The following is a 57,671-nucleotide window of genomic DNA, read 5'->3' as shown; positions in this document are numbered from 1 at the left end:
ACATCAGGCGCACAATGCGTCGCTCGCGTTGGCGGCGGTCGAAGCATTCTTCGGTGCCGGCCCGGATCGTCAACTCGATCAGGACACCGTTCGCGCTGCTTTCGCGACGATCGTCAATCCCGGGCGACTCGAGCGGGTCCGCAATGCCCCCACTGTCTTCCTCGATGCTGCACACAACCCCCACGGAGCCGCGGCCCTCGCTGCCGCCCTCCAGGACGAGTTCGACTTCCGCAAACTGGTCGGGGTCGTCAGCGTCATGGCCGACAAGGACGTCGGAGCCATCCTCGACGAACTCGAGCCGGTCTTCGACGAGATCGTCGTCACCCACAACGGGTCGGCACGAGCGATGGATGTGGACGCTCTGGCCGACATTGCGGTGGCCAAGTTCGGCGACGAACGCGTCGTGGTGGCGTCGACCTTGCCCGATGCCCTCGAGACGGCCATCGGTCTGGCCGAGGAAGTGGCCGAGCCCGGTGAAGCTGTGTCCGGTGCCGGAGTTGTCGTCACCGGATCCGTGGTGACCGTCGGCGCTGCTCGCACTCTGTTCGGAAAGGACCCCGCGTGAGCGAGCCAGAGTTCGGACCACCCACGAACGACCCGTGGAAGGGCTTCCGCGGTGTGGTGGCGGGAACCCTCGTCCTCGAAGCCATCGTGACACTGCTGGCATTGCCGGTGGTGGCAACCCTCGGGGGTGGTGCAACGTGGTTCTCGACCACGTACATCGTGGCGCTGGCCGTGGTGATGATTCTCGCTGCCGGCAAGCAGGGCGAGCCGTGGGCGATGAAGCTGAATCTGATTCTGCAAGTGTTCGTGCTGGCCGGGGCGGTGTTTCACCTCTCGATCGGTGCCGTCGGCCTGATCTTCATCGCGGTCTGGCTGTATCTGCTGTACCTGCGCCGGGACATCACCGAACGGATTCGACGCGGAATGTTGCCGGGACAGCGCGACTGACAGGGAAACCCGTCCGTCTATCGGAGATGCGCCGCGCGCGTACGGGCCGGGGTCCATTACTGTCGACGACGTGACCGACCGCACCCTTGTATTGATCAAGCCCGACGGAGTTGCCCGGCGTTACGTAGGAGAGATCCTCGGCCGCGTGGAGAAGAAGGGTCTGAGCATCGTCGCCCTCGAGCTCAAGACCGTCTCCCGCGAATTGGCCTCGGCTCACTATGCGGAGCACGAGAGCAAGCCGTTCTTCCCCGAACTTCTCGAGTTCATCACCTCCGGACCGGTCGTGGCCGCCGTTCTCGAAGGCCCCCGCGCCATCGCCGCGTTTCGGCAGATCGCAGGCGGCACCGATCCTGTGGCCAAGGCCGTACCCGGGACCATCCGAGGCGACCTCGCGCTCGACGGGCAGCAGAACCTGGTGCACGGGTCGGATTCCGTGGAATCGGCGGAACGCGAGATCGCGCTCTGGTTCCCCGGCCTGGCCTGACCGTTCATTTCTGCTGACAACAACGCATCCGCGCAGCCACGCCGCATCCGCTCGGTACCCGATCGGTGCGGCGTGGCGAGTACGCATCATCGCGTGTGGGATACTCGACAACAGATCGACTCCACAGCACACGTACGTACAGGTTTCATGCTCCACCGAAGTCAAGGCTTCACCAAGTTCGCTAGACCGGTGTCGTGGATTCGATCGGATGACTGCCGTCTATCCGCTGCCCGTCATCGCAGATGCTCGAACGAGAGACAGGCTCGTTCGCGTTCTTGCTTGATGATCAGGCGCTCGGATCGCCGGACCACCACCATCCAGCCAGGCACTGCACGCGCTGTCGTCGACCACCGAGAACTCCGACGTGGTCTCCGACTCGAGTGCGGAGCGAGACAGAACAGCTGACGTCCAACCCGACGTGAGTACACAAGGATTGCCCTCGCGTGGCCGCGTCACACCCGAATTCGGATGAACGCGCCCGGGGGCCCGAGGAGACTACGTGGCCGATCAAAGCCCGCCCGAAGATGTACAGAACGAGAACGTGGGAGGTCCGGAACGCGTCGATGCGGCGTCGCCTGTGGAAACAGGTCCCGTATCCCAGGCGCAACCCGACACCATCGAGCTGCCGACCAGGCTGCGCGTGCACGCACTGGCCAAGATCCTGGGCGTCACCAGCAAGCAATTGCTCGTCACCCTCGCCGAGCTCGGCATCGAAGCGCGCAGCGCCCAGTCGAGCTTGAGCCGCGATGTCGCCGAGTCCGTCCGTGACTCGGTGAACGCACCCACTGCATCTGCAGTCGAGTCGACACCCGCCGAGCAGCCCGAGTCGAGCGCTCCACCCGAACTGCCCTCCGCCGATGTGCCATCGGCGCAGACCTCGTGGTCCGAGCCGCAGCTGTTCACCAGCGCACCCACAGCCGAACCCGAGGCCGCCCAGCCCGCGGTAACGGCGGACCAGCCCACGGCAACCACGTTCGCCACTCCGCTGTTCCTGCAGCCCGCCGCCGTCGATGCTGCAGCACCGGAGTCCGCGGAATCGCCGGCGGAGCCCCCGGCACGCCGTCGACGTAGTCGCAAGGCGGCTCCGAAGGACGACGCTGCGACCGCCGACACGGAGTCCACGACGGACGGTACCGAGGCCACCTCCGAGGTCTCGGCCGCAACCGAGGCCACCGTCACGTCCGGTGCCGCAGGCACGGCCGAGAACACCACATCTCGGACCGACGAGGCAGACGATTCGTCTGCGTCCGACAGCTCGACCGATGACGACGACGATCAGTCCCAGCCCCGCCGCCGCCGGCGTGGGCGTCGCGGGCGGGGCCGTGGTCGCGGAGAACAGTCCTCGGACGAGAATTCGAACGACGAGAATTCGGACGACGATTCCGCCGAGGACACCGACAACACGGATTCCACCGACGCGGACTCGTCCGCGAGCGGCGACGGCGAGGCGTCGAGCAGCACCGATGCCGACTCCGACGAGTCCACCGCCGGTGACGACCAGCAGTCGGGATCCGGTAGACGTTCACGTCGATCGCGCACCCGGAACCGATCCTCGGAGCGACAGACCTCCGACTCGAACGACACCTCGAACGATGACCGCCCCGCGGACGGTTCGGCCGAGGACGACGAATCGGATGCCGACTCGGAGAACAATGTCGACGATTCCGACAACGGAGGATCGGAAGGCGACGGATCCAGTCGGCGTAGGCGTCGTCGTCGCCGTCGCAAGACCGGTGCCGAGATAGCCGCCGAGGCCGCATCGTCCGAGGACGATCCGCCCAACACCGTCGTGCACGAGCGGGAGCCGCGGAACAAGAGCCGCGCCCCCCGAGACGAGGTGCAGGGCATCTCCGGCTCGACGCGCCTCGAGGCCAAGCGTCAGCGTCGTCGCGACGGCCGCGACGCCGGTCGCCGTCGACCGCCGATCCTGACCGAGTCCGAGTTCCTGGCGCGACGCGAGTCAGTGGACCGGGTCATGGTCGTGCGAGAGAAGGCCACTCCCGAACACCCGTTGACCACACAGGTCGCCGTGCTGGAAGACGGCATACTCGTCGAGCACTTCGTTACCAGCAGCGCCACGGCGTCCATGGTCGGCAATGTCTATCTCGGGCGGGTACAGAACGTCCTGCCCAGCATGGAAGCTGCCTTCATCGATATCGGCCGTGGCCGCAACGGCGTGCTGTACGCCGGTGAGGTCAACTGGGACGCGGCGGGCCTCGGTGGAAGCGCTCGCAAGATCGAGCAGGCGCTGAAGCCGGGCGATCAGGTTCTCGTCCAGGTGAGCAAGGACCCGGTGGGGCACAAGGGTGCTCGCCTGACGACTCAGCTCTCGCTCGCAGGACGTTTTCTCGTCTACGTCCCCGGTGGTAGCTCGACCGGGATCAGCCGAAAGCTGCCCGATACCGAGCGCAAGCGTCTGAAGGACATTCTTCGAGACATCGTGCCTCCCGAGGCCGGAGTGATCATCCGAACCGCAGCCGAGGGCGTCAGCGAGGAAGAACTCGCGCGCGACGTGACTCGACTGCAGGCGCAGTGGGCCAGCATCGAGGAACGCTCGGCCAATGCCGAGACCGGCAAGGGTGTGCAACCACAGACGCTCTACGAAGAGCCGGACATGCTCGTCAAGGTCATTCGCGACCTGTTCAACGAGGACTTCTCCAAGCTCGTCATCGAGGGTGACAAGGCGTGGACGACCACGTCCAACTACGTCGAGACCGTGGCACCGGACATGATGGACCGGCTGCAGCGCTACGAGGCCGACGGCGGTTCGGCGGACGTCTTCGCCGCGCATCGGATCGACGAGCAATTGACCAAAGCACTCGATCGCAAGGTCTGGCTGCCCTCCGGCGGCACCCTGGTGATCGATCGCACCGAGGCGATGACCGTTGTCGACGTCAACACCGGCAAGTTCACCGGTTCGGGCGGCAACCTCGAGGAGACGGTCACCCGCAACAACATCGAGGCCGCCGAAGAAGTCGTTCGACAGATGCGCCTGCGCGACATCGGCGGCATGATCGTGGTCGACTTCATCGACATGGTTCTCGAGTCCAATCGAGACCTGGTGCTGCGGCGACTCACCGAAGCACTGGGGCGCGACCGCACCCGCCACCAGGTGTCCGAGGTGACCTCGCTCGGACTGGTGCAGATGACTCGAAAGAAGCTCGGCACCGGGCTCGTCGAGGCTTTCTCCACCACGTGCGAGCACTGCCAGGGCCGCGGCATCATCGTGCATCCTTTCCCCATCGACGCCAAGCCGGAGAACGACAACGGCCGCTCGAACTCGTCGCGCTCGGGGTCGAACAACTCGGGGTCGAACAACTCGGAGTCGAGCAACTCGGGCACGAGCAACCGGCGTCGGCGAGGCAAGGACAGCAAGGGCGACGGGAACGACAACAACGAGCGCGCTGCTTCGGGCACCCAGTCAGGTGCCGCGGACGGTTCCGAACATCCGGTCGTCGACCCGTCGATCAAGCGGGCGCACCCGGTGGCGTTGGCGATGGCTGCGCACCACGACGACGTGGTTGCCGACGTCAGTCCCGCCGAAGTCGAGACATCACCGGCGAGTGAGACTTCGGACGGCAGCGCCGACGTGACGGTCGTCTCTGCCGATGACGTCGATGTTGCTGCCCAGACGGTTGCCGATGCGGAATCGAATGGCGCTCGCACTACGGAGACCGACGAGTCGGAGGCCGATCAGCGTGCCGCCGAGCCGTCGGTCGAGGTCGACGCACCGGCACCGAAGGCCCGGCGCGGACGCCGGGTTGCGCGGAAGGCCGCTGCTCCGACCAGTGCTGCACCGGACGCCGGTGTGGTTCTGGTGGTACCTGTTTCGGGTGACACCGCTGCTGCCGACACGGCCGAGGCCACCGAAGCAGAATTGTCGGAACCATTGACCTCGGCGGCCGAGCAGTCCCTCGAACCGGTGGAGGTGCCGACGGCACGTCCACGCAGGCGACGGGCAGCAGCACGCCCGGCAGGCCCGCCGGTGGACGTGGATGTATAGCCGTCGAGGCGGTTTGACCCTGGCCGTCTCTCTGCCGTAACCTTGATAAGTCGCTCCCGGTGACACTGTCTTGCTGTGCCTAGCGGTCCCGCAAGTGGAAGCAGTTCTCGAGTGATTCGGATGCAGTTCGATCCGGATCGGCCGAATGGGAGCAAGCAAACACGTTCAACCAGACCAGTCGTGTTGCCATGTGCAATGCGAGCAAGTTCGAAGAAGCAAGGGGTAGCCCTCCGATGGCAACGTACGCGATCGTCAAGACCGGCGGAAAGCAGTACAAGGTCGCTGTTGGTGACCTCGTCAAGGTCGAGAAGATCGAGGGAGCGCCCGGCACTGCTGTCTCGCTTGCTCCGGTCCTCGTCGTAGACGGATCCGACCTGACGACAGATGCAGACAAGCTGGCGAAGATCTCGGTCGCCGGCGAGATCGTCGAGCACACCAAGGGCCCGAAGATCCGCATCCACAAGTTCAAGAACAAGACCGGATACCACAAGCGTCAGGGACACAGGCAGAAGCTCACTGTCCTCAAGGTCACCGGCATCAAGTAACCAGGTCTCACCGGACCCGAGTTCTTTCCAGCTGATTCACCCCGAGGAGGGTATGCAACATGGCACATAAGAAGGGTGCATCAAGCTCCCGTAACGGCCGCGATTCGAACGCACAGCGCCTCGGCGTCAAGCGCTTCGGCGGCCAGACCGTCGGCGCAGGCGAGATCCTGGTTCGTCAGCGCGGCACGCACTTCCACCCCGGCGTCAACGTCGGTCGTGGCGGCGACGACACCTTGTTCGCACTGGCCGCAGGCGCAGTCGAATTCGGTGCCAAGCGCGGACGCAAGACCGTGAACATCGTTCCGGTCACTGTAGAGGCCTAGTCTTCTGCAGCTCGCGCTCACGATGACCGGCACGGCAGGCAACTGCTCGGACCGGACGTCCACCGCGTACGTTCACAGCTCCCGATAGGGGCGGACCAGGGTCACGAGACCGGTCCGCCCCTATCGCTTTTTTCACACCGTTTTTCTTCCAGAAAGGATCGAAGACAGCTATGTCACGATTCATCGACCGCGTGGTGCTGCACGTCAGCGCCGGCAAAGGTGGCAACGGCTGCTCTTCGGTTCACCGCGAGAAGTTCAAGCCTCTCGGCGGCCCGGACGGCGGCAACGGCGGTCAGGGTGGCGGAGTCATCTTCGTCGTCGACAGCAACGTCCACACCTTGCTCGACTTCCACTTCTCCAGTCATGCGAAGGCCGGCAACGGAACACAGGGCATGGGCGGAAACCGTGAAGGGGCCAACGGAGAGGACCTGATTCTCAAGGTCCCCGACGGCACCGTCGTGCTCGACAAGAAGGGCAACGTCCTCGCCGACATGATCGGTGAGGGAACGCGTTTCGACGCCGCTCCCGGCGGGCGCGGCGGGCTCGGCAACGCAGCACTGGCGTCCAAGGCTCGTCGAGCGCCCGGTTTCGCTCTGCTCGGCGAAGAGGGCATCGAACGCGAACTCGTCCTCGAGCTGAAGTCCGTCGCCGACGTCGGTCTCGTCGGATTCCCGTCGGCCGGTAAGTCGTCACTGGTCTCGGTTCTGTCCGCAGCGAAGCCCAAGATCGCCGACTACCCGTTCACCACACTGGTGCCGAACCTCGGTGTGGTCTCGAGCGGCGATACCACCTTCACCGTCGCCGACGTCCCCGGGCTGATCCCCGGTGCGAGTCAGGGCCGCGGTCTCGGACTGGACTTCCTGCGACACCTCGAGCGATGCGCCGTACTCGCACACGTAGTCGACTGCGCAACACTGGATCCCGGCCGCGATCCGATCTCCGACGTCGATGCGCTCGAGGCTGAATTGGCTGCATACAAGCCGGCTCTGTCCGGAGATGCCAGTCTCGGTGACCTTGCCGATCGCCCTCGCATCGTCGTGCTGAACAAGGCGGACATTCCCGAGGGTGCCGAGCTCGCCGAGATGGTGACCGCCGAGTTCGAGTCTCGCGGCTGGCCGGTGTTCACCATCTCCGCAGTGACGCGCGCCGGCCTCAAGCCTTTGACCTTCGCCTTGGCGAAGCTCGTCGAGGATTACCGCACGGCCCACCCTGCCCCCGAGCCGAGGCGTCAGGTGCTTCGTCCGGTCGCTCGAAACGACGACAGCTTCAAGGTCGTCAAGGATCCCGACATTCCGGACGGCTTCATCGTTCGGGGTACGCGCCCGGAGCGGTGGGTGCGTCAGACGCAGTTCACCAACGACGAGGCTGTCGGCTACCTCGCGGACCGGCTCGCACGGTTGGGCGTCGAGGATGCTTTGATCAAGGCCGGTGCTCAACCGGGTGCCTCGGTCACCATCGGCGACGTCTCGTTCGACTGGGAGCCGCAAACTCCGGCCGGTGTCGAGATCACCATGACCGGCCGTGGTACCGATGCTCGCCTCGATCAGGTCGAGCGCATCGGTGCTTCAGAACGTAAGCATGCTCGCCAGGTACGTCGCGGGCTCGATACCGAACAGGAGTAGACGTGGTGTCGGTGCGTGAATCCGATTCTGCCGTAACGGCTCTCACCGATACCCGTCGCACGATTGCCGCCGCCAAGCGCATCGTGGTCAAGATCGGTTCCTCGGCGCTGACGAGTCTCGACACCGGTCTGGATCTGGGCAGACTCGATCTGCTTGCCGACGCCATCGAGGCGAGGATGCGTAGCGGGAGCGACGTGGTGGTCGTCTCGTCCGGCGCGATCGGTGCCGGTATGGCACCGCTGGGCCTCACCAGACGCCCGCGCGATCTCGCAACCAAGCAGGCGGCAGCGAGCGTCGGGCAGCTTGCGCTCGTTCACGCATGGAGTTCGTCGTTCCATCGGTACGGCCGCACGGTAGGGCAGGTGTTGCTCACTGCCGAGGACATCGCGCGTCGAACCAATCACCGAAATGCGCAGCGCACGCTGGATCGGCTGCGTTCGCTCGGCGCTGTCGCGATCGTCAACGAGAACGACACCGTCGCGACCGCAGAGATCCGCTTCGGTGACAACGACCGACTCGCTGCTCTCGTGGCACATCTCGTCGGCGCGGACGCACTGTTCCTGCTCTCGGACGTGGACGGGTTGTACGACGGCGATCCGCGAAAGGGTTCGGCCACTCTGATCCCGGAGGTGACGAGCCCGGAGGATCTCGACGGAGTGGTCGCCGGGTCCGGGGGAGCGCTCGGTACCGGCGGCATGGCGTCCAAGCTCTCTGCGGCCCGCCTGGCGGCCGATGCAGGTGTGCCGGTGCTGTTGGCCGCGGCGTCCGATGCCGCCCATGCGTTGACGACGTCCGAGGTGGGCACCGCCTTCGCCGCTCGGCCGACGCGGTTGTCCGCTCGAAAGTTCTGGGTTCGTCACGCCGCCGATGCTGCAGGCGAACTGCATCTGGATGCGGGTGCGGTGCGCGCGGTGGTGGAGCGGAGACGGTCTTTGTTGTCCGCCGGCGTCACCTCGGTGACAGGAGCTTTTCACGGTGGAGATGTGGTCTCGCTCGTGGACCCGGACGGCACGCTGGTGGCTCGCGGGGTCGTCGCGTACGACTCGGGGGAGTTGGCCGGAATGCTCGGCCGGTCGACGGGTGAGTTGGCCGCGGAGCTGCAGCGGCCGGTGGTTCACGCCGACGATCTGGTCCCCGCCTGACCGAGTGTGTCGGCCAGCGCCGTCGCGGTCTCCGAGCATCCCGCATGCACTGTCAGAGTGGCGAATTCATCGCCCCGAGTGGTGCCGCGGTTGACGATCACGATCGGCTTCCTGGTCTTGGACGCATGCCTGACGAAACGTAAGCCGGACATGACGGTCAATGAGGAACCGAGCACCAGCAGAGCGTCGCTTCGATCCACGAGATCGTATGCCTGCGCGACGCGCGGTTTGGGTACGCTTTCTCCGAAGTAGACGATATCGGGTTTGAGTATGCCGGAACATGTTTCGCAATCGACCATCCGGAAATGAGCGGTCGAGGAAATGATCGCGTCGGCGTCCGGAGCGATCTCGACGCCCTCCGCGGGTGCTACGGATTCGAGAAAGCCGGGGTTGGCGCGATCGAGCCGCCGGGCCAGCTCGAATCGTGAGATCAGACGCTCGCAGCTCAGGCAGCGAACCCGGGCGTAGACACCGTGCAGGTCGATGACGTGTCGACTACCCGCCTTGGTATGGAGCATGTCGACGTTCTGGGTGATGATTCCGGTGACCACCCCTGCACGTTCGAGCCGGGCCAGCGCTCGGTGTCCGTCGTTGGGCACTGCAGCGTCCATGTGCCGCCATCCGACGTGATTGCGCGCCCAGTAGTGGCGACGAAACTCGGCGTCGCCGATGAACTGCTGGAACGTCATCGGATTACGAGGCGGCGACTGCGGGCCGCGGTAGTCGGGAATACCCGAGTCGGTGGACATGCCTGCACCGCTGACGACGGTGATGGTCCGGCCGTCCAGCAGCGAGGCGAGTTGCCCGTACGCGGACGCGGACGCGGTGGGTGCATTCACTTCGTCCAGGGTAGCGACCGATCGAAACAGGGGCTACCGACGAGAACGGCCCGCACGCAAGCGTGCGGGCCGTTGGACGGGACGGTGTTACGCAGGTACCTCGACGAGGGGGTACACGCCGTTCTCGTCGTGAGTCTCGTTGCCGACGACGGGAGGATTGAACACGCACAGCATTCGCATCTGCGTACGCGGCTCGACGGTGTGGCGCTCGTGTCCGTCGAGCAGGTACATCGATCCGGCACCGAGCTCGTAGGTCTCCCCGGTCTCGCGGTCGGTGAGCGTGCCTTCGCCTTCGATGAGCCAGACGGCCTCGACGTGGTTGGCGTAGTGGAAGTTGTTCACCGTGCCTGCTTGGATCGTGGTCTCGTGGAACGAGAAGCCGACCTTGTCGCCGCCGAGAATGATCCTCTTGCTGCGCCAGTTACCGTCTTCGCTCGAGATGTCACGGTCGGTTCCGGTGATCTCCTGCGTGGTACGAACGATCATGTGATGTCCTCCTTCGATATCGGTGCCGAGGGGTCTAGGAAAGTACCTTCGCCACTGCACTTTCGATGATGTCCAGGCCGCGGTCGAGCTCCTCGAGCGTGGTGGTCAGCGGAGGGAGCAACTTGACGACCTCGTCCTTGGGACCTGCGGTCTCGACGAGCAAGCGCTCGTCGTAGCAGAGTTGCGACACCTTGCCCGCCAACTCGGCATCGTCGAACGCCAACGCCTGGACCATGCCGCGACCACGAGTGGAGATGCCGTCGAACTTGGCACACAGCGTCATGAACCGATCCTGGATGTGCTCACCCTTGGCCAGGGTCTCCTTCTCGAACTTGTCGTCGGACCAGTAGTGGTCGATGGCTGCCTTGGCCGTGACGAACGAGGGGTTGAATCCGCGGAAGGTGCCGTTGTGCTCTCCCGGCGACCAGACGTCCAACTCCGGCTTGAACAGGGTCAGCGCCAGTGGCATGCCGTAGCCACCGATGGACTTGGACAAGGTCACGATGTCCGGGGTGATGCCTGCTTCCTCGAACGAGAAGAACTGGCCGGTGCGACCGCAGCCCATCTGGACGTCGTCGACGATCAGCAGTATCTCGCGTCGCGAGCAGAGTTCGGCCAGCGCGCGCAACCACTCCGGGCGTGCGACGTTGATGCCGCCCTCTCCCTGAATGGTCTCCACGATCACGGCGGCCGGGCGGTTGAATCCACTGCCCGAATCGTCGAGCACACGCTCGAACCACTGGAAGTCCTCGGTGACGCCACCGAAGTAGTTGTCGTACGGCATCGGAGTGGTGTGCACCAAGGGGATTCCGGCGCCAGCTCGCTTCATCGAGTTGCCGGTGACCGACAACGCGCCGAGTGTCATGCCATGGAATGCGTTGGTGAAGTTGATGATCGCCTCGCGGCCGGTGACCTTGCGAGCGAGCTTGAGTGCTGCCTCGACGGTGTTGGCACCGGTTGGCCCGGGGAACTGGACCTTGTAGTCCAAGCCGCGGGGATCGAGGATGTTCTTCTTGAACGATTCGAGGAACTCGCGCTTGGCCACGGTGGACATATCGAGACCGTGCGTGATGCCGTCGCCGGCAATGTAGTCGACCAACGCGCTCTTGATCATGTCGTTGTTGTGGCCGTAGTTGAGAGCCCCTGCGCCACCGAAGAAGTCGAGGTAGTCGTTGCCGTGCTCGTCGGTGATCACCGAGTTCTTCGCGGTGGTGAACACGGCCGGCCACTGGCGACTGTAGCTGCGCACGCCGGACTCCACGGTCTCGAAGACGTCGGGCTTCTCCGTTGTGACGGTGTTCTTTTCGGTCATATTGCGCTTGTTCCTTTCGTAATTCCGCGATGCGTCCGGGCCTACGGTGTAGAGCTCTTCGGCTTCGTGGCTATCAGGGAAATCATTGGGGGCGAACAAATCCGACTTGACGATGTCGGTGCCTCGCTTGCGTGCGAGGCTCGTGAAGGTTGCGATGGACGCTTCGTTGTCCGGGCTGATCGTCGTTTCCAGATGCGTGATGCCCTGCGGCTCGAGGCGGTCGAGCAGCTCCATCAGCATGCGACCGGCAAGTCCCTTGCCGCGCTGGTCCGCATCCACGGCGACCTGCCACACGAACAGTGTGCGCGGGGCGTCTTGGCGGATGTACCCGGTGACGAAACCTACTGCGCGGCCGTCGATATCGGATACAACAGTGGTGGCCGCGAAGTCACGGCACCACAACACGTACGAGTAGCTGGAGTTGAGATCCAGAACTCGCGAATCTCTTGCGATCTCCCAGAGCCGGACTCCGTCGGAAATCTGTGGCTTACGAAACTTCACTGCGTCCGGCGCAGTGAGCGGGGTACCTCTCAGCAATGCGGGCTTCATAGGAAATACGAACGTAACAAGGTCGCCGTGGCATATCGACTGCGCAGGGAAATCGATGCCGAAATCGGACATGCTTCCCCAGGTTAACCGCCGATTGTGATGATGCTCACACAATCGAAGCCCGGCAGGCGGTACCCAGAAATCCGCGGTACAAACCCCCTTCGCCGAGATCTCTACTTCGGCGTGGCGAGGGCGAACGGCAACACGGCCGATGCGCCCGCTGTCGTCAGTGCAGACGTGGCACAGGTGAACGTCCACCCGGTGTCGGTCAGCAGATCGATCAACAGAATCGGCCCTGGCACGGACGATACGTCCGGAACCTCCCACGAGTCCACCAGCCCGGCGACCCGAAAGGCGGAGTTGGCGGCCGATACCGGCGGGTGACCGGGCCTGACCTGCATCACCCCGAGATCCTGCAATTTCCCGACGGCCGCCAATCGAGCGGCGATCGAGCGCACCAGGAGCGGGTGGGTGGGGGAGTCGAGGGCGAGAACGGCAGCGGGCCGCTGCTTCCAGTCCCAGTTCGCCAGCACGGTGATACATGCCTTCTCGAGCGCATCGGTGGCAGCAGCGTCCGGTGCGTCGAGCAGCGCACGCAAGCGGCTGCCCCAGCCCAGGTCCGTCAGTCGACCCAGAACACGGCCGGGCTCATGCGGGTCGGCGATCTTGCCCGACAGCGACACACCCAGTTTCTTCATACCGCTCGGCCACTGCTTTCTGGGCTGCAGGTCGATTCCCGGCCGATCCAGCCGTGCTCTCGCCGAGTCGACCGAGGCGGCGTCGACGGCGGCGGACAAATGCTCACCCGTGCAGTTGTCACACCGCCCGCAGCGATCGGACTCGCTGCCCGGTGCTCCGAGATCGGGATCGTCGAGCTGCCGACGCAGGAACTCCATCCGGCACCCGTCGGTGCCCTGGTAGTCGATCATGGCCTGTTGCTCACGATCCCTCGCTTGCTCGAGGCGCTCGTAGCGGGCCGCGTCGTACGTCCACGGCTCACCGGTGGCCATCCATCCGCCCCGAACGCGTCTGACCGCTCCGTCGACGTCGAGGACCTTGAGGACCATCTCGAGCCTGCTGCGGTTGAGCTCGACCAGGGGCTCCAACGCCTGCGTCGATTGAGCCTTCTCGGTGTTCAAGGCATCGATGACCTGCCGCACCAGATGCTCGCGAGGGAACGCGACCGAGGCGAAGTAGCTCCAGATCTGTCGATCCTCGTGGCCGGGGAGTAGGACCACATCGGCTCGATCCGTGGCGCGTCCGGCACGGCCGACCTGCTGGTAGTACGAAATCGGAGACGACGGAGCCCCCATGTGCACCACGAATCCCAGATCGGGCTTGTCGAATCCCATGCCGAGTGCGGACGTGGCGACAAGTGCTTTCACTCGGTTGGCGAGCAGATCACCCTCGAGCGATTCGCGTTCGGTCGGGTCCGTCTGACCGGTGTACGACGCGACGACGTGGCCTTGGTCGGTCAGCAGTGCGGCGAGGTCCTTGGCCGCCGACACCGTGAGGGTGTAAATGATTCCGGAGCCGGGCAGAGTCTTCAGATGGTCGCCGAGCCAGGCGGCTCGTTCGGTGGCGTTGTCGATCTTCACCACAGCCATACGCAGTGAATCCCGGGCGAGCCCGCCGCGCAGCACCAGGGTGTCGCCGCCGCCGACGCCCAACTGCGCAGCGACGTCGTCGACCACACGGTCGTTGGCCGTGGCAGTGGTCGCAAGTACTGGGATGCCGTCGCGCAGCTCGGCGATCAGGGTGCGGATACGCCGGTAGTCCGGCCGGAAATCGTGGCCCCAGTCCGAGACGCAGTGTGCCTCGTCCACCACGACCAGGCCGGCGTCCCCGGCCAGGGACGGCAGCACCTGGTCGCGGAAATCGGGGTTGTTCAGACGCTCGGGACTGACCAGCAACACATCGAGCTCACCGGAATTGACCTGTTGGTGGATGTCGTCCCACTCGGTCATGTTCCCCGAGTTGATCGTGGCTGCTTTCACGCCCGCGCGCTCGGCAGCGGCCACCTGGTTGCGCATCAGCGCCAGCAAAGGAGAGACGATGACCGTCGGACCCAGGCCCTGAGCGCGCAGGAGCTTCGCGGCGATGAAGTACACGGCAGACTTTCCCCAGCCTGTTCGCTGCACCACCAGAGCGCGTTGACGGTGCACCACCAGAGCCTCGATCGCCGTCCACTGGTCGTCCCGCAACACCGCGTCGGGGCCCGCGAGCTCGCGCAACAGCCTCTCGGCGTCGTCGCGCAAGTTGCCCACGGTCGCGTGCGTCGCTGTCGTCATACCGTCCATCGTGCAGCATCGGTACGACAACATCCCCGGACGCCGTCGAGCATCTCGAACGTCGGGCCCGCAGTACTCCGGCAGTTCTCGCCCGGACCCGCGGGCCGGCCTCAGGCCTGACTCACGCGCACCATGTTCCCGGCGGGATCGCGGAAGGCCGCGTCCCGGGCACCCCACGGCTGACTGGTCGGTTCCTGCAGAATCTCGGCGGTACCTGCCGCCCGGATCTTCTCGAACGCTGCATCGAGATCATCGGCGCGGAAGAGCAGGCCTGGCATCTCGCCCTTGGCGAGCAGGGCAGCGATCTGATCGCCGAGCTCCTGCGAGCGGCCCGCGTGCGGTTGGGACAACACGATCTCGATCTCGGGTTGATCGCTGGGGGACAACGTGATCCAGCGGTAGCCGTCGTTGGCGACTTCGCTCTTGACCTCGAGGCCGAGTGCGTCGCGATAGAAGGTGAGAGAGGCGTCGGGGTCGTCGGTGTAGACGTGTACGTGGCTAAGGGAGAGTGTCATGCCGCAAGGCTAGGACGCCCCGGCCGCCGATGCTTCTTCGTTTCTGCTCGGTTGGGTGACGATGTCGGTGGGGGTGGCACGCATCGGTCGACCCAGAACCATGGCTCGGCAGTTCGGTACTGCTCGGCTGTCGCGATGATCACGCGCGCGATACGCACTGGGCGTCTCGCCGACGATCTCGGTGAACCGTGAACTGAACGACCCGAGGCTGGTACACCCCACCGCGAAGCACGCTTCGGTGACGGTCACATCCCCGCGGCGCAACAGGGCCTTCGCGCGTTCGATTCTTCGGGTCATCAGATGCGCGTACGGCGTTTCACCGTAGGCCTCGCGGAACCGGCGGCTGAAGTGTGCCGTGGACATCAGTGCCGTCCGAGCCAGGGTCGGCACGTCGAGGGGTTCGGCGAAGTCGCGATCCATCCGATCACGCGCGCGACGCAACAGGGCCAGCTCCGCCAGATCCGGAGCGTTCATCGAGCGGCTCCGTCGCGAAGCGTCTCGATCTCGGCCGGCGTCCCCGAGGATGCGCTGGCACCGGATCTGGTGGCTGCGAAAGAACCTGCAGCAGTTGCCCATTCGACTGCGGAGCGTGGTCCGGTGGGCCACCGTGCAGCAAGCGCCCCGGCGAAGGCATCTCCGGCTCCGGTGGTGTCGACGGCCTCGACCCGCGGTGCCGACACCTCGAACGATTCGGATCCGCGGTACCGGGCACCCTTGGCCCCCAGCGTGGTGACCACGTGTTCCACCTCGTCCGCTCGGTGTCCGATACGGGCTTCCTCGGCCTCGTTGACCACGAGGATGTCGGTGGCTGCCACCAGGGCATCGGGTAAGTCCTGTACCGGTGAGGGATTGAGCATCGTGATCACACCGTGAGAGCGCGCGTACTCGAATGCCGCGACCACGGTACCCAGTGGAATCTCCAACTGGCACAGCAGAATATCGGCATCGGCGATGAGAGCTCTGTCGTCGTCGGTGAGATCGTGAACGCCCCCGTTGGCTCCGGGAACGACGACGATGCTGTTCTCGGCACTGTCGTCGACGGTGATGGCAGCGATGCCACTGGACCCGGCCGCCGTACGTAAGGCGCTGTCGTCGATGCCTGCGCTGGTGAGTGTGGTGCGCAGGGTCGTGCCGAACTCGTCGTCTCCGATCGCTCCGATGAAGGCGACCGGTGACCCGGCCTTCGCTGCAGCGATGGCTTGATTGGCACCTTTGCCACCCGGGGCGGTGGTGAACGATGTTCCCAGCACGGTCTCGCCCGGATCGGGCAACGACGCGGTGCGGGTGATCAGATCCATGTTGATACTGCCGAGAACGACGATGCGGGAGTTCGAGTCGGACACGAACGAACTGTATATCCCCAGGAACCCGACACCCACGAAATGCTAATTGCAGATTGTTGACAATCGGAATTCTGTGGGTGACGATGGCAGCCATGACAGCGTCGACTCGTACCCACCTCAGCCCGGCACTCAAGCAGGCGACCCCGATCGTCGTCGATCACGGAAAGGGCAGCTGGATCATCGGTACGGACGGGCGCAAGTACCTCGACTTCACCACGGGAATCGGCGTCACCAGCACCGGGCACTGCCATCCGCGTGTGGTCGAGGCCGCACGCGATCAGGTGGGCAAGATCATCCATGCCCAGTACACGACCGTGATGCATCAACCGCTGCTGGCGCTGACCGACAAGCTCGGCGAAGTACTGCCTGCCGGTCTCGACAGCGTGTTCTACGCCAACTCTGGATCCGAGGCCGTCGAGGCGTCGATTCGGTTGGCGCGCATGGCAACCGGACGCCCCAACATCATCGCCTTCCATGGCGGCTTCCACGGGCGCACGGTGGCTGCCGCATCGCTGACCACGGCCGGGACCAAATTCCGCTCCGGTTTCTCGCCGATCATGGGCGGCGTGCACATCGCTCCCTTCCCGTACGCATTTCGGTACGGGTGGGACATCGACACCGCAGTCGCCTTCGCGTTGAAGGAACTCGATTACCTGCTGATGACGATGTCGAGCCCCGCGGACACCGCCGCGTTCATCATCGAACCGGTACTCGGTGACGGTGGCTACCTGCCCACTCCGCCGGAGTTTCTCGAGGGGCTGCGCGAACGCGCCGATACGCACGGCATCGTGCTGATCGTCGACGAGGTGCAGGCAGGGGTCGGTAGGACCGGGAAGTTCTGGGGGCATCAGCACTCGTCGATCACGCCCGATGTCGTCATCACCGCGAAAGGCCTGGCCAGTGGCTTTCCGATCTCGGCGATCGCGGCATCGACCGAGCTGATGAGCAAGGCGTGGCCGGGTTCTCAGGGCGGAACCTACGGCGGAAATGCCGTCGCCGCTGCCGCAGGTGTCGCGACCCTCGATGTCGTGCGCGACGAGGGGCTGGTTGCCAACGCCGCGGTACAGGGCCAGGTTCTGCTCGACGGGCTGCGTGCATTGAAGGCGGAGCATTCGGCCATCGGCGACGCACGCGGACTCGGCTTGATGCAGGCGCTCGAATTCGTGGACAGCGCAGGCAATCCCGATGCCGCGGCGGCATTGCGCGTGCAGCAGGGCGCGATCGACGAAGGATTGCTGCTGCTCACGTGCGGCGCACTCGGCAACGTGGTTCGCATCATCCCCGCACTGATCGTCGACGACGATGAGATGCGACACGGTATCGAGGCGCTGTCGCGAACGCTGAAGAACGTGCTGTGACGTCTGCGCCGATCCGATCCGACGTTCCCGCACTCGTGCATCGAGTGCGGGAATCGGGCATCGACATCGACGATTCGTCTCGGCGTGTGGCCGAGTATTCCTACGACGCGTCGAACTATCGAGTTCCGCCGGCAGCAGTCGTGTTCCCGCGCACCGCCGACGATGTGTCCACCGTGGTGTCTCTGTGCACTGCGGCCGGAGTCGCTGTCATCGGCCGCGGCGGCGGGACGTCCATGGCGGGCAACGCAATCGGCCGCGGCATCGTGCTCGACTTCTCCCGTCACATGAATCGGGTGATCTCGGTGGACACCGATTCGCGGATCGCCGTCGTGGAACCGGGCATCGTGATCTCCGAACTCCAGCGTGAGCTGATGGCACGCACGTCGGGGGCGTTCACGTTCGCCCCCGACCCGTCCAGCAAGACACGAGCCACGGTCGGCGGGGCAGTCGGCAACGACGCATGCGGTAACCACTCGGTTCGCTACGGTCGTACCTCGGACCACACGGTGGCGATGGACGTGGTGACAGCCGAAGGACATCTACTGAGGGTCACCCGCAGCGGCGTGTCGGCCGTTCATGCCGACGACGGGGAGGCAGTCCGGGCGGCCGAAGCAATCTCGCGAGAGCTGCAATCGCTCGCGGCCGACAACTTGGCCCTCTTCCGGGTCGAGCTGGGCCGCATTCCGAGGCAGGTCTCCGGATTTCATCTGTCGCACCTACTGCCAGAGAACGGGTTCGACGTCGCCCGTGCGCTCGTCGGCAGCGAGGGCACCTGTGCGGTGATCGTCTCGGTCACCGTCACGGTCGTGCCCGTACCGCCCGCTGCTCTGTTGCTCTGCCTGGGCTACGAGGACGTGGTTGCCGCTGCTGCCGACGTCATGCCGATCCTCGAGTTCTCGCCGGCCGCGGTGGAGGGGATCGACGACAACATCGCCAAGACGATGGAGCACCGGCGTGGGCCGGACTCCGTCCGCGGCCTACCGGCTGGAAACGCCTGGCTGTACGTCGACCTCGACGGGGCCGACGTGGCCGAGGTCGAGGACAAGGCTGCCCGGTTGCTCGAGCAGCTCGGCCGGCTCGGACGCTTGAAGGAAGGTCGTATCGTCACCGACCCGGCCGATCGAACAGCGCTGTGGCGAGTACGCGAGGACGGAGCGGGCCTGGCCACGCGATTGGCCGGCGGAGCCGAGTCCTGGGGCGGCTGGGAAGACGCTGCCGTGGCACCGGAGAACTTGTCCGCGTACCTCGCCGACCTGAATTCGCTACTGGCCGAGCACGACCTGACCGGAGTGATGTACGGCCACTTCGGTGCCGGCTGCATGCACGTCCGAATCACGTTCGATCAACGGACCGACGCCGGGCGACGGGTGATGTACGACTTCCTGCGGGCTGCGGCACGGGTGGTCGTCAAGCACGGCGGCAGCCTGTCGGGAGAGCACGGGGACGGCCGGGCACGGTCGGAACTGTTGCCGGTGATGTACTCGCCGCGGATGCTCGACGCCTTCGCGCGGTTCAAGCGCATCTGGGACCCCAGCGGCATTCTCAACCCGGGGTCGATCACCGAGCCCGAGCCGATGATGGACAACCTGATGCTGCAGGGTATTCCGCAGCGAGAGTGGAAGACGACGTTCGACCTGCATCAGATCGGAACGCGCGACGACCTGGATCCATTCGTGCACGCCACGCAATCGTGCGTCGGTGTCGGCAAGTGCCGCACCACGTCCGGAGGAGTCATGTGCCCGAGCTTCCGCGCGACGGGCGACGAGAAGGATTCCACTCGCGGCCGCGCCCGTGTTCTGCAGGAAATGGTGCGAAGTTCGCCGACCGTCGCCGACGGGTGGGCTTCGAAGGACGTGGCCGAGTCGTTGGACCTGTGCTTGTCCTGCAAGGCCTGTTCCTCGGACTGCCCGGTCGGGGTCGACATGGCGACGTACAAATCCGAGTTCCTCGATCATCACTACGCGGGTCGGTTGCGCCCGCTCTCGCACTACTCGCTCGGATGGCTGCCCCGGTGGTTGAAGGTCACCCGGCGAACGGCACCGGTGCTCAATCGTGTGCTCAGCGGTCGGCTGGCGGCGCTGGCAGCGAGACTGGGTGGGTTGACCGGTGAGCGGGCGCTGCCTCGCTTCGCGTCGGCGAAGGAACTGGCGACCGCGGTGCGTCTCGGTGGCGGGAAGCAGTCCGATGTCGTGCTCGTCGTCGACACGTTCACTCAGGGATTTCGACCCGAGGTCGCAGGTGCGGCGCAGCGTGTCCTCGAGGACTCCGGCCGCAGTACCGAATGCCGCACCGACGTGTGTTGCGGCCTGACCTGGATTTCGACGGGTCAGCTCCGGACCGCGCGCAAGCATCTGACGAAAGCTGTTGCTGCGCTGGACGACGGCACCGACCGGCCGATCGTCGTCACCGAACCGAGCTGTGCCGCAGCATTTCGCAAGGACATGCCCGAGCTCGTCCCGACGCCGGCCGCTCGACGGGTTGCGGCACGGGTGCAGAGCTTCGCCGGAGCGGTCATCGATCAGGCCGCAGCAGGGTGGGTGCCCGCCGGTGAGGTCCCCGCCTCGGTGACCGTGCAGACGCATTGTCATGAGTACGCCGTGTTCGGCAACTCCACCCAGCGCACGGCACTGGCCTCCGTCGGGATAGAGGCGGTGCGCGAGGCAACCGGATGTTGTGGTGTAGCAGGCAATTTCGGCTTCGAGAAGCGTCACTACGAGCTCAGCATGGACGTCGCCGAGCAGGCGCTGGCACCCGCACTTCGTGAATCCGAGCCCGACACACCGATTCTGACGGACGGATTCAGCTGCCACATGCAGGTACGTCAACTCACCGGTGATCTGACGAGCGAGGCGTCCGTACACCTGGCACAGATACTCGATCCACGTTCGACGAAAGGACCGCGGCCATGACCGCCAGCTCGACCAACAGCCTGACTCGACCCTCCATCACGGCCCCCACCGACCTGTTCGTCGGAGGCGAGTGGATGGCTGCGGTATCGGACGACAGGTTCGACGTGATCGACCCCGCCAGCGGCGACGTGATCGCCAGGGTTGCCGATGGCGGTATCGCCGACGCGGAGAAGGCCATGGCGGCAGCAGTCGATGCCGCTGCGGAGTGGGCTGCGACGCCGCCACGGGTGCGTAGTGAAATTCTGCGGACGGCGTACGAAACGATCATGGCGCGGTCCGAGGAGCTCGCCGCGATCATCACCGCGGAAATGGGAAAACCGCTGGCCGACGCACGAGGTGAAGTGGCCTATGGGGCAGAGTTCTTCCGTTGGTTTTCCGAAGAGGCAGTGCGTATCTCGGGTGATCACACCCTCACCGGCGACGGCAAGAACCGCATCGTGGTCACCCGTGCGCCGGTCGGTCCGTGCATCCTCGTCACCCCGTGGAACTTTCCGCTGGCCATGGGAACTCGGAAAATCGGTCCGGCGTTGGCGGCGGGGTGCACCGTGGTGTTCAAGCCTGCCGAACAGACACCGCTCACTGCGCTGGCTCTGGCCGAGATCCTGCACGAGGCGGGAGTTCCTGCGGGCGTCGTCAACGTTGTCACCACCACCGATGCCGCGGGTGTCGTGGGCTCGTGGATGAGCAGCGGCTCGGCCCGCAAGATCAGTTTCACCGGATCGACCGCAGTGGGAAAGATTCTGCTCGAGCAGGCCGCGTCGACGGTGATGCGCACCTCGATGGAACTCGGCGGCAACGCACCTTTCGTCGTGATGGACGACGCAGACCTCGCCCGCGCGGTCGACGGCGCCATGGTCGCCAAGATGCGGAACATGGGCGAAGCCTGCACCGCGGCCAACCGGTTCTTCGTACACCGAAGTGTCGCAGCGCAGTTCGCGGATCGACTTGCCGATCGCATGGGCGCACTCACGGTGGGGCCGGGACATGCGCACGGCACCGAGGTGGGACCGCTCATCGACGACGCGGGCCGATCGAAGGTACAACGACTCGTCGATGACGCCCTCGGCCGTGGCGCGCGGGCGATGGTCGGGGGACAGGCGCCGGACGGTCCCGGCTATTTCTACCCGCCGACAGTGCTCACGGACGTCGACGCGAACTCGGATCTGATGTCGCAGGAGATATTCGGGCCGGTGGCGGCCATAGTGCCGTTCGACACCGAGGACGAGGTGGTCGCTCTCGCGAACGACACCGAATGGGGACTCGTCGGATATGTCTTCACTCAGGACATCGACCGGGCGCTACGGATGGGGGAGCGACTCGAGGTGGGTATGGTCGGCCTCAACACCGGTCTGGTGTCGAACCCCGCGGCACCGTTCGGTGGCGTCAAACAGTCCGGACTCGGCCGCGAGGGCGGGAAAGTCGGAATAGACGAGTTTCTCGAATACAAGTACTTTGCCATTCCCCGAGGCTGAGAGAGGTTGTCGATCATGGCCGGTTCGAGAAGACTGACGCCCATAGACGCACGAAATACGTCGATGGTGATCGCCGATCAGATTCGCGATCGCATCATCGACGGGTCGTATGCGCCGGGGGAGCAGATCAACGAGGCCAACGTGGCTGCCGAACTCGAAATTTCGCGGGGACCGGTGCGCGAGGCGCTGCAGCGCCTCAATCAAGAGGGTCTACTCGTCAGCTACCGCAACCGAGGCGTGTTCGTCGTGGAGCTCAGCAGCGACGACGTCACCGAGATCTACGAGTCTCGCGCGGCGATAGAGGTCGGTGCTGCGTGGACTCTGGTACACGGTGATCGCGACCGGCTGATCACCGCTGCCGACGAGCTCTCGGCCATCGTGATGCAGATGCAGCCGTTCATCGACCGGGCGGATTGGCGCGGTCTGGCCGAGCGCGATCTTGCGTTTCACACTGCACTCGTCGCGGCGACCCGCAACAGTCGAATGTCGCGGATGTACGCCACGCTCGCGGCGGAGGCGCGCATTTGCATGGCCAACCTCGAAACCGCCTACTACCGGCCCGAGGCGTTGGTGGAGGAACACCAGCTGATAGTCGACCTGTTGCTCGGATCGGATTGGGACGCACTGGAAAAGGGCGTACACGAGCACATGGACACCGCGATTCACGATCTGACCCGTGCGATGGTGGAGGAGCACACCGAGCAGGCGGCGCTGGCCACGCCTGGCTAGACCGCTCGGCGCGCAACACAGCATTTACATCGCACGTCTTGCGCGACCTCCGCGGAGGCGTCTAGCCTGATTGTCAACAATCTACTAAATCCCACTCATCGAAGGGGGTGCCCGTGAACGACTCATCCGATTCCGCATACGTCACCGCACTCGGACCCGACGCCACCGCAGGACGGGCTGCTCCCGGCCTGGCCCGGTACCCCGACGTACCGAACAGCACGCCGATCACGTTCACCGATGAGGAGTACGCCGACAGGCTCGCTGCCGTTCGTCGTCGTATGGCGTCTGCCAACCTGACGGCGCTCATCGTCACCGACCCGGCGAACCTCTACTACCTGCTCGGATACAACGCGCTCTCGTTCTACACCCCGCAGATGCTGTACGTTCCGCTCGAAGGCGACATGTACTTCTTCGCCCGTGAAATGGACGCCAACGGCGCGTTTCGTACGTCCTGGCTGCCGCAGGATCGGACGTTCGGCTACCCCGAGACATTCGTGCAACGCAAGGACACACACCCCTTCGTCTGGGTCGCCGCGAAGCTGCGTGAACTAGGACTGGTGAACAACTTCGAGCACGGCCAGGTGGGGCTCGAAATGGACTCGTACTACTTCAGCCCCAAAGCATTCGAGGCCTTGGTGAAGTCGCTGCCCGAATACCGCTTCACCGACTCCTACGAGCTCGTCAACTGGGTGCGAGTGGTCAAGTCGCCCGCGGAAATTGCGCTGATGCGCGGTGCCGCGCAGGTGTGCGAATCGGCGATGTCGGCTGCATACCAGTCGATTTCGGTGGGTGAGCGCCAGTGCGACGCGGCCGCAGCCATCATGAACGCACAGGTGCGCGGCACCGCGGACTTCGGCGGCGATCATCCGGCCATCGTGCCGATGCTGCCTACCGGTGCCGGAGCCGACACCCCGCATCTGACCTGGTCTCACCAGCCCTTCGTCCGGGGCGAGACCACCGTCGTGGAACTGGCCGGAGTGTTTCGGCGCTACCACATCCCGATGGCGCGCACGATCGTGCTCGGACAGCCCAGTCCACGTCTGGATTACCTCGCCAAGTCGACCGGGGAAGCATTGAACGACGTGCTCGCAACCGTCCGGGCCGGCGTCACCGCCACCGATCTGGCACAGGTGTGGAACACCAGCCTGGCCAAGCACGGACTGCACAAGCCGTCGCGCATCGGCTACTCGATCGGCATCGCCTACGCACCGGACTGGGGTGAGCGCACCGTGAGCCTGCGCACCGACGACGAGACGGTACTCGCCGAGAACATGACGTTTCACATCATCGGCGGAATGTGGATGGACGACTACGGATACGAGGTATCGGAAGCCGTTCGCGTCACCGAAACCGGCCTCGAAACCTTCACCGCATATCCCCGAGAACTACTGACGAAGGAGTGAGCATGACCGCATCCATTTCAGGTCGTTCCGCAGGCTCCACTCCTGCCACCCAAGGTCGTTCCGCAGGCTCCACTCCTGCCACCCAAGGTCGTTCCGCAGGCTCCACTCCTGCCACCCAAGGTCGTTCCGCAGGCTCCAGTCTCAGCATTCCCTGGGCGCTTCGCACCGACAAGCTCGTCGGGTCGGTGATCGATTCGTCCACATCGCTCCTTGCTGCGCAGAAGCACGACATCGTGCGCTTCGCGATGGGATCTCCTGCTGCAGAGACGGTTCCAGCTGCAGCGTTCACCGAGATCGCCGGCAGCGTGCTCACCGCGGATGCCTTCGACTACGGTGCCACCGAGGGCGATCCGGGCCTTCTCGACGCGTTGCTCGCCTATCTGGAGTCGGTGGGCGAGCCCACTTCCGAAGAGCGAGTGGTGATCACCTCCGGTGGAATGCAGGGCCTCGACATCGCATGCAAGTTGTTCGTCGATCCGGGCGACCTGGTGATCGTCGAAAGCCCGACGTACACGAACGGAACCGCCACCGTACTCAGTTACGGTGGCGACATCCTCGAGGCCCCGATGGACAGCAACGGGCTCATCGTCGAGGCCTTGCCCGAACTCGTCGAGCGAGCGGGGCGAGTGCCGAAGATGATCTACGTGATCCCCAACTTCCAGAACCCGTCCGGGGTGACCCTGTCGCTCGAGCGACGTCTGCTGCTGATCGAATTGGCGCACCGGTGGGGATCGGTGATTCTCGACGACGATCCCTACGGTCTGCTTCGTTTCTCGGGTGAATCGATCCCCAGTTTCGGCACCCTCAGCCCCGACGACCCGTTGATCTTCTCCGTCCGTACGTTCTCGAAGATGATCGCGCCCGGACTGCGGGTGGGATGGGTCGACGCCGCCCCCGAGGCACGGCAGCTGATCGTCAACGCCAAGCAAGCGATGGATACGTGCACCAACCTGCCTGCGCAGCGGATGGTGGCCGAGTACATCCGGCGTGGACTGCTGGACGAGCATCTTCGATCACTGGCATCGGTATATCTACCACGCAAGGTCGCGATGCAGAACAGCATCGCCAGGCACTTCGGTGACTCGATGTCGACGACCGACCCCGAAGGAGGGTTCTTTCTCTGGGCGACGTTGCGCGGCAACGATGTCGACTTCTCCACCCAGGACCTGTTCGAGACGGCCCTGGCCGAGGGAGTTGCCTACATACCCGGGCCGGCGCTGTCGGTGGGCGGGAAGTTCCACGATTCGTTGCGGCTGTGCTTCGCATCGTCGACGCCCGAGCGCATCGACGAGGGAATCAGAAGACTTGCTGTGGCGGTGGACAAGTCCAAGCACCTGCTCGCCTCCGATCCCACTCGATGACGGTCACGAAAGACGAACGGAGCCTGCTCGATTCGATCGACGAGAGGGACATCGTCCGTCTGACAACCGCGTTGATCGATGCGGGCGGCGAGAATCCTGGGGATACCGAGGAGAAGACCGCGAAAATCCTGGCCGAGCATTGTCGGGCAATGGGATTCGATGTTCGGACCGTCGAGGTTGTCCCCGGTCGGCCCAACGTCTTCGTGTCGATCGGAACCGCCGAGCGGCCAGGGGTGTTGTTCGTCGGCCATTCCGACGTGGTCCCCGCTGGTACGGGCTGGACCACCGATCCCTTCACCGCCGTGGTTCGGGACGGTCGGATCGTCGGTCGCGGGTCCTGCGACATGAAGGGTGGCCTGGCTGCGGTGGTGGCTGCCATGACTGCCGTGCTGGCGTCCGGTCTCGCGAACGAGCATCCGATGACATTGGCCTGCCTGGTCGACGAGGAAGACACCGGACTCGGCATCCGAGCATTCGTGGCCGAGTCGCAACACCGTGCATACAGCTGTTGCGTCGTAGCGGAGCCGACGGATCTGGTCACCATCTACGGTTGCCGAGGAGCTGCGAACCTGGAGATCGAGATTCGAGGTCGATCCGCGCATGCGGGTCAGCCGCGCAACGGAGCCAATGCGATCTCGGCTGCGGCACGAATCATCGGAATCATCGAAGGCACCCAGGTCGAGCTGGACGCACATCCCGACCCCGCATTGGGACCGGCCACCTGGAATGTGGGGACGATAGCGGGAGGCACCGGCACCTCGATGGTCGCCGATCGGTGTGTCCTCACCGTGGACCGCCGCCTGTTGCCCGGAGAGAGTGCGGCGGACGTCGTCGACGATCTGCGATTGCGCATCGAATCGGCGGGAGTCACCGGGTCCGGTATCGAGGTCGACATCACGATCGCGATGGAAATGCCGGGCTTTCTGACCAGCGTGAACAACGGATTGGTCACTACCGCAGTGCAATCGGTCATCGACAACGAATGCAGCCCGAACGGTCGTTCTGCAGACTCCACTTTTGCCGATTTCACTGACATCTGGACGGCATCGTGCGATGGTGGTTTCGTGGCACAGCAGATGGGGATACCCACCGTCGTGCTCGGTCCGGGGGAGATCGAAAGCCAAGCACATCGGCCGGACGAGTCGGTCGCTGTGCGGCAATTGACCGACAGCGCAAGGGCGTACGCGTTGATTGCCACCAGAATTGGTGCGTTACCAGGGCTTTAGCGTCGCACGAGGGGGTTGACCGAAACCTATGTTGCATACCGTCGTAATGTCGAACGCTGCGAAGTACCGCACCGACGCTCCACTTTGTCCACAAAAGCGAGAGGTATTTCGACCGTGACCGAAAAATCAGGGTCGGCAGCATCGCCGACCGGATATCCCCCGAGTACCGACGTTCTCAGCCCGAACGAGACAAGAATCCTGCACCGGGCCATCGGCGGATCGGCGCTCGGCAATGCCGTCGAGTGGTTCGACTACGCGGTGTACGGCTATCTGGCCGTCTACATCGCAGCCAACTTCTTCCCATCCGAGGACGGGGGAGCGAGCCTGCTCTCCACCTTCGCCGTTCTGGCCGCATCGTTCATCATCCGGCCCATCGGCGGTATCGTTCTCGGCCCGCTCGGTGACCGGATCGGTAGGCAGAAGGTCTTAGTTCTGACCGTCACGATGATGTCGCTCGCGACGGCACTGATCGGCGTGTTGCCGACCTTCGACACCATCGGCATCGCCGCCCCACTGCTCCTGCTTGCGTGCCGATTGGTGCAGGGCTTCTCGACCGGTGGCGAGTACGGCGGAGCTGCCGTGTTCATGGCCGAGTACGCACCCGACAAGCGGCGCGGATTCTTCGGATCGTTCCTCGAATTCGGCACTCTCGCCGGCACCGTGGGCGGTGCCACGCTGTGTACCTTGCTCAACGTCGGACTCGGCGACGAGACGATGGAGGCCTGGGGCTGGCGAATTCCGTTCCTGGTCACACTGCCGTTGGGCATCGTCGCGCTGTGGCTGCGAACCCGGCTCGAGGATTCCCCGGTGTTCGCCGAGGCGAAGGAAGACGGCGGCACGGTGGAGGAAGGCGCGGGCGGAGCCATTGCCTCGCTCAAAACCACCATGACCTACTGGCAGCGCATCTTGATCCTGATGGGTTTCGTGCTGCTGCTGAACATCGCCTACTACACGGTGCTCACCTTCCTGCCCTCGTACCTCAGTGACACGTTGGGGCACAGCACAACCCAATCCAACTTCACCCTCGTGGTGATCATGATCATCATGATGGCGATCATCAACCCGATCGGCGCGCTGTCCGACCGGGTAGGCCGAAAGCCGTTGTTGCTGGCGGCCTGCGTCGGATACTTCGTCTTCAGCGTCCCGCTGTTCCTGTTGATCATCAACACCGGACTCGTCGGCCAGACCATCGGTCTGCTGGGACTGGGCGTACTGCTGGTCATCATGTGTAGCTGCGTCTCGTCGACCCTGCCAGCGCTGTTTCCCACCCAGGTTCGCTACGGCGCGTTCGCCATCGGCTACAACGTGTCGACCTCGTTGTTCGGTGGTACGGCACCGCTGATTCTGACGTTCTTGATCGACCGAACGGGTTCCAACCTGATCCCGGGTTGGTACATGATGATCGCCGCTGCCATTGCGTTCGTGCCGATTCTGTTGATGCCCGAGACGGCAGGCCGATCACTGCGCGGAACGCAGTGCCCAGGTGACAACGACGACGAGGTCGCTGCATCCGGCGTCGAACTCGTCGGCTACAAGAAGTAGAAGTGGCACCGGTTCTCGTCGTTCTCCACGCCGGCGACCTTCCCGATGGACTCGAGTCCATCGCGGAGGTCGCCGACGTCAGATACGCCACGGCAGAGAACTTGGCGGATACAGTCGAGGGTGCCGATGCGTTGCTGCTGTGGGACTTCTTCTCTCCTGCAGTCGAATCCGCCTGGCCGCAGTGCACTTCGCTGAAGTGGATTCACATAGCCGCGGCCGGCGTCGACTCGTTGATGTTCGACGAGCTGGTCGAATCGGATGTGGTCGTGACCAATTCGCGAGGCGTCTTCGATCGACCGATCGCAGAGTTCGTGTTGGCTCAGATTCTCGCATTCGCCAAGGACTTCGATCGTTCACGGGCACTACAGCAATCGAAGGTCTGGCAACACCGCGAGACCGAACGGATCGATGGCGCGCACGCGATGATCGTGGGTACCGGAGCGATCGGTCGTGCTATCGCGACTCTGCTGAGTGCGGCGGGAATGTCGGTGTCCGGAGTGGGGCGTACAGCACGAGAAGGCGACCGAGATTTCGGCACCGTGTACGCCAGTGAGGATCTGGGGTCCGACGTAGTGCGAGCCGACTACCTGATTCTGGTTGCCCCGTTGACCGAACAGACCCGAGGACTCGTCGACGGTCCGGTGTTGAACGCGATGAAGCCCGGTGCCCGAGTGATCAACGTGGGTCGCGGTGAGTTGCTCGATACCGAGGAACTGCTGCAGCATCTCGCCAGCGGACACATCGCCGGTGCGGCGCTCGACGTGTTCGAGACCGAGCCGCTCTCGGCCGACCATCCGTTGTGGACGGCCGAGAACGTGATGCTCACCCCACACATGAGCGGCGACGCATCCGGGTGGAAGCGGCGACTCTCGGAGGTGTTCGTCGAGAACGCACATCGGTACCTTCGAGGCGAACCGCTGATCAACGTCGTGGACAAGAAGCTCGGTTTCGTGGTCTGAGACTTCAGTAGGCCCGCTCGTACTGCGGTGCCACGGACGGCTTCATCTCCACCCCGAGCTCTCGGGCGGCGCGACGCGGCCAGTACGGATCGCGTAGCAACTCGCGCGCCAACAGCACAGCCGTCGCCTCGCCCAGGGAGACGATGTCCTCGGCCTGTTTGGGCTCGGTGATCATTCCGACCGCGGCGGCGGGCATCGTGGTCTCGTTCTGAATCCGTCGTGCAAAAGGAACCTGGTAGCTCGGACCCACCGGAATCTTGGCGTGCGCGTTTCCTCCGGTGGACGTATCGACCAGATCCACGCCGTGTTCGGTGAGGATCTGCGACAACGCGACAGTCTGATCCGAGGTCCAACTCGGGGCCTCCAAGTCAGCTGCACCCTTTGTATTCTCCGGCTCGTCGAGCCAGTCCGTGGCCGACAGACGTACGAACACCGGAAGCTCGGCAGGCCACACCTCACGGACCGCGTCGACCACCTCGATCAGCAGCCGGGTGCGGCCCTCGAAGTCTCCGCCGTAGGCGTCGGTTCGAGTATTGCTCGCGGGCGACAGGAATTGATGCAGAAGGTATCCGTGCGCGCCGTGAATTTCGGCCACCTGGAACCCGGCCTTCAGAGCGCGCTGCGCCGCAGAGCGAAAGTCGTCGACGATCCGTGCGATGTCGTCGGCGGTCGCCTCGCGGGGCGTCGTGTAGTCACCGAACGCGATGGCGCTGGGGCCGACGGTTTCCCAGCTGCGGGGATCTTCGGCCGACAGCGACTTGCCGCCCAGCCAGGGAGCAGCGGTGGAACCCTTGCGGCCCGCATGTGAGAGCTGGATGCCGGGAACGGTTCCATGGGACGAGATCTCTGCCACGATCTTCGCCAGGGCGTCGGCCTGGGTGTCGTTCCAGATGCCCAGGTCCGACGGGCTGATGCGTCCCTCCGGGCTCACCGCGGTGGCTTCGGTGATGACCAGGCCCACCCCGCCGACCGCCCGGCTCACCAGGTGGGTGCGGTGCCAGTCACCCGCGACGCCCACGTACTCGCCTGTCTCGTCGGCCGAGTACTGGCACATCGGTGCCATCCACACCCGATTGGGAAAGGTGACCTCACGCAGGGTCAGAGGCTCGAACAGGGCACTCACAGGTGGTTCCTCCGGTCTGTCGGTGTCGACGTGGGTGACGTCGGCGATCTCCACGTCGTGCTGCAACGACGCGGTGACACCGCTTCATTCCCGGGCCCCATTAGTGTGTAGTTCATGACTGCTTCCGTCTCGGCCCCATCGGTGCCCACGACGCTCGACGAGCGTGAGAACGTACACGCGGCCGCCCGTCGGGCGAGGATCGCCTCACGTGCGTTGGCGTTGCTGACGACCGCGGAGAAGGACTCGTTGCTGCACGCCGCCGCCGACGCCGTGGTTGCGGCGGCGGATTCGGTGCTGGCCGCGAACGAGGCGGACCTCGAGGTCGCACGGGCAGCGGGTACCGACGACGGTCTGCTGGATCGGTTGCGGCTGACGAGCGCGCGGATCGACGGCATCGCGGCCGGCCTGAGACAGGTCGCCGGGCTGCCGGATCCGATCGGTGGGGTCGTTCGAGGTTCGACGCTTCCCAACGGGCTCGAGATTCGCCAGCTCCGGGTTCCACTCGGCGTGGTGGGCATGGTCTACGAGGCGCGCCCCAACGTCACCGTCGACGCGTTCGGTCTCGCGTTCAAGTCCGGAAATGCGGTGCTGTTACGCGGGTCGTCCTCGGCTGCGCGGTCCAACGCGGCATTGGTCGACGCTCTTCAGGGCGCTCTGCGTAGTCACGACCTGCCGGAAAGTGCCGTGCAACTGCTCGGTAGTGCGGATCGCACCACGGTCACCCATCTGATCCAGGCCCGCGGTCTGGTGGACGTGGTCATTCCCCGCGGGGGCGCAGGGCTGATCGCTGCCGTCGTCCGTGATGCCACGGTGCCGACGATCGAGACCGGCGTCGGAAACTGCCATGTGTACGTGCACTGCTCGGCCGATCCGGAGGTGGCCGAGAAGATCGTGCTGAACGCGAAGACCCGCCGGGTGAGTGTCTGCAACGCCGCCGAGACCGTGCTGGTCGACGCTGCGATCGCCGACACCATGGTGCCGCGGCTGCTGCAGGCGTTCCAGATGCACAGCGTCACGGTGCACGGCGACATGCCCGGCCTGGTACCTGCTCACGAGGAGGACTGGTCGCAGGAGTACCTCTCGCTCGACATCGCGCTGAAGGTCGTGGGCGGCATCGACGAGGCGATCGAGCACATCGATCGATACGGAACCGGCCATACCGAGGCAATCGTCGCATCCGATATCGGGGCCGCGCGCGAGTTCACCCGACGTGTCGACGCGGCTGCCGTGATGGTCAATGCCTCCACCGCATTCACCGACGGCGAGCAATTCGGCTTCGGTGCCGAGATCGGCATCTCCACCCAGAAGCTGCACGCCCGAGGACCCATGGGATTGCCGGAACTGACCTCGACCAAATGGACCGTGTGGGGCGACGGACACGTCCGAGATGTCTGACGCCCCTGCCGTACCGGCCAAATCCGATCATCAGGAGTTGTGACGTGGATCGTGCCCTACCGACGACACCCCCGCTGTTCGCAAGTGTGAACGACGTGCTCGAGCGGCTGGCGGAAACGGGTTATCTGGCCGACAAGGCCACCGCGACATCGGTCTTCCTCGCCGATCGCTTGGGCAAGCCGCTGCTGATCGAGGGTCCGGCGGGTGTGGGCAAGACCGAGCTCGCTCGGGCCGTGGCCCAGACGACGGGTGCCGAGCTGGTGCGGTTGCAGTGCTACGAGGGCGTCGACGAGGCACGTGCCCTGTACGAGTGGAACCACGCCAAGCAGATCCTGCGAATCCAATCCGGAACCAGCGCCGATTGGGACTCGACCAAGCTCGACGTCTTCTCCGAGGAGTTCCTGCTCGCACGTCCGTTACTGCAAGCAATCCGGCGCACCGACCCCACCGTGCTGCTCATAGACGAGACCGACAAAGCCGATGTCGAGATCGAGGGACTGCTGCTCGAGGTGCTCAGCGACTTCGCGATCACCATTCCAGAACTCGGCACCATCATCGCCGAGCGCACCCCGTTCGTGGTCCTGACCTCCAACGCCACGCGCGAGCTGTCCGAGGCCCTCAAGCGGAGGTGCCTGTTTCTGCACCTCGATTTCCCCGACGCCGACCTGGAGCGTCGAATTCTGGCGAGCCGGGTTCCCGAGCTCCCCGAGGCGATCGCCGAGCAGCTGATCAAGACCGTTCGAGTGCTTCGGGCAATGCAGCTCAAGAAGCTGCCCTCCGTCGCCGAGACGATCGACTGGGGCCGCACGCTGTTGGCGCTCGGTATGGACACTCTCGACGACGATGCCGTCCGGTCGACTCTGGGTGTGGTGCTCAAGCATCAGTCCGATCAGGTCCGTGCGGCCGCTGAACTGCGGCTGAACTGACATGTTGGCCCCGAACGGCATTCCCGGGCATCTGGTCGGCTTCGTCGAGGCATTGCGCAAACGCGGAATCTCGGTGGGGCCGTCGGAAACCGTCGATGCCGGACGTGTCCTGTCGGTGCTCGATCTACTCGATCGAGAAGCGGTGCGCGAGGGGCTGGCCTGCGCGCTGCTGAGACGACCGACGCACCGCGGGGTGTTCGACGCGCTGTTCGACCTCTGGTTCCCGGTGGCATCGGGAACAAGAGACTCGGGGCAGATCGACACCGCGCTTCCCCGCACCGACACGGGCGAGGTCGACATCGACGCGTTGCGTGAACTGATAGTCGAACTGCTCTCGGATGATTCGGCCGAGGCCGCGGAGTTGACCCGGATGCTGGCGGCGCAGATGGTGGAGGAACTCGGTCAGTACAAGTCCTCGAACGGGCCATCGTTCTCGGCCTATCAGGCCCTGCGTGACGTCGCCCCCGATACGTTGCTGCGCAAGATCCTCGATGGACTACTCGGGCGCGCCGACGACGCTCCGGACCGGCCCACCGACGACTACGAGTCGGAAGTGGCCAAACGCACTGCAGCACAACGCATCGCAGACCTTCGCAAGATGGTGGAAAGCGAGACGAGGCGGCGGTCGGCCGAGAAACTGGGCCGTGAGCGGGTGGCGAGTTACGGTGTGCCCAAGCTGGCCGAAGAGGTCGACTTTCTGCGGGCTTCGGACACCGAGATGGCTGCGCTGCGACGCAACGTCACACCGCTCGCCCGGCTGCTCGCCTCGCGACTGGCTGTGCGGCGCAGCCGCAGCCGGCACGGTTCCATCGATCTTCGACGTACTCTGCGCAAGTCGATGTCCACCGGCGGCATCCCGATCGATCTGGTGGAGCGCAAGCCGCGTCGAGCGCGCCCGGAACTGGTTGTGCTGTGCGATGTCTCGGGCTCGGTGGCCGGTTTCAGTAACTTCACGCTGCTGTTGGTGCACGCGTTGCGCGAACAGTTCTCGCGGGTCCGGATCTTCGCATTCATCGATTCCACCGACGAGGTGACGCGGTTCTTCGACTCCGGCTCGGATCTCGGTGCCGCGATGAGCCGCATCATCGGGGAGTCCGATCTGGTGACCTACGACGGTCACTCGGACTACGGCCACGCGCTGACGACCTTCGACGAAAAGTACGCGCATGCGGTCACCAGTCGCAGTTCGGTGTTGATTCTCGGCGACGCCCGCACCAACTACCGCGAACCGAAGCTTCCCGCGTTGGCTCACATCGTCTCGGTGGCCAAACACGCGTACTGGCTCAATCCCGAACCGAAATCGCAGTGGGGATCGGGCGATTCGGCGGCCAAGGTGTACGCCGATGTGATCGCGATGCACGAGTGCCGATCCGCTCAGCAGCTCGCCACCGTCGTCTCCCGTCTGCTGCCGGTGTGAGGGGTGTGACGCCCGCCGGCGCAGCGGACGTAGAATCGGCGGTCGTGCAGCACGAATCCGATCCCGGCGACGGCACCGGCAAGCAGTCCGTTCGCCGTTTGGGCGTGATGGGCGGCACCTTCGACCCCATCCACCACGGGCACCTCGTCGCTGCCAGCGAAGTGGCGAACAAGTTCGGTCTGGACGAGGTCATCTTCGTCCCCACCGGCAACCCCTGGCAGAAAGAAGGAAAAACGGTCAGCCCGGCGGAAGACCGCTACCTGATGACCGTGATCGCGACGGCGTCCAATCCGCGATTCTCCGTCAGCCGCGTGGACGTCGACCGGGAGAAGTCGACGTACACCGTCGACACCCTGCGCGATCTGCGGGCGCAGCACCCCAACGCCGAGCTGTTCTTCATCACCGGCGCGGACGCCCTCGAATCGATTCTGACGTGGCAGAACTGGGAGGAGTTGTTCGAGCTCGCCAAGTTCGTCGGCGTCACCCGTCCCGGGTTCGAGCTGGGCGTGGAACATCTGGCCAACCACCTCCGGTCGTTGCCGGCCGACACCCTCACATTGATGGAAATCCCGGCACTCGCGATATCGTCGACGGACTGTCGGCTCCGGGCCGGTGAGAATCGGCCGGTCTGGTACCTCGTACCGGACGGCGTCGTGCAATACATCTCGAAGAGAAATCTCTACAGGCCACGAGGCGCACTGCGCCTCGACGGATCCGTCACCATGTCGGAGCCGGCACCCCAGAAGAAGCAACCGGAAGGGCCGGTCACCAGCGCAACGACCGCGAACCCGAACCATACGAGTGGGAGTACACCCAAGTGACTGCAACAGCCGAAGCCGCCGAAATGGCGCGTATCGCCGCGCTCGCAGCCGACGACAAACTGGCCGGCGACGTAGTGATCCTCGACGTCTCCGATCAGCTCTACATCACCGATTGCTTCGTGATCGCCTCTGCGCCCAACGAGCGTCAGGTCAACTCGATCGTGGACAACATCGAGGACCGCCTTCGTGAGGCCGGACACAAACCGGTCCGCCGCGAGGGCACCAAGGAAGGACGTTGGGCGTTGTTGGACTACTCCGACATCGTCGTCCACGTCCAGCACAACGAAGAGCGCAACTTCTACGCCCTGGAGCGGTTGTGGAAGGACTGCCCGACCATCGACGTTCCCGGCCTCGGGCAGCACCCGGCTCCGGAATCGGAGCAATGATCCGACGGCTCATCCTGCTTCGGCACGGTCAGACGGAGTACAACGCCACCGACCGCATGCAGGGTCAGCTCGATACCGACCTGTCCGAGCTCGGTCGCACCCAGGCGAAGACGGCCGCGGCCGAGTTGGCTATTCGAGAGCCGATCCGGATCGTCTCGTCCGACCTGCGGCGAGCACTCGACACCGCTGTTGCTTTGGGGGACGCCGCCGGGGTTCCCGTGACGCAGGACGAGCGCCTGCGCGAAACCCATCTCGGTGAGTGGCAGGGTCTCACGCACACCGACGTCGACGACATCGCACCCGGTGCCCGGCCGGCGTGGCGCGCCGATGCGACCATCGCCCCACCCGGCGGAGAGAGCCGTGTCGATGTTGCCCGCCGCAGTGTTCCCCTCGTTCGCGAGCTCCTGGGCAGTGTCGACCGATGGGGTGCCGAGGGCGACGAGCGGCCAGTGGTACTCGTAGCGCACGGTGGCCTGATCGCGGCTCTGACTGCTGCGTTGCTCGATCTGCCGACCGATCGTTGGCCGGTGCTCGGCGGACTCGCCAACACCAGCTGGGTGCAACTCGGTGCCCACGGAGCGGGCCCGGAGCCGTCCTGGCGCCTGGACGTGTGGAACGCCTCGGCGAGAGTGGCCAGTGACGTCCTCTGACGAGGCGGCGGTGCGTCCCGCGCTGCTCGTGCTCGCGGACTCCCTGAGCTACTACGGACCCGAGGGTGGATTGCCGGTCGACGATCCTCGGCTCTGGCCCAATCTCGTTGCAGCCGAGCTCGGTTGGACCGTGGAATTGGTCGCCCGGATCGGCTGGACGAGCCGTGACGCGTGGTGGGCCCTGACTCAGGATCCGCGGGTGTGGGCAGCTATTCCGCGTGCCGGTGCGCTCGTGCTCGCCATCGGCGGCATGGATTCACTCCCGTCGCCGTTACCCACCGCATTGCGGGAGCAGATCCGCTACATCAGACCCCCGGCGCTGCGACGCGTCGTCCGCGCGGGATATCAAGCGGTGCAACCAGTTCTGTCGCATCTGGGTTGGCCCGTCGCGTTGCCGCCGCGGCTCAGCGTCGACTATTTGGAGCAGGCCCGCGCTGCGATGGCCTACGTTCGTCCCGAGCTGCCCGTCATCGGGACGTATCCGTCTGTGCATCGCTGTGACGCCTACGGGCAGGTACACACAGGCCGCGAGCCTGCCGTGCGTGCCCTGCGCGCCTGGAGCGCGGACAAAGGTGTCCCGATGGTGGACCTGGCCGAGGCAGTACGTCCGAACATCGAATCGGAGAACGCGAACCCCGACGGTATCCACTGGGGGTGGGACGCGCATGTCGCAGTGGCAGCCGCCATGCTCGAGGAGTTGCGACCGGTGGCTGCCGCGGCGTCTGCTGTGGAACCCGCAGTGACCCCGAAGCCATGACGGTCGTTGTCGTCACCGACTCGTCGTCCTGCTTACCGGCCACGCTTGCCGTCGAACGCGGAATCTCGGTGGTGCCGCTGCACGTGTTGGTGAACGGGCTCGACCACCGGGAGGGCGTGGACGAGATTCCGGAGCACTCGACGTCGGGCAACCCGGTGACCACCGCCGGCGCGTCACCGGGTGAGCTGACCGAGGTGTACACCGCAGCCCTCGAACGCAGTGGAGGCGATGGTGTGGTGGCCCTGCACATCTCCCGGGGGCTTTCGAGCACGTGGGAGGCAGCCCGTCAGGCCGCCGACCAGGTTGGTAGTGCGATCCGCGTGGTCGATTCGTCCTCTGCCGGAATGGGATTGGGCTTTGCAGTACTGGCTGCGGCCGAATCGGCTGCGCGGGGAGCCGATGTGGATGCGGTCTACCACGATGCCGTCACCGCGTCGGCGATGTCGCGGTGCTTCATCGTCGTCGACCGCCTCGACCACCTGCGGCGCGGAGGTCGGATCGGTACTGCCGCTGCCCTGCTCGGGACCGCCCTGGCCATGAAGCCGGTGTTGCACATCAGCGGGGGTGCTCTGGTGCTGCGGGAGAAAACGCGGACCTCGTCCAAGGCGCTGAACAAACTGGTCGACGCGGCCGTCGCTGCCGTCTCCGAGGTCGGTGACGATTCCGGGGTTGCGCTGGCCGTCCACCACATGCAGTGCGCGGAGCGTGCCGACGAAGTCGCCGCGATGTTGGCCTCTCGAATACCGCGCTCGACCAGCATCGATGTGTATCCCTTCGGTGCCGTGCTCGGAGCGCATGTGGGCCCCGGTGCCGTCGGCGTCGTGGTGGCACCGGGACGCCGGTAGTCGCGCCGATCCCACTGACCATCCACAGGTATCGAGTTGTCCACAGGGCACATCGCCACCAGCGCTTCGTTACGTGTGAGCGTGTTCTCCGCATCTAGCGTCCTGGTGCATGGGAGGTGACGACGATCGTGCGCAGACGGTGGCGCGGCTCGATGCTCTGCGCAGGCAACCCGATTCCGTGAGTCCGGTTGGGGCACCCACGCGCGTCGAGACGGAGGAGGCCGGCAGCGACGTCGCGACCCCGGCACCGGACTGGCTGGTGTCGAATGCGCACAGACTCGGCTCCCCGTGGTCGTCCGTACTTCCACGACGATGGCGCTCCGCTCGGGTGGACCCGGGCAGACAGGGTGCGATCGCGTTGGCCGCGGCCGGGATCTTCGTCGTGTCGGTCGCGGCATTCGCAGTATTTCGAGACGCGCCGACGCCGGCACCCGCTCCGCCACTGGCTGTGGTTGCACCCGCTACGAAGGACGTTCCGGCCGAACCGGTGCCAGCAGCGGAGGCCGAGACGGTCGTGAGCGTCGTCGGTCTGGTGACGCAGCCCGGACTTGTTCGGCTGCAACCGGGTTCACGCATCGCCGACGCGATTGCCGCGGCCGGGGGACCTGTCGGCGGTGCCGATCTGTTGGCACTCAACATGGCCGCGCGAGTGGCCGACGGTGATCAGATCGTCGTCGGTGCGGTGCCGCCGCTGGCGGGCCCGCCGGTGAGTGGCACGTCCTCGGGTGGGGGCTCGGCTCCGGCGGGTGCGGAGCCGGGCGAACAGCCTGCTGGTTCACCGTCCGGCGGCACAGTGGACCTCAATGCTGCCACCGCGGCAGAGTTGGACGCGTTGCCCGGAGTCGGGCCGGTGACTGCGACGTCGATCGTGAATTGGCGAGAAGCCAACGGGCAGTTCATCTCTGTCGATCAGCTCGCCGAAGTGGACGGGATCGGGCCGGGCCGGCTGGCGAAGATCCGCGATCTGGTGCACGTCGGGTGAACGCCGAGGCCGTATCGACCGCCACCGGAACGACCGAAGAGTTTCTGCCGTTCGATGTTCGGCTGATTCCGGCTGTGGTGGTGTGCTGGTCGATCACCGCGGTCGGAATTATCGGTGGCCCCGGCGCCGCGGTGGTGGCTACCGTCGCGACGGCGGTGACGGTCGTGGTCGGTGCACTGGTTCTGCGCCGAGTGGCGACACGATGCGCGGCCTCCGGACCCAGCTGGGCGGGAGTCGTCGCGGTGATCGCGCTCGCGCTGTGCTTCGGCGGAGCGGTATGGATCCAGATGTGTGCGTTGGCAGTTCATCCCGTGTCGGTCGCCGCGGACAACCGTGGGTGGATCACCGCGGCCGTCCGGCTGGAGGAGGATCCACGGCGACTGTCGTCCGCCGGACCCTCGATGGTGATGACGAAAGCGGAGATGACTCGCGTGGATGTCGGAGGTGAAGCACTGTACGTCGGCGGCCGGGTATCGATCATCGCCCCGGAATCGAGTTGGTCGGATCTGCTGCCGGGGCAGGAGATCACCGTGCGAGGCCGGCTCGGCGAACCTGTCCGACCGGACATGACGGTGGCTGTCATTCGCGCATCGGGGCCACCCGTCACCGTCGGAGAGCCGGGAACGATTTCTGCCGGAGCCGGCACCGTCAGATCGAACCTGGCTGCAGTAGCGCAGAATACGATGCCGCCCGATCGTGCCGGTCTGCTGCCGGGGCTCGTGGTCGGAGATGTCTCGCACATGGACCAGACGGTGGCCGACAACTTCCGGGCAGCGGGGCTGACGCATCTGACGGCGGTGTCCGGGGCGAACTTCTCGATTCTGATCGGTGCGGTGCTGCTGGTGTTGCGCAGCATCGGGATCGGTCCGCGAGCCACGGTTGCAGTCGCGTTCGTCGTGCTCGTGGTGTTCGTGATCGTGGCGCGCCCGTCGCCGAGTGTGCTGCGCGCCGCCGTGATGGGTTCGATCGGGTTGTTGGCCCTGGTGACCGGCAGGCGGCGGCAGGCCGTACCGGCATTGTGCGGGGCGGTGCTGGGTTTGCTCGCATGGTGGCCGAGGTTGGCGGTCGACGTCGGATTCGTCCTGTCGGTCTTCGCTACGGCCGGGCTCGTCCTCGTCGCACCGATCTGGGTCGACTGGCTCCGAGCCCGCGGTTGGCCCAGGGCAGCAGCGGAGGTGGTGGCCGTCTCCGCAGCGGCGCACGCGGTGACTGCACCGGTTGTGGCGGCCATGACCGGCACGTTCAGTGTCGTGGGCGTCGTCGCGAACGTGGCGGTGGCACCGGTCGTCGCCCCGATCACGGTGGTGGGCATCGTGACGGCCGTGATCGCCACCGTCAGCACGTCCTTGGCCGAGCTGACAGCGCAGCTGGCGTCGGCACCCCTGTGGTGGTTGATCGCGGTGGCCGAGCGGGCCGCGTCGGTGCCCGTGGCGGGCATCGTCGTCCCCGACGGGCCCCGGGGTGCAGCACTGGCCGCTTTCGGAACGGCCGCACTGTTGGCGGCGTTGCGGTTTCGGGTACTGAGGTGGAGTGCTGCGGTGGCGGCAATCGCGGTACTGGCGATGTGGACTGCGCACCTGCTGTGGTGAGCCTCGTAGCGCGTACTGCCTCGGTGCATACGGATGCCCGAGCTGTCGGCCCCACATGGCACGATCACGGGTGTGACTTCGAGTGTGGCTCCTCTGCATCTGGTTCTCGGCGACGAGGAACTTCTGATGGATCGCGCGGTAGCGGCAATCGTGGCCCAGGTCCGTGCCAATGCCGCGATTCCCGGTGAAGACCTGCCGGTCACGCGGTTGCGTACCGGCGACGCCAGTGCGCCCGAACTTGCCGAGCTGCTCAGTCCGTCGTTGTTCGCGGAGGATCGCGTGGTCGTGCTCGAGGCAGCGGCCGAGGCAGGCAAGGACGCTGCGGCTCTGGTACTCGACGCGGCAACCGATCCGCCCGAGGGTGCGGTCGTGGTGGTGATGCACTCGGGCGGAGGTCGGGCCAAGGCCATGGTCGGTGCTCTGCAGAAGTGCGGAGCTCAGGTGCACGAGTGCGCCAAGCTCACCAAGCCCGCAGAACGCATCGACTTCGTGCGCGGTGAATTCCGTGCGGCCGACATTCGCGTGAGCGGGGAGGTGATCGAGGCTGTCGTCGAATCGGTCGGCAACGAGCTCCGCGAATTGGCCTCGGCCTGTTCGCAGTTGGTCTCCGATACCGGCGGCAAGGTCGATCTGGCGGCAGTGCGCCGCTATTACTCGGGTAAGGCCGAGGTCTCCGGATTCGATGTCGCCGACAAGGCGGTGATCGGAGACACGGCCGGCGCGCTCGAGGCTGTTCGCTGGGCGATGCATCGGGGGGTGGCACACGTGCTGCTGGCCGACGCCTTGGCCGATGCCGTACGCACCATCGCGCTCGTGGGTTCGGCCGGCCGCGGCGACCCGTTCCGGATGGCAAGTGAACTGGGCATGCCGCCGTGGAAGATCAAGAAGGCTCAGGGCCAGGCCCGCGGGTGGAACGGTCACTCCATCGCACAGGCGCTCCGGGTGGTCGCGCAACTGAACGCCGACGTCAAAGGTCAGGCAGCGGATGCGGATTACGCGGTCGAAAAGGCCGTATCGGAGGTCGCGAGCCTGGGCCGGTAACGCTCGAGAGGGTCAGCACCCGCGGCCGAACCCTTGTGACATCCCCGGCGCACGAAAAAGCCCGCTGCATCCGTGGGATGCAGCGGGCTCGGTCGAGCTCAGGGATGAATCAGAGCTTGTTGACTGCGAGAGCCAGTGCCGACTTCTTGTTGGCAGCCTGGTTCTTGTGGATGACGCCCTTGCTGGCGGCCTTGTCGAGCTTGCGGCCTGCATCGAGGAGAATCTCGGAAGCCTTGTCCTTGTCGCCCGCAGCCTGTGCCTCGCGGAACGAGCGGATGACGGTACGAAGGGAGGACTTCACCGACTGGTTGCGCAGGCGTGCACGCTCGTTGGTGAGAATCCGCTTCTTCTGGGACTTGATATTGGCCACGCGTAAAATCCTTCTTGTCTTCGTCGGTATTCCGGTCAGGGCGATCCATGCTGGAATGCCCGAAGTCTGCTGCAGGGCGTTGGAGCCCTGCGCCGAAGATCGAGAATACCAGCACAGCGGAGCAGAACCCAATTGGGTGCAGCCGTGACGATGTGTTTCGAGAATTTAACGATTCTACCGCGCCTAACTCCTGTCTCTGTAGCAACATGGCCAGGATGAGTCCGCGATCGGCAACGCATGCCGCCTCCAAGGCCAAAGCGACCAGAACGAAGTCAGCGGATCGCGTCGAACCCGAAGTGGACGGGGTTTTCGGCGGCTATTCCGACGTCGGGAAATACAGCCTTGCGTTCGACGAGATGTTCGACTCCGACGGCCGGACGAGGACCCCGTACAAGGGCATCCACACCGCCCTTGCCCCGGCGAACGCGTCCGACCTGGGCGCGAGGTCGGACGCTCTGGGGCGCGCCTTCGTCGACCAGGGCATCACGTTCTCCCTGTCCGGCCAGGAGCGTCCGTTTCCGCTCGACCAGGTTCCCCGCGTCATCGCGGCAGGGGAGTGGTCCCGGCTCGAGCGCGGCATCAAGCAACGCGTCAAAGCGCTCGAGATGTTCCTCGCAGACATCTACGGCGATCAGGAAATCCTGCGCGACGGCGTCGTGCCGAAGCGACTGATCACCTCGTGCGAGCACTTCCACCGCGAGGCCGTCGGCATCACACCACCCAACGGTGTCCGAATCCACGTGGCCGGGATCGACCTGGTCCGTGACGCACAGGGCACGTTCCGCGTCCTCGAGGACAATCTTCGTTCGCCCTCCGGTGTGTCGTACGTCATGGAGAACCGGCGCACCATGGCCCGCGTTTTTCCGGACCTGTTCGCCAGTCACCGCGTGCGTGCCGTCGGCGATTACGCCTCGCACCTGTTGCGCGCATTGCGTTCTGCCGCGGCACTCAACGAGGCCGACCCCACGGTGGTGGTGCTGACCCCTGGCGTGGCCAACTCTGCGTACTTCGAGCACTCGTTGCTCGCCCGGCTGATGGGCGTCGAACTCGTCGAGGGACGCGATCTGTTCTGCCGAGACAACATCGTCTACATGCGCACCACCGAGGGCGAGCGTCAGGTCGACGTCATCTACCGACGCATCGACGACGACTATCTCGACCCGATGCAGTTCCGACCGGACTCGGTCCTGGGCGTGGCCGGCCTCGTCAACGCAGCCCGGGCAGGCAACGTGGTCATCTCCAGCGCCGTCGGAAACGGCGTCGGCGACGACAAACTCGTCTACACCTACGTGCCCACGATCATCGACTACTACATGGGCGAGAAGCCGTTGCTCGCCAACGTCGACACGTTCCGATGCTGGTTGGACGACGAGTGCGAAGAAGTACTGGACCGCATCGACGAGTTGGTGATCAAGCCGGTCGAAGGGTCCGGTGGTTACGGCATCGTCTTCGGCCCCGACGCGTCGCCGAAGGAATTGGCGACCATCAGCAAGAAGGTTCGCGCAGATCCGCGCGGCTGGATCGCGCAGCCCGTCGTGCAGCTCTCGACGGTGCCCACCAAGATCGGTGACCGCTTGGTTCCCCGGCACGTGGACCTTCGGCCGTTCGCGGTCAACGACGGCGACGACGTCTGGGTATTGCCCGGAGGGTTGACCCGAGTGGCGCTGCCGGAAGGCTCGTTGGTGGTCAACTCGAGCCAGGGCGGTGGCAGCAAGGACACCTGGGTGCTCGCCACCCGCACCTCGCAGGAGGAGCAGGAACTGGCGGGCGAGGAGATCGTCAGCGTGCCGCCGGAGTCTCCGATGGTCGAACAGGGCCCGGAACTGACGATGGATCAGCAGCAGCAGCAGCAGCAGCAGCAACAGCAACAACAGCAGGTAACGAACTCGGACTCGAACGGCGGTGGACAGTAAATGCTCGCGCGCAACGCAGAGTCGCTCTACTGGATCGGACGGTACGTCGAGAGAGCGGACGACACAGCCCGCATTCTCGACGTCACCGTCCATCAGCTTCTCGAAGATGCCACGGTCGATCCCGACCACATCTCGCGAGTGTTGTTGCGAGTGCTCGGTTTCAAGCACGAGCCGGACGTCTCTCTCGACGTGTGGTCGCTCACGGAGTTGGTGGCATTCAGCCGTGACGGACTCGGCTCCATCGTCGATTCGCTGTCGAGCGCACGCGAAAACGCCCGTGGCGCTCGCGAAGTCACGTCGAGTGAGATGTGGGAGTGCCTCAACACCACCTACAACGGATTGAACGAGCGCATCAGAGCGTCCAAGCGCACGGGCCCGGCAGAATTCTTCAGCTACATCGAGGAACGGGCCGCGATGTTCGCCGGGCTGGCCGATTCGACCCTCAGCCACGACGACGGCTATCGATTCCTGTTGCTCGGCCGCTCGGTGGAGCGCATCGACATGATCGTTCGGCTGTTGCTCTCGCGCGCAGGCGATCGACCGTCGTCGCCGGCATGGGTCACCGTTCTGCGATCCGCCGGTGCACACGACACCTACCTGCGTACCTACCGCGGCGCTCTCGATGCCCAGCGAGTTCTGGAATTCATGTTGTTGGACAGGCTCTTTCCGCGTTCGGTGTTCTACGCACTGAACGAGGCGGAACGGTCGCTCGATCAGCTCGACCACCAGCCGAACAGTCGTGTCGGTGCTCGCGCCGAGGCGCAGCGACTACTCGGTCGCGCGCGCAGCGAACTCGAATTCCTCCGCCCCGGTGAGATTCTCGACGACCTCCAGGACCGTCTGTTGGCGCTGCAGGAAACCTGCCGCGAACTGGGCGAGGCCATCTCCAAGCAGTACTTCCATGCCGCGCCCTGGGTGGCGTGGACGGACGCCGGATCCGGCACATACGAAGATCAATTGGAAGGTGAACTGTGAGCTGGCGTATGCGTGTGGTGCACACCACCGGCTATCAGTACGACGCGCCGGTGACTTCGTCGTACAACGAAGCTCGGTTGACGCCGCGAAGTGACAACCGGCAGAACGTCATTCTGAACCGGGTCGAGACCAACCCCGTGACGCGCTCCTACCGTTACACCGACTACTGGGGTACGGCGGTGACGGCATTCGACCTGCATGCACCGCACACCGAACTCGAGGTGACCGGCTCTTCGGTGGTCGAGACCGATCCGTTCGTCTACCCCGACGAGAACGCGTCCTGGGACGAATTGGCCAGCGATCCGGTCACCGACCGCTTCAACGAGGTGCTCGACAACACGGTCTACGTACCGAAGAACCGTCAGCTCGCGTCGGTGGCGAAGAAGCTGTCGAAGGGACTGCCGCCGCAGGAATCGGTGGTCGAGATCTCGAACTGGGTCAACCAGGAGATGTCGTACGTGCCGGGTACCACCGGAGTGCACACGTCGGCCGTCGAGGCGTGGTCGGAGAAGAAGGGTGTCTGCCAGGACTACGCCCACCTGACCTTGTTGATGCTGCGCAGCATCGGTATCCCGAGCCGCTACGTCTCGGGCTACCTGCACCCGAAGAAGCAGGCGGCGATCGGCGCGACCGTCGAGGGCCAGAGTCACGCGTGGATCGAAGCGTGGACCGGTGCCTGGTGGGGCTACGACCCGACCAACGCGATCGCTGTCAACGAGCAGCACGTCTCGGTGGGCCTGGGACGCGACTACGCCGACGTGCCTCCGCTCAAGGGCATCTTCTCCGGCGGCGGTTCGACGGCACTCGACGTCGTCGTGGAAATCACGCGACTGGCCTAGCGTCGTGCGTGTTGTGCGTAGCGGTGACCACGCACAACACGCACGACGTCAGTTCCAGCCGAAGTCTCGACGCAATCGCGCTGCGACGGAGTCGAACTGGGGCTTGCTCAGAATTGCGCCCTCGCGTCGGATGCCCTCCTCGGGCACGTCGAGAACTCGATCCAGACGAATCCAGCTCGGACGACCCTCGGCGTCCCAGGAACCGGATCCGATCGATTGCCAGTCGCGGTCACCGTCGCGGCTGCTCTGGCTCGACAGCATCAGGCCGAGCAGATGGTTTCCCTCGCGCCCGATGACGAGCACTGGGCGATCCTTGCCCTGCGTGGCGTCTTCCTCGTAGGTGACCCAGGTCCAGACGATCTCACCCGGATCGGCTTTGCCGTCCAGATCGGGGGAGTACTCGATGGTGCGGGCACGCTGGGCCGTCGGCCGCGTCTGCGACGCCACCGGTCGGCCGGGCCGCGGACCCGGGGCGGCAGTGTTCGTGGTGTTCCCACTGATCGCGTCCTTGCCCTTCTGCAGGGCACCGGACTTCTGCAGTTGACGCAGCAGCCGCGGGCCCTCACGCATCGCGATCTTGCCCAGTTCCTTGCCGAATCTGCTCCAATTGCCTGCCATGCGGCGAGTGTAGCTATCTCGACGTCGCTGCTCACAGCCCGAACCACGGTGGCAGAACGGTGGACACGGACAGCCGAGGACAGCGCACCGTCCTCGGCGTGGGACGATGGAGAAACCCGTTCGCTCATTTTCGAACACGCCAGCCGAAGGATACGAGTGCCCAGCTTCGCCGACACGACGTTCACCGATCCGTCGAGGATCAGGAACTTCTGCATCATCGCCCACATCGACCACGGTAAGTCGACGCTGGCCGACCGGATGTTGCAGCTCACGGGCGTCGTCGACGATCGGTCGATGCGCGCGCAGTATCTCGACAGGATGGATATCGAGCGCGAGCGCGGAATCACCATCAAGGCGCAGAACGTGCGACTGCCGTGGGTCATCGACGACGAAGAGTTCGTCCTGCACCTCATCGACACTCCCGGTCACGTCGACTTCACCTACGAGGTCTCCCGCGCGCTCGAAGCGTGCGAAGGTGCGGTGCTCCTCGTCGACGCGGCACAGGGCATCGAGGCGCAGACACTGGCCAACCTGTACCTCGCTCTGGACAAAGAGCTCACGATCATTCCGGTGCTCAACAAGATCGATCTCCCCGCTGCCGACCCGGATCGCTACGCCGCCGAGATCGCCCACATCATCGGGTGCGAGGCCGACGACGTCCTGCGGGTGTCCGGCAAGACCGGTGTGGGCGTGGAAGAACTGCTCAACGAGGTCGTCAAGTTGGTGCCGGCTCCGGTCGGCAACCCCGACGGCCCGGCCCGTGCGATGATCTTCGACTCGGTCTACGACACCTACCGCGGCGTCGTCACCTACGTACGAGTGGTCGACGGCGCACTCAACCCGCGCGAGAAGGTCACCATGATGTCGACCGGCTCGACGCACGAGTTGCTCGAGGTCGGCATCGTCTCGCCCGATCCCAAGGCCACCAAGGGCTTGGGCGTCGGCGAGGTCGGTTACCTCATCACCGGAGTCAAGGACGTCCGCCAGTCCAAGGTGGGCGACACCGTCACCACGTTCCGCAAGGGCGCAACCGAGCCGCTGACCGGCTACCGCGAGCCCCGGCCGATGGTGTATTCGGGCCTCTACCCGCTCGACGGCTCGGACTATCCGGACCTGCGCGACGCGCTCGAGAAACTGCAGCTCAACGACGCGGCCCTGACGTACGAGCCGGAGACCTCCGTGGCACTCGGATTCGGTTTCCGCTGCGGCTTCCTCGGATTGCTGCACATGGAGATCACCCGTGAGCGGCTCGAACGCGAATTCAACCTGGACCTGATCTCGACCTCACCGAACGTGGTCTACCGCGTCGAGATGGAGGACGGTGCCGAGCACATCGTCACCAACCCGTCGTACTGGCCCGAGGGCAAGGCGCGTGAAGTCTTCGAGCCCATGGTCAAGTGCACGATCATCTCGCCCAGCGAGTTCATCGGCTCGATCATGGAGCTCTGTCAAGGACGCCGCGGCGAACTGGGCGGCATGGACTACCTCTCCGAGACCCGGGTGGAGCTGCGCTACACGATCCCGATGGCCGAGATCATCTTCGACTTCTTCGACATCCTGAAGTCACGTACTCGTGGATACGCCAGCCTCGATTACGAGGAGATCGGCGAGCAGAGCGGTGCGCTGGTGAAGGTCGACATCCTGCTCCAGGGCGAGGCCGTCGACGCATTCAGCGCGATCGTCCACAAGGATGCCGCTGCGGCCTACGGCAACAAGATGACGACCAAGCTCAAGGAACTGATTCCGCGTCAGCAGTTCGAGGTGCCGATCCAGGCCGCCATCGGATCGCGCATCATCGCCCGCGAGAACATTCGCGCGATCCGGAAGGACGTGTTGGCCAAGTGCTACGGCGGCGACATCAGCCGCAAGCGCAAGCTGCTCGAGAAGCAGAAAGAGGGCAAGAAGCGGATGAAGACGATCGGACGCGTCGAGGTGCCGCAGGAAGCCTTCGTCGCCGCACTGTCCTCGGAGTCCTCCTCGGACAAGCCCAAGAAGTAGCCGGACCTCACACCTCTTTTACCGACTGCGCGCCCCGGTTCGCTTCGGATCAGGGGCGCGCAGTCGTTCACGGGGGCGCTCGGTCCCACGAATCGTGTCGCTGACGGCGGCGAGTAGGTTTCGAAGCTGTGACTACGCCGATCCTGAAGCAATTGCGTGTTCCTGTCGTCGGTGCCCCCATGGCGGGCGGCCCGAGTACTCCCGAACTCGCTCGGGCGATCTCGGAGGCCGGCGGTCTCGGCATGATCGCCGGCGCACTACTGACACCCGAGGCCTTCGCAGCGCAGATCGATTCGGTTCGAGGGCTGCAATTCGGGGTCAATCTCTTCCTGCCGGAGGAGCCGTCCGGTGCCGACGTAGCGTCCTACGCGGAACATCTGGCGTCCTGGTTCGAGCGGTACGACGCGGAACCTGGGGAGCTGGTGCGTCGAGACGACTTCTACGCAGAGAAGTTCGCCTGGCTGCTCGAGCACCCGGTGCCGGTGGTCTCGAGCACGTTCGCGACGTTCGATGCGGACGAGGTAGCTCAATTGCACGCCGTCGGGACCGAGGTATGGGCCACCGTCGCCACTGCGTCCGACGCGTCCGTGGCCACGGCCAACGGCGTCGACGCTCTGGTGGTGCAGGGGCCCGAAGCCGGTGGCCATCGAGGTACCTTCGACGGGTCGGCCCCGGACGAGCCCTTGGCCGAACTGCTCGTTGCCGTCCGCGAGATCTCGGAACTGCCTCGTATCGCCGCAGGTGGATTGATGGACGGCAATGACATTGCGCCGCTGCTGGATTCGGGTGCCGCTCATGCGGCGCAGCTCGGAACGGCGTTCTTGAACACCCCGGAGGCCGGTACCAAACCGGTGCACCGCGAACAGCTGACACTGGCACCGAGTACTGCGGTGACGAGGGCGTTCTCCGGCCGTCCTGCGCGAGGTCTGGTGAACGAGTTCATGGCCGCGAACTCGGAGGCCGCACCGTTGGCGTACCCCGATCTGCATTATCTGACCGCACCGATGCGCGCCAAGGCCGCTGCAGCAGGCGATCCGTCGGGACTGTCGATGTGGGCCGGCACCGGTCATCGACGTGCGCAGGCAAAGCCTGCGGCCGAGCTGATCGCCGAATGGGCGAAGCAACTCGGCCGCTGAAGCCCTTACCTGATCACGGGTTGGTGTGCGCGGGCTGGAAGTGTCCCGAGGCCTGGGCTTCCTCGGCTCGGATGACGTGGACCACCGCGTTGATGAGGGCGAGGTGCGTGAACGCCTGCGGGAAGTTGCCGAGGTGACGGCCGGTGCGATGGTCGATCTCCTCGGCGTAGAGCTTGAGCGGACTCGCGTAGCCGAGCAGCCGTTCGCAAAGATGCTTCGCGCGGGGCAGTTCGCCGATCTCGACCAGGGCAGAGACCAGCCAGAACGAGCAGATCGTGAACGTGCCTTCCTCACCAGCCAATCCGTCGTCGGTGGTATCTGTTCGGTAGCGCAGCACCAATCCGTCCTCGGTCAACTCGTCGGCGATGGCAAGTACCGTGGCACGGATTCGGTCGTCGTCGGCCGGCAGGAATCGCAGCAGCGGTGCCAGTAGCAACGACGCGTCCAGCGAGGGATCTCCGTAGCGCTGGGTCAGCACCCCGCGTGCGTCGGTGCCGTGTTCGAGGATGTCGGCCTTGATCTCGTCCGCGATCTCGTTCCACTGGTCCGAGTAGTCCTTCTCGCCGTGGATATCGGCGAGCTTCGCTCCGCGATCCAGCGCGACCCAACACATCAGCTTCGAGGACGTGAAGTGCTGCGGTTCGCCGCGCACCTCCCAGATGCCACGGTCCGGTTTGCGCCAGTTGGCGATGGCCTCCTCGACCTGGCGTTTGAGCAGTGGCCACAGGAATTCCGGAACATGCTCACGAGACTTCACGTGTAGGTACACCGAGTCGAGCATGGTGCCCCAGATGTCGTGTTGCTCTTGGTCGTAGGCCCCGTTGCCGATGCGTACCGGCCGCGCGCCGTCGTATCCGGACAGGTGTGGCAGCTCGCTCTCGTCGAGGGTCTTCTCGCCGCCGATTCCGTACATCACCTGCAGCGGATTCACCTCGCCGTTGGCCGTCGTCGCCACGTCGGATATGAAGGCGAAGAAGTCGTTCGCCTCGCGGTCCAGGCCGAGCGTGTACAGGCCCCACAGTGCGAACGTCGAATCACGAACCCAGGTGTAGCGATAATCCCAGTTGCGTTCTCCACCAGGTGTTTCCGGGAGCGAGGTGGTCGAGGCGGCGAGCAGGGCACCCGTGGGCGCGTAGGTCAACCCCTTGAGGGTGAGAGCGCTGCGCTGGAGGTAGCCGCGCCAGGGGTGATCGGGGAACCGCCCGATCGTGATCCATTGCCGCCAACATTCCGACGTCTGCCACATCTTGCTGGCAGCTTCCTCGAACGTCTGCGGCGCAGGAAGGTCGGACCAGGACAGCGCGACGAAGACGTTGTCGCCCTCGGTCATTCGGGTTCGAGCTCGTGCTTCACGACCCTCGATGCCGATACGAAGGTTGGTGGTCAACTTCAGCGTGGGCTGGTCACCGTCTGCGCTCGCCTCGCAGGTTGCCGTCGTCTCCTCGTACACCTTGCCGGTGTATTCCCAGTTCGCGGGTGCCCGGTGATAATCGAACGCGGGCTCGCAGCTCATTTCCAATTCGACTGTGCCGCTGACACATTTGATGGTGCGAAGCAGGATGTGTTCGGCATCCCAATCGCTGGGCGCACGTTTGTGTGTGCGCGAACGTTGATCGGTGTTGTGCCACGGTCCCATCACCAACGCATCGCGCACGATGAGCCACCCGGTCTCGGTCTGCCACGTGGTCTCGACGATCAGACCGCCCGGCAGGTATCGCCGGGCCGCAGGGACCGATTGGCCGTAGGGTCCGACGCGAAAGTGGCCGGCACTGCGATCGAGAATGGCACCGAAGATGCTGGGGGAGTCGGGTCGGGGTACACACATCCACTCGACGGAGCCGTTGCGTGCTATCAAACAGGTCGTCTCGCAGTCCGAGAGGAACGCGTAGTCGTCGATCGGCGGAAAAGCACTGCGATAGGACGTCAGGGTGGAGACCGGCGCGTCGGTGCTTCCCAACGCTCCCTGAACTTCGATCCCACCCAACCCCGGATGGCCGGATCCCATCGCGGGCTCGTCGGCCACGGGGGGCACGGGCGAAACTTCATCGAATGCCGTCATGGCGTAATCATCGACTTCTCGATGGCCGTCGTCCACTGCAGGTCGCCGCTCGGCGTGGCGTGGCCGTCGAACATGCTGGTTTAAGCTGCGAGGGTGGAACCGGTTGCGCGATGGTGGGACGGCGTCGAACTGTGGGTGACGGGTATGCCGTTCGTACCGCAGGCGATCGTTGTGCTGCTGGTGATCGTGCCGATTGCGTTCCTGCTGGCGCGTGTGTTCGATCGCCTGCTCGCGGTGGTCCTGCGCCTGCTCGGTCGCGACGCCCGCGCTGCCCGCGAGGCACAGACGTCGACCGGTGCCTCCACCACGACTAAGGATGGACAGTAATGCCACGATCTCGGGTCACACTGGCGCTCATCGCGCTGCTGGCGCTGGTTGTCATTGCCTGGCTCCTCACTCGGTAAGGGCCTCGTCGGCGGGTCCGTCTGCTGAATTAGAGTCCGCCCTGAACCTCTGCTAGATTTCTGACCGTGTCTTCTGCCGCCGAGTACCGCGTCCGCCATCAGTTGGCGTTGATTGCTGTCGGCATGCTGGCAGTCGCCGATATCGACTGTTGTTGATCCTCCCTCCGTCGAATCGGTGATGTCGGTCGGCTCGGACGTGCGTCCATCTCGCACGTCGGGGGCTGCCGACGATCTCCCTCACCCACAGTGCATTCACGCTGCCGCGGTGTGCCCGGTTCGAGCAGGGTTGTGACGACTTCCGACCACTTCGTGTCCACGACACACCATTGATGAAAGGCCATCATTCGATGAGGCACAGCTCTCGTTACCTGCTGACAACATTCGCCGCTGTGGGAGCCCTCGTTCTCACTGCGTGCGGAGGTGGTTCGAGCGATGTCGTCGGCGGCGGATCGGACACCGCGAGCGGCCCCGCACTGACCCTCGTGGGCTACGCCGTCCCCAAGAACGGTTGGGACGCAATCGGTCCCGCGTTCGCGGCTACCGAGGACGGCGAGGGAACCGCAATCAACGCCGACTACGGCGCATCGGGCAATCAGTCTCGCAAGGTGGCCGACGGCGCGCCCGCAGACATCGTCAACTTCTCGGTCGAGCCGGACATCACTCGACTCGTCAAGGCCGGAAAGGTCGACGAGGACTGGAACCAGAACGCGTACGGCGGAGTGCCGTTCGGCTCCGTGGTGACCATCGTGGTGCGCGAGGGCAATCCGAAGAACATCCGTACCTGGGACGACCTGATCAAGCCCGATGTTCAGGTGATCAGTCCGAGCCCACTCAGCTCCGGCTCCGCCAAGTGGAATCTGCTCGCGCCGTACGCGGCGAAGAGCAACGGCGGCCAGGACAAGCAGGCCGGTCTCGATTTCGTTCGTACTCTCGTCTCCGATCACTTTCCGGTGCAGCCCGAATCGGGCCGCGCAGCAACGGAAGCCTTCCTGCAGGGCCAGGGTGATGCGCTGCTCAGCTACGAGAACGAGGCCCTGCTCATCGAGGAGCAGGGACAGAAGGTGGAGCACGTGGATGTGCCCGTCACCTTCCGCATCGACAATCCGGTCGCAGTGATCAACAGCAGTGCGAATCTCGATCGGGCCAACGCACTCAACGATTTCATCTACACCGACGAGGGGCAGAAGATCTGGGCCGAGGCAGGATTCCGGCCGACGAACCCCGATATCGCCTCGGAGTACTCCGACACTTTCTTCACCCCCGAAAAGCTTTACACCATCGACGATCTCGGTGGGTGGACACAGGTCGACGCAGATCTCTTCGGCGACAACGGCGCAATCACGACGATCTATCAGGAAAGTACTCGGTAGAAATCGATGCAATCTTCGACCACCGACACCGCAACTGCGGGTTCGCCGGTCCCGCCCGGTACGAAACCTCGGTTCCGTGCCGGGCGGGAAGGCCGTAAGTTCAGAGGCCCTGGGTCGGTAGGGCCGATGGGTCTCGGGGTCGCCGTGTTGTGGCTGAGCGTCATCGTGTTGCTCCCGTTGGCAGCGTTGACAGTTCAGTCGTTCGACGACGGACTGGCCGGCTTCTGGGATGCGGTCACCGTGCCGCGTGCAGTGGCCACGTTCAAGGTCACCCTCCTGGTATCCGTCGCGGCGGCAGTGATCAATCTGTTCCTGGGCACCCTCATCGCGTGGGTCCTGGTGCGGGACGAGTTCCCAGGTAAGCGATTCGTCAACGCGCTGATCGATCTGCCCTTCGCGCTACCGACCATCGTCGCCAGTCTGGTTCTGCTCTCGCTCTACGGCCCGGCGAGTCCGATCGGTCTGGTGTTCAACGCGACCAAGCCCGCAGTCATCGTCGCGCTGCTGTTCGTCACGTTGCCGTTCGTGGTCCGTGCGGTGCAGCCGGTGCTCATCGAACTCGACAAGGACGTCGAGCAGGCGGCCGCCTCGCTCGGGGCGAACAACTGGACCATCTTTCGGCGCATCGTTCTGCCCGTGCTGCTACCGGCGGTGCTGTCGGGCGGCGGCCTCGCGTTCGCTCGCGCGATCGGCGAATTCGGCTCGGTGGTGCTCATCGGCGGAAACATCCCCGACGACACTCAGGTCGCCTCGCAGTACATCCGCGAGCTGATCGAGTACGACCGGCCGATCGATGCCGCGGCAATCTCGGTGGTGCTGTTGGCAATTGCCTTCGCAGTGCTGTTCGTGCTGCGCATCGTCGGGAACCGGTTGGCCAGACGCGAGGAGCAGCTCTCGTGAAGATCAGCCTTCCGGTCAAGCTGTCCCTGCGCACGATTGCGCTGATCTATCTCGCGGTACTGGTGCTGTTTCCGCTCGCGGCCATCCTGTATCGCACGTTCGAGGATGGCGTGGTGTCGTTCTTCGAGCAGATCACCACTCCTGCGGCGCAATCGGCCCTGCAACTGTCGCTGTTGATCGTTGCCATCGTGGTACCGATCAACGTCGTGTTCGGTGTGGTCACCGCGCTGGCGTTGGTACGAGGGCGGTTCCGGGGTAAAGGCGTACTCGAAGCGATCGTCGATCTGCCGTTCGCGGTGTCGCCGATCATCACCGGTGTCGCCCTGATTCTGCTCTGGGGTGCCAACGGGTGGTTCGGAGGCGTCGAAAGCCTGGGCTTCAAGGTGATTTTCGCGCTTCCCGGCATGGTGATAGCGACCATATTCGTGACGTTGCCGTTCGTCGTCCGCGAGGTCGAGCCGGTCCTGTACGAGATCGGCGAAGAGCAGGAAGAAGCAGCATCGACCTTGGGCGCTAGCTCGTGGCAGACGTTCTGGCGTATCACTCTGCCGGCGATTCGGTGGGGCCTGACCTACGGCGTCGTACTCACCGTTGCGCGGTCGCTCGGCGAGTTCGGTGCCGTCATCATGGTGTCGACCAACCTGCCCGGCATATCGCAAACCCTGACGCTGCTGGTCAACTCACGGTACGAGGACTTCAATCAACAGGGCGCGTACGCCGCGTCCACGCTACTGATGGCGATCGCCGTCGTCGTGCTGCTGCTGATGACGGTTCTCGACAAGAAGAGGACGAAGTAATGACCGAGAAATCCTCCGAGATCGAGATCTCCGTCGTCGGTGCCAACAAGCACTACGGCGATTTCGCCGCCCTCGACAACGTCAGCATCGACATCCCCAAGGGATCGTTGACGGCGTTGCTCGGCCCCAGCGGGTCGGGCAAGTCCACTTTGCTGCGGTCGATCGCCGGCCTCGAGCAACTCGACTCCGGTCGGGTGGTGCTCGCCGGCCAGGACGTGACGTGGGTCAGCCCGCAGCGTCGCGAGATCGGCTTCGTCTTCCAGCACTACGCGGCGTTCAAGCACCTCACGGTGCGAGACAACGTCGCGTTCGGTCTGCAGATTCGCAAGCGCCCCAAGGCCGAGATCGCCAAGAAGGTGGACGAGCTCCTCGAGATCGTCGGGCTGGCCGGTTTTCAGAGCCGATACCCGGCACAGCTGTCCGGAGGGCAGCGGCAACGTATGGCGCTGGCACGCGCACTCGCCGTCGATCCGCAGGTCCTTCTTCTCGACGAGCCCTTCGGTGCCCTCGATGCCAAGGTGCGTGCCGATCTCCGGACGTGGCTGCGTCGCTTGCACGACGAGGTGCACGTCACCACCGTGCTGGTGACCCATGATCAGGAAGAAGCGCTCGACGTCGCCGATCGAATCGCGGTGCTGAACAAGGGCAGGATCGAACAGGTCGGCACCCCGGAAGATCTCTATGATCGGCCGGCCAACAATTTCGTGATGTCGTTCCTCGGTCAGGTGGCCAAGCTCAACGGACTCCTGGTGCGCCCGCACGACATTCGTGTCGGACGCGACCCGTCGTTGGCTCAGGCACAGGCGAGCGGGACGGCCGAATCGGCCGGTGTGACGCGTGCTGTCGTCGAACGGGTGGTCCACCTCGGCTTCGAGGTGAAGGTGGAGCTGAAGAACGCGGCCACCGGCGAGTTGTTCGCAGCGCAGATCACGCGCGGCGACAGCGAGGCGCTGGGGCTCCGCGAGGGCGAAACCGTGTACGTCCGCGCGACGCGAGTCCCGACGATCACCGATCAGGCCGCCACCGCCTCGGCCTGATCCGGTGGGTGCCCCGGCGGCCCGTCATACCGGCGTGAACGCGTTGAACCCGGGTGTGAAGAGCGGCCCGACGGTCTCGGTTCCGAAGCTGAAGACACCGAGTACGGTCGGCGTGCCGTTGAGGAACATCACCAGCGGACCGCCGCTGTCTCCGTAGCCTGCCTGGACCGACCGCGCCCGATCGAGTGTCGTTGCGTCGGTGATCGTTCTGTCCTGGGCGCACAGGAGTGGTGTTTCGGCGGCTGTTCGTCCGGTTGCCGTTCTGCAGTCGGAGGTGGACATGATCTCGAGTTCGCCGGAAAGCAGGACATCGGATTTCGAGTTCTCCGGTGTCCAGCCGTGTCCGTAGAACCGGGCACGCGTACCTGGTTCGGGTACGGCGGACGCGCGGGCGAGCGGTTCTACGCCGTCCACGGGATGTGCCAGGGTGAGCTCGGCGATGTCGCCGGATGCCGATGCGCGATCGATGTTCTCGGGGTCCGTCGTCGACGGGATCAGACGAAAGTCCGGTGAGATCGACACCGACACAACGGGAATCTCGTGCAGCGACGGGTCGCTCAACGACTGTGCGCCGATTGCTGCGGTGAGCTGCTCGGGTGGCAGGGGCGTGGCCGGAGCTGTCAGCGTGAGCGACGCCGGGTCGACGACGCAATGAGCTGCGGTCACGATGCGGTCGGGCGCGATCAGGGCTCCGCCACATTGGTGCCGGGTGAGTGCATCGGTTGCGCCCGGAACGACGCCGGGTGCCAGCAGAACGGAGGCGAAGGCTGCGGCGAGCGTGGCGTCGGCCTCCGATTGTGGGACGGGCGATCCGCCCGACATCGCGGTCGCCGGCGGCGTACAGCCCACACTGGCGACAGCGGCGAGGAGAAACGACGCGGCGAGAACTTTCGGTGTGCGTGACATGGGTCCAGTGTTCGCGGTCGGGCGTCATTGCGAATCGGACCGGAGATGTATCGAATCACGCGGTCGTACATCTCACGCAGTACGGTTGGGCCGAGTCAGCTGCCCGACAATCGCGTCGTAGCGCCTGGACGCAAGCTCGGCTACCGCTGGGTGCGGGCCGATGACGTCGGCGTACGTCACGTTCGGGACGTCCTCGAGCACCCGTGCGATGCGGTCGGTGAGTCTGCCGGGTGCCAGGAACCAGGGTGCCACCACGATTCGGGTGGCGCCCATCGCATGCAACTGTGCCACCGCGTCCAGTGCACACGGTTCGACGGACGTTGCGAAACAGGTGACAGCTCCCGCCCAGCCCGTGCCCGACGCCAGTTCGTTCGCCACCCGGCGGCTGCGGTCGTTCGCACCGGAATCACTGGAACCGACAGCGGCCAGGGCAACCCCGACGGTCGAATCGTCGAGCAGTGCGCCCGAGTCGAGAACGCGATCGCGAACGGCGTCGACGAGAAGGCGGTCGTCGCCCAGAACCTCGGACTGACCGATCGATACGTGTGGGTGCCGCGCACGCGCCGCAGTCAGTAAGACGGGCAGGTCCACTCTCGCGTGGAAAGCACTGCCCAACAGCAGGGGCACCGCGACGATGCGGGCATGTCCTGCCTCGGCCAGATCGTCGAGCACCTGCTCGACGGCGGGTTCACTGAGGTCGAGAAACGCGACGCGCACATCGAGGTCCGGTCGCCGTCGACGCAGAACGTCGACGGCGCGAAGGATCGTCTCGCACGAGCGGGGATCGCGGCTGCCGTGGGCCACCGCGAGCAGAGCCGTCACGCCGGAACTGCCGACCCCAGCTCGACAGCAGCCAACGCGTTGCCCACCAGGCCGGCCGCCAGTGTGTTCCCACCGGCCGGATCGATCAGCAGGAAGCTTCCGGTGTGCCGGTTGACGGCGTAGTCGTCGGCCACGATCGGTTCGGCAACTCGAACGGAGATCCGTCCGATCTCGTTGAGCTCCAACGACTCCGGTCCCTCGTGCGCAGTGAGCTCCTGCTCGTCGAAGCGC

53 protein-coding genes and 1 pseudogene (2 of these 54 only partly in view) are annotated in these 57,671 nt (G+C 64.9%); 39 read left to right on the top strand and 15 right to left on the bottom strand.

Annotated features, from left to right (window positions below; genetic code table 11):
* From folC to proB, 8 genes are all read left to right on the top strand, one after another.
* Positions 1 to 565, top strand: the 3' portion of a protein-coding gene (gene folC, locus ACFI9K_RS21175; RefSeq protein ID WP_462665317.1) for a bifunctional tetrahydrofolate synthase/dihydrofolate synthase. 872 nt of this gene lie to the left of the window's left edge; only the last 565 of its 1,437 coding nucleotides appear in the window; the start codon falls outside the window, past its left edge; it ends in the stop codon at positions 563 to 565.
* Positions 562 to 951 carry a DUF4233 domain-containing protein gene (locus ACFI9K_RS21170; RefSeq protein WP_462665316.1) on the top strand — a complete coding sequence of 130 codons (390 nt, stop codon included), beginning with the start codon at positions 562 to 564 and terminating at the stop codon, positions 949 to 951. Before folC ends, ACFI9K_RS21170 begins: the two co-directional genes overlap by 4 nt.
* Positions 952 to 1,021: 70 nt before the next feature.
* The gene (ndk, locus tag ACFI9K_RS21165) at positions 1,022 to 1,435 is read left to right on the top strand and encodes a nucleoside-diphosphate kinase (RefSeq protein WP_032394582.1); all 414 of its coding nucleotides are present in this window, start codon (positions 1,022 to 1,024) and stop codon (positions 1,433 to 1,435) included.
* Between the two features lie 499 nt (positions 1,436 to 1,934).
* The gene (locus ACFI9K_RS21160) at positions 1,935 to 5,438 is read left to right on the top strand and encodes a translation initiation factor IF-2 N-terminal domain-containing protein (RefSeq protein WP_462665315.1); all 3,504 of its coding nucleotides are present in this window, start codon (positions 1,935 to 1,937) and stop codon (positions 5,436 to 5,438) included.
* Positions 5,439 to 5,671: 233 nt separating this feature from the next.
* Positions 5,672 to 5,983, top strand: coding sequence for a 50S ribosomal protein L21 (rplU, locus tag ACFI9K_RS21155; RefSeq protein ID WP_032394581.1), 312 nt, complete (start codon positions 5,672 to 5,674; stop codon positions 5,981 to 5,983).
* A 59-nt stretch (positions 5,984 to 6,042) separates the two neighbouring features.
* On the top strand, positions 6,043 to 6,306 hold the full coding sequence (gene rpmA, locus ACFI9K_RS21150; RefSeq protein WP_462665314.1) for a 50S ribosomal protein L27: 264 nt from the start codon (positions 6,043 to 6,045) through the stop codon (positions 6,304 to 6,306).
* Between the two features lie 170 nt (positions 6,307 to 6,476).
* On the top strand, positions 6,477 to 7,928 hold the full coding sequence (gene obgE / locus ACFI9K_RS21145; protein ID WP_032368196.1) for a GTPase ObgE: 1,452 nt from the start codon (positions 6,477 to 6,479) through the stop codon (positions 7,926 to 7,928).
* A gap of 2 nt (positions 7,929 to 7,930) precedes the next feature.
* The gene (gene proB / locus ACFI9K_RS21140; protein ID WP_462665313.1) at positions 7,931 to 9,070 is read left to right on the top strand and encodes a glutamate 5-kinase; all 1,140 of its coding nucleotides are present in this window, start codon (positions 7,931 to 7,933) and stop codon (positions 9,068 to 9,070) included.
* Here the strand turns inward: proB and ACFI9K_RS21135 are convergent.
* The 8 genes and pseudogenes from ACFI9K_RS21135 to ACFI9K_RS21100 form a co-directional block, all read right to left on the bottom strand.
* Positions 9,043 to 9,909, bottom strand: a complete 867-nt coding sequence (locus ACFI9K_RS21135; protein ID WP_462665312.1) for a Sir2 family NAD-dependent protein deacetylase — start codon at positions 9,907 to 9,909, stop codon at positions 9,043 to 9,045. The genes proB and ACFI9K_RS21135 overlap by 28 nt on opposite strands.
* Before the next feature lie 87 nt (positions 9,910 to 9,996).
* Positions 9,997 to 10,395 carry an ectoine synthase gene (locus ACFI9K_RS21130; protein WP_462665311.1) on the bottom strand — a complete coding sequence of 133 codons (399 nt, stop codon included), beginning with the start codon at positions 10,393 to 10,395 and terminating at the stop codon, positions 9,997 to 9,999.
* Between the two features lie 34 nt (positions 10,396 to 10,429).
* The gene (gene ectB, locus ACFI9K_RS21125) at positions 10,430 to 11,707 is read right to left on the bottom strand and encodes a diaminobutyrate--2-oxoglutarate transaminase (RefSeq protein WP_462665337.1); all 1,278 of its coding nucleotides are present in this window, start codon (positions 11,705 to 11,707) and stop codon (positions 10,430 to 10,432) included.
* A gap of 48 nt (positions 11,708 to 11,755) precedes the next feature.
* Positions 11,756 to 12,256 (bottom strand): annotated as a pseudogene (gene ectA / locus ACFI9K_RS21120) (diaminobutyrate acetyltransferase); the annotation flags it as partial.
* A 173-nt stretch (positions 12,257 to 12,429) separates the two neighbouring features.
* On the bottom strand, positions 12,430 to 14,547 hold the full coding sequence (locus tag ACFI9K_RS21115; protein ID WP_462665310.1) for a RecQ family ATP-dependent DNA helicase: 2,118 nt from the start codon (positions 14,545 to 14,547) through the stop codon (positions 12,430 to 12,432).
* Between the two features lie 110 nt (positions 14,548 to 14,657).
* Positions 14,658 to 15,062: a VOC family protein gene (locus ACFI9K_RS21110; RefSeq protein ID WP_462665309.1), complete on the bottom strand. Its 405-nt coding sequence runs from the start codon at positions 15,060 to 15,062 to the stop codon at positions 14,658 to 14,660.
* Between the two features lie 9 nt (positions 15,063 to 15,071).
* The gene (locus ACFI9K_RS21105) at positions 15,072 to 15,536 is read right to left on the bottom strand and encodes a helix-turn-helix transcriptional regulator (protein WP_462665308.1); all 465 of its coding nucleotides are present in this window, start codon (positions 15,534 to 15,536) and stop codon (positions 15,072 to 15,074) included.
* Positions 15,533 to 16,405, bottom strand: a complete 873-nt coding sequence (locus ACFI9K_RS21100; protein ID WP_462665307.1) for a ribokinase — start codon at positions 16,403 to 16,405, stop codon at positions 15,533 to 15,535. Before ACFI9K_RS21100 ends, ACFI9K_RS21105 begins: the two co-directional genes overlap by 4 nt.
* 92 nt (positions 16,406 to 16,497) lie before the next feature.
* On the opposite strand from ACFI9K_RS21100, the gene ACFI9K_RS21095 reads away from it, so the two are divergent.
* From ACFI9K_RS21095 to ACFI9K_RS21055, 9 genes are all read left to right on the top strand, one after another.
* On the top strand, positions 16,498 to 17,763 hold the full coding sequence (locus tag ACFI9K_RS21095) for an aspartate aminotransferase family protein (protein WP_462665306.1): 1,266 nt from the start codon (positions 16,498 to 16,500) through the stop codon (positions 17,761 to 17,763).
* Positions 17,760 to 20,672, top strand: a complete 2,913-nt coding sequence (locus ACFI9K_RS21090) for an FAD-binding and (Fe-S)-binding domain-containing protein (RefSeq protein WP_462665305.1) — start codon at positions 17,760 to 17,762, stop codon at positions 20,670 to 20,672. The genes ACFI9K_RS21095 and ACFI9K_RS21090 overlap by 4 nt, the downstream gene beginning before the upstream one ends.
* Positions 20,669 to 22,144, top strand: coding sequence for an NAD-dependent succinate-semialdehyde dehydrogenase (locus tag ACFI9K_RS21085; RefSeq protein ID WP_462665304.1), 1,476 nt, complete (start codon positions 20,669 to 20,671; stop codon positions 22,142 to 22,144). The genes ACFI9K_RS21090 and ACFI9K_RS21085 overlap by 4 nt, the downstream gene beginning before the upstream one ends.
* 15 nt (positions 22,145 to 22,159) lie before the next feature.
* The gene (locus ACFI9K_RS21080) at positions 22,160 to 22,873 is read left to right on the top strand and encodes a GntR family transcriptional regulator (protein WP_462665303.1); all 714 of its coding nucleotides are present in this window, start codon (positions 22,160 to 22,162) and stop codon (positions 22,871 to 22,873) included.
* A gap of 224 nt (positions 22,874 to 23,097) precedes the next feature.
* Complete coding sequence (locus ACFI9K_RS21075) at positions 23,098 to 24,276, top strand: M24 family metallopeptidase (protein WP_462665336.1); 1,179 nt, start codon at positions 23,098 to 23,100, stop codon at positions 24,274 to 24,276.
* Positions 24,273 to 25,637 carry an aminotransferase-like domain-containing protein gene (locus tag ACFI9K_RS21070; RefSeq protein ID WP_462665302.1) on the top strand — a complete coding sequence of 455 codons (1,365 nt, stop codon included), beginning with the start codon at positions 24,273 to 24,275 and terminating at the stop codon, positions 25,635 to 25,637. The genes ACFI9K_RS21075 and ACFI9K_RS21070 overlap by 4 nt, the downstream gene beginning before the upstream one ends.
* Complete coding sequence (locus ACFI9K_RS21065; RefSeq protein WP_462665301.1) at positions 25,634 to 26,863, top strand: M20 family metallopeptidase; 1,230 nt, start codon at positions 25,634 to 25,636, stop codon at positions 26,861 to 26,863. Before ACFI9K_RS21070 ends, ACFI9K_RS21065 begins: the two co-directional genes overlap by 4 nt.
* Positions 26,864 to 26,977: 114 nt before the next feature.
* Positions 26,978 to 28,405, top strand: coding sequence for an MFS transporter (locus tag ACFI9K_RS21060; RefSeq protein WP_462665300.1), 1,428 nt, complete (start codon positions 26,978 to 26,980; stop codon positions 28,403 to 28,405).
* A gap of 2 nt (positions 28,406 to 28,407) precedes the next feature.
* Positions 28,408 to 29,364 carry a D-2-hydroxyacid dehydrogenase gene (locus ACFI9K_RS21055; RefSeq protein ID WP_462665299.1) on the top strand — a complete coding sequence of 319 codons (957 nt, stop codon included), beginning with the start codon at positions 28,408 to 28,410 and terminating at the stop codon, positions 29,362 to 29,364.
* Positions 29,365 to 29,368: 4 nt separating this feature from the next.
* Here ACFI9K_RS21055 and ACFI9K_RS21050 read toward each other — a convergent pair whose 3' ends face one another.
* Positions 29,369 to 30,487, bottom strand: coding sequence for an NADH:flavin oxidoreductase/NADH oxidase (locus ACFI9K_RS21050; RefSeq protein WP_222094357.1), 1,119 nt, complete (start codon positions 30,485 to 30,487; stop codon positions 29,369 to 29,371).
* A gap of 114 nt (positions 30,488 to 30,601) precedes the next feature.
* On the opposite strand from ACFI9K_RS21050, the gene ACFI9K_RS21045 reads away from it, so the two are divergent.
* The 11 genes from ACFI9K_RS21045 to holA all read left to right on the top strand — a co-directional run bounded on the left by ACFI9K_RS21045 (position 30,602) and on the right by holA (position 41,296).
* Positions 30,602 to 31,882, top strand: coding sequence for a glutamate-5-semialdehyde dehydrogenase (locus tag ACFI9K_RS21045; protein ID WP_462665298.1), 1,281 nt, complete (start codon positions 30,602 to 30,604; stop codon positions 31,880 to 31,882).
* A gap of 44 nt (positions 31,883 to 31,926) precedes the next feature.
* A complete protein-coding gene (locus ACFI9K_RS21040) occupies positions 31,927 to 32,808 on the top strand; it encodes an AAA family ATPase (protein ID WP_462665297.1) in 882 nt (293 codons plus the stop codon).
* Position 32,809: 1 nt separating this feature from the next.
* On the top strand, positions 32,810 to 34,225 hold the full coding sequence (locus tag ACFI9K_RS21035; RefSeq protein ID WP_462665296.1) for a vWA domain-containing protein: 1,416 nt from the start codon (positions 32,810 to 32,812) through the stop codon (positions 34,223 to 34,225).
* 107 nt (positions 34,226 to 34,332) lie between these two features.
* Positions 34,333 to 35,046, top strand: a complete 714-nt coding sequence (nadD, locus tag ACFI9K_RS21030; RefSeq protein ID WP_462665335.1) for a nicotinate-nucleotide adenylyltransferase — start codon at positions 34,333 to 34,335, stop codon at positions 35,044 to 35,046.
* Complete coding sequence (gene rsfS / locus ACFI9K_RS21025) at positions 35,043 to 35,432, top strand: ribosome silencing factor (RefSeq protein WP_462665295.1); 390 nt, start codon at positions 35,043 to 35,045, stop codon at positions 35,430 to 35,432. Before nadD ends, rsfS begins: the two co-directional genes overlap by 4 nt.
* Positions 35,429 to 36,082: a histidine phosphatase family protein gene (locus tag ACFI9K_RS21020; RefSeq protein ID WP_462665294.1), complete on the top strand. Its 654-nt coding sequence runs from the start codon at positions 35,429 to 35,431 to the stop codon at positions 36,080 to 36,082. Before rsfS ends, ACFI9K_RS21020 begins: the two co-directional genes overlap by 4 nt.
* The gene (octT, locus tag ACFI9K_RS21015; RefSeq protein ID WP_462665293.1) at positions 36,069 to 36,839 is read left to right on the top strand and encodes a diglucosylglycerate octanoyltransferase; all 771 of its coding nucleotides are present in this window, start codon (positions 36,069 to 36,071) and stop codon (positions 36,837 to 36,839) included. The genes ACFI9K_RS21020 and octT overlap by 14 nt, the downstream gene beginning before the upstream one ends.
* The gene (locus tag ACFI9K_RS21010; RefSeq protein ID WP_462665292.1) at positions 36,836 to 37,684 is read left to right on the top strand and encodes a DegV family protein; all 849 of its coding nucleotides are present in this window, start codon (positions 36,836 to 36,838) and stop codon (positions 37,682 to 37,684) included. The genes octT and ACFI9K_RS21010 overlap by 4 nt, the downstream gene beginning before the upstream one ends.
* A gap of 109 nt (positions 37,685 to 37,793) precedes the next feature.
* Positions 37,794 to 38,666, top strand: a complete 873-nt coding sequence (locus ACFI9K_RS21005) for a ComEA family DNA-binding protein (protein ID WP_462665291.1) — start codon at positions 37,794 to 37,796, stop codon at positions 38,664 to 38,666.
* A complete protein-coding gene (locus tag ACFI9K_RS21000) occupies positions 38,663 to 40,255 on the top strand; it encodes a ComEC/Rec2 family competence protein (RefSeq protein WP_462665290.1) in 1,593 nt (530 codons plus the stop codon). Before ACFI9K_RS21005 ends, ACFI9K_RS21000 begins: the two co-directional genes overlap by 4 nt.
* A 72-nt stretch (positions 40,256 to 40,327) precedes the next feature.
* A complete protein-coding gene (gene holA, locus ACFI9K_RS20995; protein ID WP_462665289.1) occupies positions 40,328 to 41,296 on the top strand; it encodes a DNA polymerase III subunit delta in 969 nt (322 codons plus the stop codon).
* A gap of 109 nt (positions 41,297 to 41,405) precedes the next feature.
* Here the strand turns inward: holA and rpsT are convergent, their stop codons facing one another.
* On the bottom strand, positions 41,406 to 41,666 hold the full coding sequence (gene rpsT / locus ACFI9K_RS20990; RefSeq protein ID WP_027497522.1) for a 30S ribosomal protein S20: 261 nt from the start codon (positions 41,664 to 41,666) through the stop codon (positions 41,406 to 41,408).
* Between the two features lie 356 nt (positions 41,667 to 42,022).
* Between rpsT and ACFI9K_RS20985 the strand changes: the two genes are divergently transcribed.
* From ACFI9K_RS20985 to ACFI9K_RS20975, 3 genes are read left to right on the top strand one after another with little or no spacing between them, the layout of a single operon-like run.
* Positions 42,023 to 43,579: a circularly permuted type 2 ATP-grasp protein gene (locus ACFI9K_RS20985; protein WP_462665334.1), complete on the top strand. Its 1,557-nt coding sequence runs from the start codon at positions 42,023 to 42,025 to the stop codon at positions 43,577 to 43,579.
* Positions 43,580 to 44,554 (top strand): alpha-E domain-containing protein, encoded by a 975-nt coding sequence (locus ACFI9K_RS20980; RefSeq protein ID WP_057479900.1) that lies wholly within the window; start codon positions 43,580 to 43,582, stop codon positions 44,552 to 44,554.
* Complete coding sequence (locus ACFI9K_RS20975) at positions 44,551 to 45,393, top strand: transglutaminase family protein (protein ID WP_462665288.1); 843 nt, start codon at positions 44,551 to 44,553, stop codon at positions 45,391 to 45,393. Before ACFI9K_RS20980 ends, ACFI9K_RS20975 begins: the two co-directional genes overlap by 4 nt.
* A 48-nt stretch (positions 45,394 to 45,441) precedes the next feature.
* On the opposite strand, the gene ACFI9K_RS20970 is transcribed toward ACFI9K_RS20975, so the two are convergent.
* Positions 45,442 to 46,011 (bottom strand): type II toxin-antitoxin system PemK/MazF family toxin, encoded by a 570-nt coding sequence (locus ACFI9K_RS20970; protein ID WP_462665287.1) that lies wholly within the window; start codon positions 46,009 to 46,011, stop codon positions 45,442 to 45,444.
* A 156-nt stretch (positions 46,012 to 46,167) separates the two neighbouring features.
* Here ACFI9K_RS20970 and lepA point away from each other — a divergent pair, with 156 nt between their 5' ends.
* Entirely contained in the window at positions 46,168 to 48,009 is a 1,842-nt protein-coding gene (gene lepA, locus ACFI9K_RS20965; RefSeq protein WP_462665286.1) for a translation elongation factor 4, read from the top strand.
* Positions 48,010 to 48,137: 128 nt separating this feature from the next.
* Complete coding sequence (locus ACFI9K_RS20960; protein ID WP_462665285.1) at positions 48,138 to 49,145, top strand: nitronate monooxygenase; 1,008 nt, start codon at positions 48,138 to 48,140, stop codon at positions 49,143 to 49,145.
* Positions 49,146 to 49,158: 13 nt separating this feature from the next.
* Here the strand turns inward: ACFI9K_RS20960 and ACFI9K_RS20955 are convergent, their stop codons facing one another.
* On the bottom strand, positions 49,159 to 51,204 hold the full coding sequence (locus ACFI9K_RS20955) for a glycoside hydrolase family 15 protein (RefSeq protein ID WP_462665284.1): 2,046 nt from the start codon (positions 51,202 to 51,204) through the stop codon (positions 49,159 to 49,161).
* A 93-nt stretch (positions 51,205 to 51,297) separates the two neighbouring features.
* Here ACFI9K_RS20955 and ACFI9K_RS20950 point away from each other — a divergent pair, with 93 nt between their 5' ends.
* The 6 genes from ACFI9K_RS20950 to ACFI9K_RS20925 all read left to right on the top strand — a co-directional run bounded on the left by ACFI9K_RS20950 (position 51,298) and on the right by ACFI9K_RS20925 (position 55,712).
* Positions 51,298 to 51,531: a hypothetical protein gene (locus ACFI9K_RS20950; protein ID WP_462665283.1), complete on the top strand. Its 234-nt coding sequence runs from the start codon at positions 51,298 to 51,300 to the stop codon at positions 51,529 to 51,531.
* Positions 51,532 to 51,674: 143 nt separating this feature from the next.
* Positions 51,675 to 51,764 (top strand): Ms4533A family Cys-rich leader peptide, encoded by a 90-nt coding sequence (locus ACFI9K_RS20945; RefSeq protein WP_310180897.1) that lies wholly within the window; start codon positions 51,675 to 51,677, stop codon positions 51,762 to 51,764.
* A 191-nt stretch (positions 51,765 to 51,955) separates the two neighbouring features.
* Positions 51,956 to 52,978 carry a sulfate ABC transporter substrate-binding protein gene (locus tag ACFI9K_RS20940; protein WP_462665282.1) on the top strand — a complete coding sequence of 341 codons (1,023 nt, stop codon included), beginning with the start codon at positions 51,956 to 51,958 and terminating at the stop codon, positions 52,976 to 52,978.
* Positions 52,979 to 52,984: 6 nt separating this feature from the next.
* Positions 52,985 to 53,878, top strand: a complete 894-nt coding sequence (cysT, locus tag ACFI9K_RS20935) for a sulfate ABC transporter permease subunit CysT (protein WP_462665281.1) — start codon at positions 52,985 to 52,987, stop codon at positions 53,876 to 53,878.
* The gene (gene cysW / locus ACFI9K_RS20930) at positions 53,875 to 54,675 is read left to right on the top strand and encodes a sulfate ABC transporter permease subunit CysW (protein WP_222094336.1); all 801 of its coding nucleotides are present in this window, start codon (positions 53,875 to 53,877) and stop codon (positions 54,673 to 54,675) included. Before cysT ends, cysW begins: the two co-directional genes overlap by 4 nt.
* Complete coding sequence (locus ACFI9K_RS20925; RefSeq protein WP_462665280.1) at positions 54,675 to 55,712, top strand: sulfate/molybdate ABC transporter ATP-binding protein; 1,038 nt, start codon at positions 54,675 to 54,677, stop codon at positions 55,710 to 55,712. Before cysW ends, ACFI9K_RS20925 begins: the two co-directional genes overlap by 1 nt.
* A gap of 24 nt (positions 55,713 to 55,736) precedes the next feature.
* Here ACFI9K_RS20925 and ACFI9K_RS20920 read toward each other — a convergent pair whose 3' ends face one another.
* From ACFI9K_RS20920 to ACFI9K_RS20910, 3 genes are all read right to left on the bottom strand, one after another.
* A complete protein-coding gene (locus ACFI9K_RS20920; RefSeq protein ID WP_462665279.1) occupies positions 55,737 to 56,618 on the bottom strand; it encodes a S1 family peptidase in 882 nt (293 codons plus the stop codon).
* A 72-nt stretch (positions 56,619 to 56,690) separates the two neighbouring features.
* Positions 56,691 to 57,440 (bottom strand): sirohydrochlorin chelatase, encoded by a 750-nt coding sequence (locus ACFI9K_RS20915; protein WP_462665278.1) that lies wholly within the window; start codon positions 57,438 to 57,440, stop codon positions 56,691 to 56,693.
* On the bottom strand, positions 57,437 to 57,671 hold the 3' portion of the coding sequence (locus tag ACFI9K_RS20910; RefSeq protein ID WP_462665277.1) for a sulfate adenylyltransferase subunit 1. The gene runs 1,106 nt beyond the window's last position; 235 of the gene's 1,341 nt are visible here — the last part of the coding sequence; the start codon falls outside the window, past its right edge — the gene reads right to left on this strand; it ends in the stop codon at positions 57,437 to 57,439. The genes ACFI9K_RS20915 and ACFI9K_RS20910 overlap by 4 nt, the downstream gene beginning before the upstream one ends.

Source organism: Rhodococcus sp. PSi06, assembly GCF_054960675.1.
Note: the sequence above shows the minus strand (reverse complement) of the source record. Positions and strands in the feature narration are given on the sequence as shown.

What these genes read in the sequence shown, in the direction of transcription:
- rplU (WP_032394581.1), top strand. Translation starts at nt 5,672, where the DNA reads ATGGCAACGTACGCGATCGTCAAGACCGGCGGAAAGCAGTACAAGGTC.
- rpmA (WP_462665314.1), top strand. Translation starts at nt 6,043, where the DNA reads ATGGCACATAAGAAGGGTGCATCAAGCTCCCGTAACGGCCGCGATTCG.
- obgE (WP_032368196.1), top strand. Translation starts at nt 6,477, where the DNA reads ATGTCACGATTCATCGACCGCGTGGTGCTGCACGTCAGCGCCGGCAAA.
- ACFI9K_RS21130 (WP_462665311.1), bottom strand. Translation starts at nt 10,395, where the DNA reads ATGATCGTTCGTACCACGCAGGAGATCACCGGAACCGACCGTGACATC.
- ectB (WP_462665337.1), bottom strand. Translation starts at nt 11,707, where the DNA reads ATGACCGAAAAGAACACCGTCACAACGGAGAAGCCCGACGTCTTCGAG.
- ACFI9K_RS21115 (WP_462665310.1), bottom strand. Translation starts at nt 14,547, where the DNA reads ATGACGACAGCGACGCACGCGACCGTGGGCAACTTGCGCGACGACGCC.
- ACFI9K_RS21110 (WP_462665309.1), bottom strand. Translation starts at nt 15,062, where the DNA reads ATGACACTCTCCCTTAGCCACGTACACGTCTACACCGACGACCCCGAC.
- ACFI9K_RS21105 (WP_462665308.1), bottom strand. Translation starts at nt 15,536, where the DNA reads ATGAACGCTCCGGATCTGGCGGAGCTGGCCCTGTTGCGTCGCGCGCGT.
- ACFI9K_RS21095 (WP_462665306.1), top strand. Translation starts at nt 16,498, where the DNA reads ATGACAGCGTCGACTCGTACCCACCTCAGCCCGGCACTCAAGCAGGCG.
- ACFI9K_RS21085 (WP_462665304.1), top strand. Translation starts at nt 20,669, where the DNA reads ATGACCGCCAGCTCGACCAACAGCCTGACTCGACCCTCCATCACGGCC.
- ACFI9K_RS21080 (WP_462665303.1), top strand. Translation starts at nt 22,160, where the DNA reads ATGGCCGGTTCGAGAAGACTGACGCCCATAGACGCACGAAATACGTCG.
- ACFI9K_RS21065 (WP_462665301.1), top strand. Translation starts at nt 25,634, where the DNA reads ATGACGGTCACGAAAGACGAACGGAGCCTGCTCGATTCGATCGACGAG.
- ACFI9K_RS21045 (WP_462665298.1), top strand. Translation starts at nt 30,602, where the DNA reads ATGACTGCTTCCGTCTCGGCCCCATCGGTGCCCACGACGCTCGACGAG.
- ACFI9K_RS21035 (WP_462665296.1), top strand. Translation starts at nt 32,810, where the DNA reads ATGTTGGCCCCGAACGGCATTCCCGGGCATCTGGTCGGCTTCGTCGAG.
- nadD (WP_462665335.1), top strand. Translation starts at nt 34,333, where the DNA reads ATGGGCGGCACCTTCGACCCCATCCACCACGGGCACCTCGTCGCTGCC.
- ACFI9K_RS21020 (WP_462665294.1), top strand. Translation starts at nt 35,429, where the DNA reads ATGATCCGACGGCTCATCCTGCTTCGGCACGGTCAGACGGAGTACAAC.
- ACFI9K_RS21010 (WP_462665292.1), top strand. Translation starts at nt 36,836, where the DNA reads ATGACGGTCGTTGTCGTCACCGACTCGTCGTCCTGCTTACCGGCCACG.
- ACFI9K_RS21005 (WP_462665291.1), top strand. Translation starts at nt 37,794, where the DNA reads ATGGGAGGTGACGACGATCGTGCGCAGACGGTGGCGCGGCTCGATGCT.
- ACFI9K_RS20985 (WP_462665334.1), top strand. Translation starts at nt 42,023, where the DNA reads ATGTTCGACTCCGACGGCCGGACGAGGACCCCGTACAAGGGCATCCAC.
- ACFI9K_RS20980 (WP_057479900.1), top strand. Translation starts at nt 43,580, where the DNA reads ATGCTCGCGCGCAACGCAGAGTCGCTCTACTGGATCGGACGGTACGTC.
- ACFI9K_RS20970 (WP_462665287.1), bottom strand. Translation starts at nt 46,011, where the DNA reads ATGGCAGGCAATTGGAGCAGATTCGGCAAGGAACTGGGCAAGATCGCG.
- ACFI9K_RS20955 (WP_462665284.1), bottom strand. Translation starts at nt 51,204, where the DNA reads ATGACGGCATTCGATGAAGTTTCGCCCGTGCCCCCCGTGGCCGACGAG.
- ACFI9K_RS20940 (WP_462665282.1), top strand. Translation starts at nt 51,956, where the DNA reads ATGAGGCACAGCTCTCGTTACCTGCTGACAACATTCGCCGCTGTGGGA.
- cysT (WP_462665281.1), top strand. Translation starts at nt 52,985, where the DNA reads ATGCAATCTTCGACCACCGACACCGCAACTGCGGGTTCGCCGGTCCCG.
- ACFI9K_RS20925 (WP_462665280.1), top strand. Translation starts at nt 54,675, where the DNA reads ATGACCGAGAAATCCTCCGAGATCGAGATCTCCGTCGTCGGTGCCAAC.
- ACFI9K_RS20920 (WP_462665279.1), bottom strand. Translation starts at nt 56,618, where the DNA reads ATGTCACGCACACCGAAAGTTCTCGCCGCGTCGTTTCTCCTCGCCGCT.